The sequence below is a fragment of the Paucibacter sp. XJ19-41 genome, assembly GCF_028462495.1.
GTDB lineage: Bacteria > Pseudomonadota > Gammaproteobacteria > Burkholderiales > Burkholderiaceae_C > Roseateles_E.
Window position 1 is genome coordinate 28800 of sequence record NZ_JAQOWX010000014.1, and the last position, 43330, is coordinate 72129.

A 43330-nucleotide genomic window follows, 5' to 3' on the forward strand; every position below is an offset into this window, starting at 1 on the left:
CCTGCACGCACAGCGCCAGGCGCTGCCCGCCCTCGCGCTGGCAGACCAGCACCGGTGCCTCGCTCGCCGCGCTGGGCCGGCCATAGAGCAGGCGCCCCAGATCCAGCACCGGCAGCATCTGTTCCTGATGGCTCAGCATGCCGAGCAGTGCCGCCGGCGCATTCGGCATGCCGGTAATGCGGGGGCCCTCCAGCGCCTCCAGCGTCTGCCGGGCTGGCAGGCCCAGCCACTGGCCGTCGACCAGAAAGCTGGCAATGTCCAGCATCGGCTCGCCGAGCGCGGGCTGATGTGCGGGCGGCTCAAAGGCCACTGGCAGCCCGGTGTCCACCGCCAGGCGCGAGCCCAACGGCATCAGCATCACCGCCGCCACATCCTGTTCGCAGGGTGCCGTTCCGCGCCGGTATTCGCGGTAGCCGCCCGACATCGCAATGCCCACCGCATGCACCAGACCGGCGATCTCCAGCTCGCAGCGGCGAGTCTCGCCGGCCGCCAGCGCCAGATCGGCACTCGACAGCGGCCCGCTGCCGCCGACCGGCCAGCGCGGGTCGGTCGAGGACACGACACGGCCATCGCGGCTCAGCAGCAGGGCGCTGGCGCCGGGCGGCCGTGCGTCGCGCAGCATCGCGGCGAACTGCGGTTCGCCGTCGAACACCACCGCGATGCCACCCAGCACCCGGCTGCCATCGTCGGGCGCCGGCAGCGCGGCGGCATAGACATAGGTAGGCCGCTCGCCGTGTGCGCCGTAGAGACCGCAGGCCGTGTGCGGCGAGACCGCATAGCGCTCGCGATCGCGCAGCGCCAAGGTGGCGGCCGCCCAGGGCGCGTCCAGCAGGCGCCCCTGCTGATGGACCTGAGCGGGGTCAGACACCGCGAGCACCCGCCCCTCGGCATCAAACACCAGCAGCAGCGCATAGACCGTGTAGAGGCTGTTGATATGACGCAGGCGCTCGCCGGCCTGGGCCGCCGTGGCCTCACCACTCAGCAGCCGCTGCAGCTCGGCGTCCAGCGCCCACCAACGGCAGTCGTTGGCGCGCTCGTAGAGATTGCGGTCCATGATGTCGATGGCCAGCCGGGCATGGAAGACCGCGCTGTCAAACACCGCCGCCAGCGCGGAGTGCTGCAGATTGGCGATGGCCTGCTCGAACACCAGGCGCAGGCGCTGGCCGGTGCGCTCTACCTCGCCCAGCAAGGTGATCGCAAAGCCGGCCGCATCGCTGCGCGCACGGCTGCGCAGGCTGCCGTTCCATAGCGAGCGCGACAGATCGCGCTGGATGCGCAAGGCCTCCTGCGGTATGCCGTGCAGCTCGGCGTCAAACAGCTCGCGGGTATCGAGGCTGCCGGCCAGCGCGGCGGCGACGCCCGGCGCCGCCGTCTCATCGACCTCGAAGGCCCGCTCCACCGGCACCAGAGCCACGGTCGACCAGCCCGGCCCGGCATAGCCTTCATAGGCATTGGCCGGCGCCGCGACGGCCAGATAGTCGCGCCCGGCGAACACCAGGCGCTGCCGCGACACGGCCGGCAACCGGGCGCCGGGCGGGATCTGCCAGGGGTCCGAACTCTGCAAGACCAGACCCTGGGCGTCGATCAGGGCCAGCACCGTGCGCTCGCCGGCCGGCAGTAGCTGGGCGAACACGCTGCGCATCTCGTCGGCCAGGCGGAAGGACAGACACAGCACCCCGCAGGCCCCGCCCTCCTCGCCCTGGACCGCGCTGGCGAAGATCAGGCCCGTGCGGCCGTCCAGCAGATCGGTGGTGCCGTGGCGCTGGGCATAGGGCACGCCGGGCCGCAGGGCCTGCGCGATCAGCGGGTCGGCGCTGTGCGTGGCCGCGACACTGCGGTCCAGCCGCGCCAGCACCAGGCCCTGGGGCGAGAGCAGGACGATGTCGTCATAGACCGAGTATTTGGCCACATACGCCCTGAAGCGCGCCTCCAGCGCGGCCCGCGCCTCGGCCGCCCTGTCACCGCTGGCGGCCAGCGCGCGCAAGGGCGCATCGGCGGCCAGGAAGCCAACGTCCGCCGTGCGCTCGAACAGATTGCGCACCAGGATATCGATCGCCACCTGGGCCTGCCCCTGCAGGCGCTGGCGCGCGTTGTCCAGCAGACGGCGTGCCAGACTGTCCAGCAGCCGAGCTGTCAGTGCCTCGAAAGCCGCCCGGGTGTTGGCGATATCGGCCGCCGCGCCGCTCATCTGGCCCAGCAGGGCCAGGCTGTCCCAGACGCCCTGCAGACGCAGCAGGTTCTCACGGTACTCGTCGACCTGGGGCATATGGCGCACCCAAGGCGCCACCTCGGCGTGAAAGGGCACGCCCTTGCGCCACTGCTTGCTGCTCATCTCTGGTCCTCGATCGCTGGCGGGCTTGTTGCCGCCCTGGAAGACCAGGGGCCCGCAAAGCCGCGCAGTGTGAGCGCAAACGCGGCGGCGCGGGAGGGGGTAAATCAGTGCCGCTGCGGGGCCTGCGCGACTGGCGCACAGCGATTGCCGGTGGCGCCAGCAGACGGTGCGCCGGCGCCCGGCCGTGGGGATGAAAGCGGGCTCAACACACCATCTCGGTGCATCACAAGGCCTTGGGCAAGCCGCGCGGCTGGGCCGCGACCTGCAGGCCGTCGGTGCTGCGCCGACCCTCGATCAGCACGGGTGGCAGTTGCTGGATGCGGGCCCGCTCGGCGGCGGTGGGCTCAGGGCCCAGGCGCTTGCCGGTGACGACCAGCCGCGCCAGTTTGACCAGCTCGCTGGCCTGCACCGGCGCAGCCGGCGCCAGCAGGGCCACCAGGACCAGGGGCGCCAGCAGGGCATGGTAGATGGCGGACGCCGAACTCTTGTTCATTTTCAATGTCTCCCCTTCACCGCCAGATTCGCGATGGAGGGAGTATCGAAAGTCAGGCCCCCCGCCACCAGCGCCAGGCGACGAATTGCGATCTGCTCGGCATGACTTGCGGCAGCGGCGGATGAGCTCAGCCCTCATCCATAGCGCAGATCGCCAGCCTTGCCCCAGAACACTCGGTAGGCGAACACCGTGTAGGCCAGGATCACCGGCACGGTGATCGCGCAGCCAAGCAAGATGAATTGCAGCGACTTCGGCGCGGCGGCCGCCTGCCAGATCGTCATCCTGTCCATCATCACAAAGGGATAGAGGCTGTAGGCCAGGCCGAAAAAGCCCAGCAGCATCACCAGCACCGTCAGGGCGAAGGGCAGCCAGCACAGCTTGCCCAGCACCCGGTGCGAGTTCAGCAGCGCCCGCAAGGCCAGCAGGGCCAGGACGCTGATCAGCGGGATCGGCAGCAGCGCGATCAGCTCGGGCAGCGCGAACCAGCGCGCGCGCACCGTCGGGCTGATCCAGGGCGTGGCCAGCGAGATCAGCGCCAGGCCCAGCACCACAGCCGGCCAGGCGCGCTTGGCGCTGCGCAGCGCACGGGCCTGCAGTTCGCCCTCGGTCTTCATCAGCAACCAGCCGGCGCCCAGCAAGGCATAGGCGGCCGACAGCGCCAGCGCGATCACGGCGGCAAACAGCGTGTAGGTATAACCCTCGGCGAAGCCGCTGATATAGCGGCCCAGCATCCAGCCCTGGGCCAGCGAGGCCAGCAGCGAGCCAGCGATGAAGGCGCGGTTCCACAGCGGCTTCCACTGCGCCTGCACCTTGACGCGGAAGTCGAAGGCCACGCCGCGCAGCATCAGCCCCAAGAGCATCACGGCCACCGGCAGGTACAGGGCCTGCAGGATGGGGCCATGCGCCTTTGGGAAAGCGATCAGCAAGATGCCGATGCCCAGCACCAGCCAGGTCTCGTTGGCATCCCAGAACGGGCCGATCGAGGCCACCATGCGGTCCTTGTGCACATCCGGGGCGCCGGCCATCAAGAGGCCCACGCCCAGGTCATAGCCGTCCAGCACCACATAGATCAGCAGGGCCAGGCCCATCAGGCCCATGAAGACCAGGGGCATCCAGATATCGGCGTTCATGCGGCGCTCCTCAGATTGAGCGGATCCTGCCCGGGCAGGGTGGCGTCGATCGGCTTCTCGGCCATGGTCTTGATCACCGCCACATAGGCCACCAGCAAGGCCAGGTACAGGCTCAGATAGCCGGCCAGCGTGAGGGCAATCATCGGCGCCGGCGTCGTCGAGACGACCTCCGAAGTGCGCAGCAGGCCGTAGACGATGAAGGGCTGGCGGCCGATCTCGGTCACATACCAGCCGGCCACCGTCGCGATCCAGCCGGAAAAACTCATCAGTACGAGCAGGCGCAGCAGCGGCCGCGGCAGCCGCTCGGCCTGCCAGCCACGGCGTCGGTAGAGCCACAGCCCCAGCCAGCTGGCCGCCAGCATCAGCAGGCCCAGACCCACCATGATGCGAAAGCCGAAGAACAGCGGCGCCACCGGCGGATGCGCGCCCTTGAACTCGTCCAGGCCGCGGATCTCGCCATCGGCGCGGTGGGTCAGCACCAGGCTGGCACCGTTCGGGATGCCGATCGCATAGTCATTGCTGCGGGTCTTCTCATTGGGCCAGGCGAACAGCAGCAGCGGCGCACCCCGCTCGGTCTGCCAGACACCCTCCATCGCGGCGACCTTGGCCGGCTGGTGCTTCAAGGTGTTCAGGCCATGCAGATCGCCGACCAGGATCTGCAGCGGGATCAGCAGGGCCGCGAGGCTCAGGCCGACCCGCAGCACCCGCGCGGTATGGGGCTGGACCTTGCCCTTCAGCAGCTGCCAGGCGCTGACGCCGGCCAGGATGAAGGCAACCGTCAGGCCCGAGGCCAGCAGCTTGTGCGCCAGGCGATAGGGGAAGGAGGGATTGAAGATCACGTCCATCCAGCTCAGCGCATGGAACTCGCCGTTGATGATCTCGAAGCCCTGCGGCGTCTGCATCCAGGAGTTCAGGCTCAGGATCCAGAAGGCGCTGAGCGTGGTGCCGAAGGCCACCATCAAGGTGGCGCCCAGGTGCACGCGCTCGCTGACCCGGCCATGGCCGAACAGCATCACGCCCAGGAAACCGGCTTCGAGGAAAAAGGCCGTCAGCACCTCGTAGCCCAGCAGCGGCCCGGCGATGTTGCCGGCCCGCTCCATGAAGCCGGGCCAGTTGGTGCCGAACTGGAAGCTCATCGTGATGCCGGACACCACGCCCAGCGCAAAGGTCAGCGCGAACACCTTGGTCCAGAAACGGTAGGCCGTCAGCCAGGCGAGCGCGCCGCTCTTGAGCCAGCGCCAGCGGAAGAACAGGAGCACCCAGCCCAGCGCGATGCTGATGGTCGGGAACAGGATGTGGAAGGTGATATTGGCCGCGAACTGCATGCGGGCCAGCATGAAAGCATCCATGGAAGTCCTTGCGGCCGCGCAAGCCCACGGGATTGCGGGCTTGCGCTGGCTCAACAGAGGACCATTCTTCGGGTTTTGCCGGCCGCGCGCGATTGGACAAATTGCCTTTGGACAAATTGCCCCAGCCCCGCCGCCGATAATCCCGCCATCCTTGTTGAACCGCCCTCACCCCATGACCGCAGCCCGTATCGACCGCCCCGAGTTCGCCGCCCTGACGCCCGGCGTCAGCGAAGCCCTGATCGCGCTGGGCAAGGCCGTCAACGCCTCGGGCCTGCCCAAGGACCTGCAGGAGCTGATCAAGATCCGCGCGTCGCAGCTCAATGGCTGCGCCTTCTGCCTGCAGTTCCATCTGAACGTGGCCCGCGATCTGCAAGTGCCGGCGGCCAAGCTGGACCTGCTGGCCACCTGGCGCGAGGCGCCGGTCTATAGCGAGCGCGAGCGCCTCGCGCTGGCCTGGACCGAAGCGCTGACCCTGGCGCCCCAGGGTGGCGCCGACGACGCGCTGTACGAGCGCGCACTGGCCGAGTTCGGCGCCGCCACCTTGAGCTTTCTGACCGCCGCCGTGGCCGGCATCAATGCCTGGAACCGCATCGCGATGGCACTGCGCTTCAGCCCGCCGCTGCGCCCTGGCGCATGAGTAGCGGCATGGCCGCCTTCGCGCTGCACACCGAGCGCCTGCTGCTGCGCGCGCCGACGGTCGCGCTGACCGCTGCGGTCGTTGACTACCAGGCCCGCAACACCGCCCATTTCGCATGCTGGGACCCGCCCTACCCGGCCGACTTCTTCGCGCCCGAGGCGGTGGCCGAACGCCTCGCCCAGGGCGAGCAGGCCTTCGCTGCCGGCAGCGCCTATCGCTACTGGTTCAGCCTGCGCGAGGACCCGGCCCGGCTCGTTGGCCAGGTCCATCTGTCCCAGGTCGCCCGAGGCGCTTTTCAGAATGCCATCCTCGGCTACAGCCTCGACGAGCAGGCCCAGGGCCAGGGTCTGATGCAGGAAGCGCTGCGCGCCGTGATCGCCGAGATGTTCGGCGCCCAGGTCCGCCTGCACCGCATCCAGGCCGCCGTGCGGCCCGAGAACCAGCGCAGCCGCGCCGTGCTGCAAGCCCTGGGCTTTGCTCAGGAGGGGTTGAGCCGGCGCTATCTATTCATAGCCGGCCAGTGGCGCGACCATGAGGTGTATGCGCTGCTGAATCCGGCGTGGGCGCAAGACCTGGCACCATGAGGTCTCACAGGGAGTAGACCGCCGGCGGCGTGCGCCCGGCCAGCGCTGCCAGCAGATTGTCCGTGGCCAGCACCGCCATGCGGTGCCGTGTCTCGTGCGTGGCCGATCCGATATGGGGCAGCGGCGTGAGCTTGGGGTGGCTGCGCAGCGGCGAGTCCAGCGGCAGCGGCTCGGTGGCGAACACATCCAGGCCTGCGGCGCGCAGATGGCCGCTGTCCAGCGCCGCCAGCAGCGCGTCCTCCTGCACGATGGCGCCGCGCGCGCCGTTGACGAAGATCGCGCCTTGCCTCATCAGCGCGAACTCGCGCGCGCCGATCAGGCCGCGGGTGTCCTCGGACAGCGGCAGGGTCAGCGCGATGATGTCGGAGTTGGCCAGCACCTCGTCGAGGCTGCCATGTTGGGCCTTGCCCTCAAGACCTGGCACCTGACCCAGATCCACGGGCCTGCGGCTGTAGTAGCGCACCGGCATGCCAAAGCCCAGCGCCGCGCGGCGCGCCAGGGCCTGGCCGATACGGCCGAAGCCCAGGATGCCCAAGGTCTTGCCGTGCACGTCCCAACCGAACAGGTTCTCACCGATATTCTTGTCCCAGCGGCCTTCGCGCACATGCTGGGCCAATTCCACCAGACGGCGGCTCGCGGCCATGATCAGCGCAAAGATCGTGTCAGCCGTGGTCTCGGTCAGCACGCCGGGCGTGTGGCACAGCAGGATGCCGCGCGCCTTCAAGGCCGCCAGATCGTAGTTGTCGACACCGACCGAGATGCTGGACACCACCTTGAGCCGGGGCGCCTGCGCGATGTCGATCTTGAAGCTGGAGCCGATCAGGCCCTCCGCCTCGGCCAGCGCCGCGTCATAGGTGGCGCGCTGCTCGGGCTTGCGCGGGTCGGCAACGGTGACCTCATGGACCGCCTGCAAGCGCGCCAGTTGGTCGACCGGCAACTCCCGGAAAACGAGGACTCGGCTCACAGACCCGCCGCTTCGAGTTCGGCCTGGGTCGGCAAGCCCTCGGTATCACCCAGCACCTGTACCGCACGCGCGCCGATCCAGCAGCCGCGCTTGACCGCCTCGGGCACGCTGCGACCGGCCAGCAAGGCGCTGATGACGCCGGCCGCAAAGCCGTCGCCGGCGCCGACCGTGTCGATCACGGTTGCGACCGGGAAGCCGGCCACATGGCCGCTGCCCACGGTGTCGCTGTCGTAGTAGGCGCCGTCCGCGCCCAGCTTGACGATCACCAGCTTGGCGCCGAGGCCGCGGTAGAAGCGCGCGATCGCCACGGGGTCATCCGAGCCCATCAGAATCTTGCCTTCCTCGATACCGGGCAGCACCCAGTCGGCCTTGGCAGCCAAGGCATTGATGCCGGCGACCATGGCATCACGGCTGGACCATAGCGTGGGCCGCAAGTTCGGATCGAAGGAGATCGTGCGGCCGGCCGCGCGCATCAGGGCCAGCGTGCGTTCGGCGGCGGCATAGGTGTTGGCATTCAGCGCCGGGAACACGCCGGTGGCATGCAGATGCCGGGCCGAGGTGAGCCAGGCCGCGTCGATATCGCCGGGGCCGATCAGGCTGGCGGCCGAGCCCTTGCGGTGGTATTCAATCGGTGGGTCGCTGCCGTCGCTGACCCGGCCCTTGATCAGGAAGCCGGTGCGCTGGATCGGGTCGCAAACTACATGGGAGCAATCGATGCCCTCTGCCTGCATCGCGCCCAGCAGATAACGCGCCATCGAGTCGGCGCCCAGGCGGCTGGCCCAGCCGACCCGCAGACCCAGCCGGGCCAGGCCGATCGCGACATTGGTTTCGGCACCGGCGGTGCGCTTGGAGAAGGTCTCGGCCAGTTCCAGCGGCCCCGGCCGGTCGGCGACCAGCATCATCATGGCCTCGCCGAAAGTGATCACATCCAGACTGCTCATGCTTGTTGCTCTCTTGCGTCTTGCAGCAAGCCCAGCTCGCTGCGGGTGGTGGCCTGCAGGTCTGCGCCCTGCAGCGGATATTCGATGGCCCAGGGCAGCGCGCGCGGCAAGGCCCGCAACACGGCGCGCCAGGGCGCGGCCGAGTCGGCCATCGGCACGGCGATCCAGCGCGAGCGCTCGCGCTGCACCCCCTTGCAATGCACATAGCGCACGCGGGCGCCGAGCGCGGCGGCGGCCTGCTGCGGGCATTCGCCCAACCAGTGCCAGTTGCCCATGTCGAAGACCAGGCCGAGGTCCAGGCCGGCGGCATCGGCGGCGGCGAAGAAACGCTGCAGTGCGCTCACCGTGCCGGCCGAGGGTGTCTGGTCATTTTCGATCACCAGTTCGATCTCGCTGTGCGCCAGATGCTCACTCAAGGCCGGCAGTTCGTCGGCAACCGAGAAGCCGCCGATGGCCATCTTCAGCCGGGCGGCGCCGAGTTGATGTGCCGTGGCCAGGCCCTGCTCCAGCGCCGCCAGATCGAGCCGACCCTCATCGGTCCACAGCCCGGCCGGGCTGGAGAACACCTTGACCATGCCGGTCGCGGCCAGCGCCGGCAGCTCGGCCTCGCTCGCCAGCAACTCGCCGCGCACCTCGACACCATCGGCACCGGCCGCCTGCGCCAGCCGCGTGTAATGCAGCTGGCCGTGCTGGAGCACCTCGCTGGCGCCGAAGGACGACAGCGAGATCAATGTCGGTGCTGCACTCATCAGTGCGCCGAGCTCAGGATCTGGCCAAGGAACTGCCGGGTCTTCTCATGCCTGGGCGCAGCGAAGAACTCGGCGGGCGGGGCCTGCTCGATGATCTTGCCATCGGCCATGAAGATCACACGGTCGGCGACGCTGCGCGCAAAGCCCATCTCGTGCGTGACGCACAACATGGTCATGCCGTCCTCGGCCAAGCTGATCATCGTGTCCAGCACCTCCTTGACCATCTCGGGATCGAGCGCCGAGGTGGGCTCGTCGAACAGCATGATCTTGGGCGTCATGCACAAGGCCCGCGCGATCGCGACGCGCTGCTGCTGGCCGCCGGACAGCTGGCTGGGGTACTTCAGCGCCTGCTCGGGGATGCGCACGCGCTTCAGATATTTCATCGCGATCTCCTCGGCCTCGGCCTGCGAGAGCCCGCGCGAGCGCATCGGTGCCAGCGTGCAGTTCTGCAGCACCGTCATGTGCGGGAACAGATTGAACTGCTGGAACACCATGCCCACTTCCTGGCGCACCGCTTCGACCTGCTTGCCGCCCGCCGTGAGTTCGATCCCGTCCACCGTGATGCGGCCCTGCTGCACCGCCTCCAGCCGGTTGATGCAGCGTATCAGCGTGGACTTGCCCGAGCCCGAGGGCCCGCAGACGACGATGCGCTCACCCGGCGCCACGCTCAGATCGATGTCGGTCAAGACCTGGAACTGGCCGTACCACTTGTTGACGCCTTCGATGCGGATGATGGGCTCGATGCTCATGAGGTGCTGCTCGCTGCTCAGTTGGCCGTCATCGCCGGGAAATCCGTGCCCAGCCACTTCTTGTAGAGCGTGTTCAGCTCGCCGGCGCGGTGCTTGTCGATGAAGGCGTTGACCGTCTTCAACAGCTCTTCCTGACCCGGCCGCATCGCGACGGCCATCTGCTGCTGGCGCAGCACGAACTTGTTCTCGAACGCGGCACCGGCGCGCTGGGCAATCTGGGCGGCCACCGTGGTGGAGCAGCCGATCGCGTCGACCTGGCCCGACATCAGGGCCTGCATCGCCGAGGCGTCGTCGTCGAAGCGGCGGATCTCGGTGCCGGCCGGCGCGGCGGCGGTCAGCGAGATGTCCTGCGTGCTGGCGCGGGCCACGCCGATGCGGAAGTTCTTCAGATCGGCGGCCGACTTGATCGCGGCCTTGGTACTGCCGTAGACCACGATGGTGGCGGCCGCATAGGGCTTGGAGAACTGCACCTGCTTGGCCCGCTCCGGCGTCACCGCCAGCGAGGCCACCAGCAGATCGACCTTGTTGGTCAGCAGGAAGGGAATGCGGTTCGGGCCTGTCACCGGCACGATATTGACCTTGACGCCCAGTTCCTTGGCCAGCAGCTTGGCGACATCGGCGTCATAGCCATCGGGCTGATTGGCGCTGTTGAGCGTGCCGTAGGGCGGGAAGTCCACCAGCATGCCCACGGTCAGCTCGCCCTTCTTCTTCAGATCGGCAACGCTCTGGGCCGAGGCCGACAGCGAGGCGCCCAGGCTCAACACCGCAACAGCGGCCAGCAGGAGGCGGCGGGTTTGGATAGCTTTGTTCATCGGTCTTGTCTCCAGGGGTGGGTCGAAAGAGTCAATCAGCGCGCCAGCGCTCGGGCCTGGCGGCGTTCCATGCGCGCCGCCAGCAGCGACAGCGGCCAGCACAGCGCGAAGTAGATGGCGGCCACGACGCTGAACACCAGCAGCGGCTGGAAGGTCGCGTTATTGATGATCTGGCCGGCGCGTGTGAGCTCGGTGAAGCCGATGATGGCGGCCAGCGAGGTGCCCTTGATGATCTGCACCATATAGCCGACGGTCGGCGGCACCGCGATCTTGAAGGCCTGCGGCAGCACCACGTCACGCATGCGTGAAACATAGCTGAGGCTCAAGGCCTCGGCCGCCTCCCATTGCCCGCGCGGGATGGCCTGGATGCAGCCACGCCAGATCTCGCCGAGAAAGGCGCTGCTGTTCAGGATCAGCGCGGCACCGGCCGCGACCCAGGGATTGATGTCCAGGCCTATCACCGGCGCGCCGAAGAAGATCAGGAACAGTTGCAGCAGCAGCGGCGTGCCCTGGAAGATCTGGATGAACAGCCCGGCGGCGCGCTGCGCCCAGCGGCTCTCGGCCGTGCGGCCCAGCGCCACCAGCAGGCCTCCGACCGCGCCGCCGGCAAAGGCGATCAGCGACAGCGCAATGGTCCACTTCGCGGCTTCAAGAATGAAGAGGAACTCGGCAAATCCGAAGGTACGCATGATCAGCGGCGGTCCGGGTAATTGAGCGTGCGGCGATAGATCAGCCGGAACAGCACCGAGAAACTCATCGCCAGCGCCAGATAGATCAGCGCGACGACGATATAGATCTCGAAGCTGCGGAAGGTCTGCGACTGCAGATTGGCGGCCACCGAGGTCAGATCGTCGGCCGAGATCACCGAGACCACGCTAGAGCTGAGCATCAAGAGGATGAACTGGCTGGTCAGCGCCGGGTAGATGGCCTTCAGCGCCGGCTTCAGGATCACGAAGCGGAAGATCTCGTGGCGCTTCAGGTTCAGCGCCAGGCCGGCCTCGATCTGGCCCTTGGGGATCGCCTCGATGCCGGCGCGGATGATCTCGGTCGCATAGGCGCCGAGGTTGACGACCATGGCCGTCAGCGCCGCCGTGTGGGCGCTCCAGCGCAGGCCCAGGGCCGGCAGTGCGAAGAAGAAGAAAAACAGCTGGACCAGGAAGGGGGTGTTGCGGATCAGCTCGATATAGCTATTGATTGCGAAGCGCAGCGGCGCCGGGCCGGCCGTCTTGCCCCAGGCACAGGCGATCGCAACAAGCAGACCCAGCACCATCGCCAGAAAGGACAACTCGATGGTCGTCCAGGTGCCCTGCAAGAGCAGTGGCCAGGCGGCGAACACCGCACCGAACTGAAACTCGTAGTTCACGCTTGCTTGTCTCGCTTGTCGTTCTTGTCGGGGTGGCATGCCCGCTCGGCACCACCGTGAACGCAGTTTATGAAACCGGTTTCAGACTGAATACGCGGGTTTACCCGTAAATTCCAGACGCTTCGCTCAAGCTCGTTGGGAGGAGCCGCGCACCACGAGCTGACCCGGCAGCAGGATCTGCCGGGGTGGCAGTGCCTGGCCTTCGAGCCGCTCCAGCAGGCAGCGCGCGGCGATATGGCCGAGGTCGTCGGTGGGCTGGGCGATCGCGCTCAGGCCCGGGCCCACATGGGGCGCCCAGGCGGTGTCATCGAAGCCGATGAAGCCGATATCGCTGCCAAAGCGCCAGCCCAGCCGGGCCAGCGCCGCCGACACCCGCAAGGTCACGACCGCATTGCTGGACAGCAGGGCCACAGGCTTCTTGCCGGCACGCTTGCGCAGCGCACGCAAGGCCTGGTCGAGGTCCTCGCCCTGCGCCTCCCGGCTCTCGAAGGCGCTGCCACCCAGCCCCTCGCTGCCCAGGCCGGCATGGGCCGCGATGAAGTTGTTGAACGCCTGCAGCCGCTCCAGCCGCGAGCTGACGCCGGCACTGGGCTCGGAGACAAAGAGCAGCTCGCGCCAGCCCTGCTCCAGCAGATGCTGGGCCGCCAGCTGGACCGCGCCGGCGTTGTCCAGCGAGACAAAGTCCGACTGCATGCCGGCATGACGCCGGTCCACCAGCACCACTGGCTTGTGCAGCCGCGCTGCGGCGGCCAGGGCCTGCGGGTCGCTGCCCAGCGTGTTCAGGATGAAGCCCTCGACCTGGTAGGAGGACAGCGCCTCGATGGCCTCGCGCTCGCGCGAACCGTCATTGCCCAAATTGAACAGCATCACCATGTAGCCGGCCTGCTGGCAGGCCCGCTCGGCGCCGCGCAGCACCGCCACCGAAAAGGGGTTGGTGACATCGGCGACCACCAGGCCGATCAGGCGCGAACGCCCGCGCTTGAGCGCCTGCGCCATCGGGCTGGGGCTGTAGCCGAGCTCGGCGATCGCGGCCTCGACCTTGGCGGCGATATCGCGGGTCAGCAGGTCGGCCTGGTTCAGAAAGCGCGAGACCGTGGCCTTGGAAACGCCGGCGACGGCCGCCACATCGGCAATCGTGGCGCGGCTGCTGGGCGGCTGGGCGGCGGCCGGCTTGGCGGGACGGGACGGCATGGGCGATAGCAGGTGAGTAAGAGATGTTGAGAACAGCAGCTGAAACCAGTTTCAGGCCATTGAACGAATAGTAGCCGCTGCGTGCGGCGCTTTGCTGCGGTGCAGTGTCTATAGTCACCCTATCGACCAGCCGGAGCCCGGCCCATGTTTGATCGCACATCTCCACCGCCAGAGCTCTACCCGCCTCAGTTCGGCCCGGCCCAGGCCATCGGACCGGGCGCCGAGCCGCAGGGCCGCAGCCCGGCGATGCGCCGCCGCATCCAGGTCTTTTTGGGTGTGTTCCTGCTGGCCCTGTTGATCGGTCAGGGCGCCAACCTGCTGCGCACACCCATCTACCGCGCGCAAGCCCTGCTGGAGATCACACCGGCCAGCGCCACTGCCATGCCCGAGGCCCCCGAGGTCCGACAGGCCATGCTGCGCGAGGCGGAGTTGCTGGGCAGCCGCCCGCTGCTTGAAAAGACCCTGTCCCGTCTGCTGCCCCAGGGCTTCTTCACGCAAGCGACGCCCGACGCGGCCGTGTCGGCAATGCGAGACATGCTGACGATCAGCGAGAAGCCGGGCTCGCAATTGCTGCAGATCGAGGCCCTGGCGGCTGATGCGGTGCTGGCGGCCCGCCTGGTCAACACCCTGGTCGAGGTCTATCGCGAGGAGCAGGGCCAACTCGGCCAGGTGGTGTCGGCCGCCCAGCTGAGCGGCGCCCGCGAGGCGCTGCGAGTGATCGGCGAACGCGTCGAGGACAAGCGCCGCTTGCTTGAGGACTACCGCCAGCGCAGCCAGCTTCCGAGCAACGAGCGTGACGAGATTCCCGCACTATCGCGGCTCAAGGGCTTGAACCAGTCGCTCAGCAGTGCCACGGAGCGCGAGGCCAGCGCCGCCGGCCGGGTGCGGGCGATCGAGCAGGCGCTGGCGGAGGGCAGGCCTGTGCCACAAGCCGGCAACCGACCCGGCGTCGCGGCCATCGAGCAGCGCTTGGCGCTGCAACAGGAAGAGCTGCGTGCGCTGGAGCGCCAGTTCACCCCGCAATACCTGGCCATGGACCCGGGTGCGCGGGCGCTGAAGACCCGCATCGCCGATCTGCAGCAGCAGTTGGAGGCCGAGCTCGCACGGGCTCAGCAAACGGCGCTGGCCGAGGCGCGCGAGGAACTGGCCAGCAGCAGCGCCGCCGCCGAGCGGCTGCGGCGGCAGCTGGCCGGTGACCAAAAGCAGGCGCAGGCCGTCAATACCCAGCTCGCCACGGTACAGGCCATGGCGGCCGAGCTGGACGGACTGCTGCAGATGCAGCAGGAGTCTCAGCAGCAATTGCTGGCCCTGGAGGCGACGCAAACAAGCCGTCAGCCCCAGCTGCGGGTGCTGGAGGCGGCTGCGCTGTCCGAATCCCCATGGCACCCGCACTACGGGCGCGACGCCGCAATCATGCTGGCCATCGCCCTGCTGCTGGGCTTTCTGGCGGTCTGGTTCGTCGAATTCTTCAATCGTGCCGCCCTGGCGGCGCCCGCCTCGTCCACCGTGGTGCTGAACCAGCCTTGGATGGGCCTGACCCCAGCCCGGCCGCCGCAGCCACTCGAGAACAACCCGCAGCCGCCGGCGCTGGAGCGCGGCCATGCCTTCACGCTGCCTCGCGAACTCGCGCCGCACGAGGTCGCGGGCCTGCTGGAGAACGCCTCGACCGAGCAGCGCGCCCTGCTCAGCGCGCTGCTGACCGGCCTCAGCAGCGCCGAGACGGCCGCGCTGCAGCTGGTCCATATCGAGCTCGATGCCGACCTGCTGCATGTGCCCGGCGAGCAGGGCCGCAGCCTGCCGCTGCCGACCCAGTTGCGGCAGTTCGCGCAAGAGCGCCGCGCGGCCGCCGACGCGCCGAGCGCGGCCGGCCACGAGGCCTTGTTCATGACACCCGAGGGCTGGCCGCTGGGTGCCGCCGCCATCGAGGCCGCAGCCATCGCCGCCGCCCACGACGCACAGCTGGCGCGACCGCAGACCGTCACGGCCGACTGCCTGCGCCACAGCTATATCGCCTTCATCGTGCGCCAGGGCCTGCGCTTCGCCGAGCTGCCCCAGGTGGTCGGGCGACTCAGCCCCGAGCTCCTGAATGCGCTGTCCGAGCTGCTGCCCGATGGGCGGCGCGTCCCGCTGGAGGCCATCGAGCGGTTGATGCCGCAGGTGCGGCCGCGCCAGCTGGCCTGATCAGCCCGCCGCCACCAATAACCCCAGGCTTTGCACTGCTTAAGGCGCGGCAGCGGGCGCGCATCCAGGCCCGCCGCGATCATGGCGACCGTTTCGTTCACCAACCAGACTGGAGAGTTTTCATGCTGAATCGGCGATCTTTTCTCGGGGCAGGCCTGGCCACCACGGCGGTCTACAGCGCCGGCTCGTTCATCCCCGTCTGGGCCCAGAACGCGCCGAACCTCGGCATGCCCAGCATCGCCAATCCCGGCTTTCTGAAGACCAAGGTCGGCGATGTCGAGGTGATCGCGCTGCTGGACGGCGTGACCCGCCGCCCGCTGGGCGAGGAGTTCGTCAAGAACGCGCCGCTGGCCGAGGTGCGCGCCCTGCTGGCCTCGCAAGGCCTGGGCACCGACTACATCGACGTGCCCTACACGCCCTTCCTGATCGTGGCCGGCGGCCGCCGCATCCTGATGGACACCGGCCTGGGCGAATTCGGCGGGCCGACCACCGGCAAGCTGCTGGAGCAGCTGCGCGCCGCCGGCTTCCAGCCCGGCGATATCGACACGGTGCTGATCTCGCATTACCACGGCGACCATATCAACGGCCTGCGCAACAAGGCCGGTGACTACGTCTTCCCCAAGGCCAAGGTGATGGTGCCGGCCGCCGAGCATGCCTTCTGGATGGACGATGCCAAGATGGCCGCCGCCCCCGAGGGCATGAAGGGGGCGTTCAACAATGTGCGCCGCACCTTCGCCCAGATGCCTGCCGAGATGCTGCAGCGCTTCGAGGCCGGCACCGAGGTCGCCCCGGGCATACGCTCGATCGCCGCCTACGGCCACACGCCCGGCCACACGCTGTTCCAGCTGCAGTCCGCCGGCCAGAGCTTCTTCTATGTGGCCGACCTGACCAATGTGCCGGCCTTGTTCGCCCGCAACCCGGACTGGGCCGTCACCTTCGATATGGACGCCGAGGCCGCCCGCAAGGTGCGCCGCGAGATGTTCCAGCGCATTGTCGACAACCAGGCGCTGCTGGGCGGCTTCCACTTCCCCTTCCCCGCACTGGGCCGCATGGCCGCCAGCAGCAAGGGCTACGCCTTCCGGCCTATCGCCTGAGCTCGACGGCCGTCAACCGACGTCGCTCAACCGTCGTAGCGGTAGCCGACGCCGTAGATCGCCCGGATGCAGTCGGGCTCGGCCTCGGCCTGCTCCAGCTTGCGGCGCAGGTTCTTGATGTGGCTGTCGACCGCGCGGTCGGTGACCGCGCGCTGCTCGTCATGCAACCGGTCCAGCAGCGCATCGCGCGTGAACACCCGGCCCGGCGCGCTGGACAGGGTCTTCAAGAGGCGGAACTCGATCGGTGTCAGGTCGAGCGAGCGGCCCTTGAACCAGGCGCGGTAGCCCTCGTCGTCGATCTGCAGCGCGGCCGCCGGCCCGGCGTCGCCGGGATGGCTGCGGACGCGGCTGCGGCGCAGGATGGCCTTGACGCGGGCGACGATCTCGCGCGGGCTGAACGGGGTCTTGCTGATGTAGTCGTCGGCGCCCAGCTCCAGGCCCAGCAGACGATCGGCCTCCTCGACCCGCGCGGTCAGCATCACGATGGGCACATCGCTGAACGTGCGCAGTTCGCGGCAGATGTCCAGCCCGTCGCGGCCCGGCAGCATCAGGTCGAGCAGGATCAGATCGTGGCGCCGCGCCTGGTAGGCCGGCACCGCCTCGCGGCCGTCGGCCAGGCACTCGGGCAGATGGCCGGCGGCGCGCAGATAGTCGCTGAGCAGGGCCGCCATCTTGGGCTCGTCCTCGACCACCAGGATGCGGGCGGCGTCGGCAGGCAGCAAGGGCTTGTTGTCCATCATCGTCATCCGGCCGTGACCTGCGGCAGGCGGATCGTCATCCACAGCCCGCCCAGTGGCGACGGCTTCGCATCGATGCGGCCGTCATGGGCCTCGACGATGCGCCGGCAAATCGTCAGGCCCAGACCGGCGCCGCCGCTGCTGCGGTTGCGCGACAAATCGACGCGGAAGAAGCGGTCGAAGATGCGCGCCAAATGCTCGTTGCCGACGCCCGGCGCCGAGTCCATCACATCGATCAAGACCTGACCCTCTTCGACGCGCGCAGCGATGCGCAGCACGCCGCCAGCCTCTGTGTAGCGGCAGCTGTTTTCGAGCAGATTGTTGAACAGCTGTTGCAGCCGCCGCTCGTCGGCAAACACCGTCAGCGGCTGGGCCGGCAGGCTCAGCTCCAGGGTCAGGCCGCTGGCGGCAAGGCGTTCTCCGAAGGCGCCGGCCGTCTGCTGCAGCGGCTCGCTCAGGTCGACATCGGCCTTGCGATAGGCCAGCGCGCCGACATCGGCCAGTGACAGCTCGTAGAGATCGTTGACCAGCTTGTTCAGCGTCGCGACCTCGGCCTGCAGTGAGCGCAGCGAGGCCTGGTCCCGCGGGCGCACGCCATCGTCCCGCGCCTCCAGCTCGCCGTGCAGCACGCCCAGCGGCGTGCGCAGCTCGTGCGAGACATCGGCCATGAACTCGCGTCGCATCTGTTCATTGCGTTGCAGCGTGTGGGCCAGGCGGTTGAAGTCGGCCGCCAGCTGGCCGACCTCGTCGCGCGAGCGCACATCGACCCGGGTCTCGTAGTCGCCAGCCGCCAGCCGGTGGGTGGCGGCGGCCACGCGCTTGACAGGCGTCAGCAGCCGGCGCGAGGCCCAGGCCGCGATGGCGGCGGCCATCAGCGTAGCGCCCAAGCCCACGGCCCAGCTGGCGCGGGTCTGTGCGTCCTCGAAGCGCCGCTCGGCCGCCGAGCTGGCATTCTCGAACGGCGCCATCGCCAGCCAGCCCACGGTGGCGCCATCGACCACGATGGCGCGCTCCACCGCATTGATAGCCGGCCCGGGAAAGCCGGCCAGGCGCCGGCGCTGGGCGTCGTACAGCGTGAAGCGGCGCGTCGCGCCGGTTAGGTCGGAGACGGTCGGCGGCGGCTTGCCCTGGGCCGGCCGCGTGCCGTCATCGCCCGGCAGGGGCCGCAGCAAGCGATGCCAGAGATCGGGCTGCTTGATCAGGAACTCCCAGCTGCCATGGGTCCGGTAGCCGGCCGCGACACTGGGCACGGCCTGATCCAGGCGCAGCACCGCCTGCTCGTTCAGATAGCCCAGGAAGCCGCGGTTCAGATTGATGTGCGCGGCCACGCCCATCGCGATCGCGACAGCGACGGCCGTCGTCAGCACGGCGGCAAACAGCTTGGCGGTAATGCTTAAGGGCATGGGCTCAGGGACATGGGCCTCGGTCCGTGAAGATTAGCGCCTATCGCTGCGGCGCCGGCAAGCCATGCCCGTGCATCGCCCCGGTCTTCAAGCTCTCTCCACATTTGTGGTGCAGCATAGTTGCACCGCCTATTGCAGAGAATCCATGAAGCCTTCCGCCATCCTGGTCCGTGCTGGCAGCGCGACCGCGCTTGCCGCCCTGCTGCTGCTTGTCGGCTGTGGCAAGAACGACAAGCCCGCCGCAGCAGCGCCGCCGCCCCAGGTGGGCGTGCACCAGGTCCAGGTCCAGCGCCATGTCTTCAGCACCGAGCTGCCGGGCCGCACCAGCGCGCGCCAGACTGCCGAGATCCGGCCCCAGGTTGGCGGCATCCTGCTGCGCCGCCTGTTTGAGGAGGGCGCGGCGGTCAAGGCCGGCCAGCCGCTCTACCAGATCGACCCGGCCAGCTACCAGGCCGCCGTCGCCAGCGCCCAGGCCACGCTGGCCAAGGCCGAAGCCAGCCTGAACTCGGCCCGCGTGACCGCCCAGCGCAATGGCGAGCTGGCCAAGCTCGGGGCCCTGAGCCAGCAGCTCAGCGATGACAGCCAGGCCGCGTTGCAGCAGGCCGAGGCCGAGCTGGCCGTGGCCCGCGCCGCGCTGCAGAGCGCCCGCATCAATCTGGAGCGCACCCGCATCACCGCGCCGATCGCCGGCCGCGTCGAGCTCTCCAGCGTGACGCCCGGCTCCTTGCTGACCGCCAACCAGGCCGAGGCACTGACCACGGTGCAGCAGCTCGACCCGCTCTACGTCGACATCGTCCAGTCCAGCAGCGAGCTGCTGCGCCTCAAGCGCGAGCTGGCCGACGGCAGCCAGCAGGCCGCAGGCAAGGCGGGTGAGGCGCCGATCCGGCTGCTGCTGGAAGACGGCAGCGCCTATCCGCACGCCGGCCGCCTGCAGTTCAGCGGCGTCACAGTCAACCGCAGCACCGGCGCCGTGACACTGCGCGCGCTGGTGCCCAATCCCGAGGGCCTGCTGATGCCCGGCATGTATGTGCGCGCGCTGGTACAGACCGGCGTCAAGGAGCAGGCGATCCTGGTACCGCAGCAAGGCATTGCCCGCGCGCCAAATGGCGAGGCCTCGGCCCTGGTGGTGGGCGCCGACAACAAGGTCGAGCGCCGCGCCGTCACGGTGGACCGCGCGGTGGGCAACCGCTGGCAGGTCACCACCGGGCTGAAGGCCGGCGAGCGCATCATCATCGACGGCCCGCAACGAGCCAAGGTCGGTGCCGCAGTACGGCCGCTGACGGTCGATCCGGCCGAACCCGGCGCAAGCGCCCCGGCGGCCGCCTCCGCCCCCGCCTCGGCATCACGCAGCTGAGCGCGGCAGCACCATGGCACGCTTCTTCATCGACCGCCCGATCTTCGCCTGGGTCATCGCCATCGTCATCATGCTGGCGGGCGCCCTGTCCATCCATCTGCTGCCGCTGGAGCAATACCCCGATATCGCGCCGACGCGCATCTCGATCAATGCCAGCTATACCGGCGCCTCGGCCCAGACCATCGAGGACTCGGTGACGCAGATCATCGAGCAGCGCCTCAAAGGGCTGGACCGGCTGGTCGCGATGGAGTCCAGCAGCAGCAGCTCGGGCTCGGCCAGCGTGCGACTGAGCTTCGAGGCCGGCACCGACCCTGATGTGGCCCAGATGCAGGTGCAGAACAAGCTGCAGCAGGCGCTGTCGCAACTGCCGCAGTCGGTGCAAGACCGCGGCGTCTCGGTCACCAAGGCCGGCACCGATCTGCTGATGGTCGTGTCCCTGGTCTCCGAGGACGGACGGCTCAGCGCTACCGATCTGGGCGACTACATCAGCAGCGGCCTGCAGGATGTGATCAGCCGCATCGACGGCGTCGGCGACGTCAGCATCCAGGGCACCGGCTACGCGATGCGCATCTGGCTGGATCCGGCGCGGCTCAACCAGTACGCGCTGATGCCTTCGGACGTGCGGGCCGCGCTGATCGCGCAGAACACCGAGGTCTCGGCCGGCCAGATCGGTGCGCTGCCAGCCCCTCCTGGCCAGCAGCTCAACGCCACCATCACCGCGCGCAGCAAGCTGCAGACGGTGGAGCAGTTCCAGAACGTGGTGCTGAAGGCCGGCAGCGACGGCGCCGTGGTGCGCATCGGCGATGTGGCCCGGGTCGAGCTGGGCAGCGAGAGCTACACGACGCGCGCCCGCCTGGCCGGCAAGACTGCGGCAGGCATGGTGATCTTCCTGGCCACCGGCGCCAATGCGTTGCAGACGGCCGACACGATCCGCGCCAAGCTGGCGGAGCTGCAGCCCTTCTTCCCGGCCGGCGTCAAGGCGGTGGTGAGCTTTGACACCACGCCTTTTGTCGAAGTGTCGATCAAGGGCGTGGTCCAGACCCTGATCGAGGCCATGGTGCTGGTCGTGGCCATCATGTATCTGTTCATGCAGAACCTGCGCGCGACGCTGATCCCGGCGATCGCGGTACCAGTGGTGCTGCTGGGCACCTTCGGCATCCTGGCCGCCTTCGGCTACTCGATCAACACCTTGACGATGTTCGGCCTGGTGCTGGCGATCGGTCTGCTGGTCGATGACGCCATCGTCGTGGTCGAGAACGTCGAGCGGCTGATGAGCGAGCAAGGCCTGAGCCCGCTGGAGGCGACGCGACAGTCGATGGGCGAGATCACCGGGGCGCTGGTCGGCATTGCACTGGTGCTGTCGGCGGTGTTCATCCCGATGGCTTTCTTCGGCGGCTCAACCGGCGTGATCTACCGCCAGTTCTCGATCACCATCGTCTCGGCGATGTTGCTGTCGGTGCTGGTCGCAATGACCCTGACACCGGCGCTGTGCGCCACCCTGCTCAAGCCGGTGGCCAAGGGCGAACACCACCATCCGGGCGGCCTGCTTGGGCCGGTGCTGGGTCGCTTCTTTGACGGTTTCAACCGCTTCTTTGATCGCAATGCCGCTCGCTACGAGCAAGGCGTCGGCGGCCTGCTCAAGCGGGGGCGGCGCAGCCTGCTGGTCTATGCGCTGCTGCTGGGTGCGGCCGCCCTGCTCTATCAGCGCCTGCCCACCTCCTTCCTGCCCGAAGAGGATCAAGGCACCTTGCAGATCCAGGTCCGCACGCCGCCGGGCACGACGGCCGAGCGCCTGCGCGGCTCGATGGACATCATCGAGGCCTACCTGGCCCAGCAAAAAGATGTGATGTTCTACAACCTCGTGACCGGCCAGGGCGGCGACCAGGGCACCGGCCAGGGCTTCATCCGGCTGCACCCCTGGGACGAGCGCGGCGGCCCGGGTCAGAGCGCGGCCGAGCTGGCCCGCCGCATGAGCAATGATCTGCAACGCCAGGTGCGCGATGCCCAGGTCTTTTTGCTGCTGCCACCGGCCGTGCGCGGCCTGGGCGCCAATGCCGGCTTCGAGATCCAGCTGCAGGACCTGGGCGGCCTCGGCCCGGCCGCGCTGGCCGCCGCGCGCGACAAGTTCCTGGAGCTGGCCAATGCCCGCCCCGAGCTCTCGCGGGTACGCAACAACAATCTGGGCGAGACCCCGCAGTTCCATATCCAGATCGATGACCGCCGGGCCGGCGCGCTGGGTGTGCCCACTGCCGCAATCAATGACACGCTGTCCAGCGCGATGGGCGGCAGCTATGTCAACGACTTCATCGACCGCGGCCGGGTCAAGCGCGTCTACATCCAGGGCGATGCGGCTTACCGCATGGAGCCCGAGAGCATCAAGCACTGGTATGTGCGCAACAACGCCGGCGAGATGGTGCCGTTCTCGGCCTTCGCCAGCGCGAGCTGGAAGTCGGGGCCGCGCGAGCTCAAGCGCTTCAACGGCATGTCGGCCTACGAGCTGATCGGCGACGCGGCACCGGGCGTCAGCTCGGGCACCGCGATGGCCATCATCGAGGACATCATACACGAGATGCCCGAGGGCATAGGCTTTGAATGGGCCGGTCGTTCCTACCAGGAGCGGTTGTCGGGCTCGCAGGCCCCGGCCCTCTATGCGATCTCCATCCTGTTCGTGTTCCTGTGCCTGGCGGCGCTGTACGAGAGCTGGTCGGTGCCCTTCTCGGTCATGCTGGTCGTGCCGCTGGGCATTCTGGGCGCGCTGATCGCCAGCACCCTGGGCGGGCAGAGCAACGATGTCTATTTCCAGGTCGGGCTGCTGACCACCGTGGGCTTGTCGGCCAAGAACGCGATCCTGATCGTCGAGTTCGCGAAGACGCTGCAGGAGCAGGGCATGGGCCTGATCGAGGCGACGCTGAAGGCGGCGCGCCAGCGCCTGCGCCCCATTCTGATGACCTCGCTGGCCTTTATGTTCGGCGTGCTGCCGCTGGCCCTGGCCAGCGGCGCGGGCTCGGGCAGCCAGCGCTCGATCGGCTTTGGCGTGCTGGGCGGCATGGCCAGCGCCACCGTGCTGGGTATCTTCTTCGTGCCCATCTTCTACGTGCTGATACGCGGCTTCTTCGCGCGCCGCGCTCGCCAAGGAGTGCAGGCATGAGGGCGCATCTGAGCCTGATGGCGGCAGCCCTGCTGCTGGCCGGCTGCGCCAGCCTGGCGCCCGAGCCGCAGCGGCCCGTGCCGGCGCTGCCCAATTGGCCCGACTTGCCCAGCCTCGGCGCCGGCGAGTCGGCTGCCGCGATCGACTGGCGCGAGTTCATCACCGAGCCGCGGCTGCGCCAGACCATAGACCAAAGCCTCGCCAACAACCGCGATCTGCGCATCGCGGTGCTCAATATCGAACGGGCTCGCGCGCTCTACCGCATCGAGCGCGCCGGCCAGTGGCCGACCGTCAACGCGACGGCCGCCAACACCCGCCAGGGCGAGCCGGCCAGCGGCCAGTACAGCGTGCGCCTGGGCCTGGCCAGCTATGAGCTGGACTTCTTCGGCCGTGTGCGCAATCTGAGCGAGGCCGCGCTGCAGAGCTTCTTCGCGGTCGAGGAGAACCGCCGCAGCAGCCAGATCAGCCTGGTCGCCGAGGTGGCCAACGCCTGGCTGAACCTGGCGGCCGATGCCGAGCGCCTGAAGGTGGCCCGCGAGACCTTGCAAAGCCAGCAGGCCTCGCTGCGCCTGACCGAGCGCGCGCTGGCGCTGGGCGCCGTCTCCGAGCTGGGCCTGGCCCAGGCCCGCGCCACGGTGGAGAGCGCCCGTGTCGAGGTGGCGCGCTACACCAGCCAGCTGGCCCAGGACCGCAACGCGCTGGAGCTGCTGGTCGGTGGCCCGCTGGCGCCCGAGCTGCTGCCGGCCGAGGGCAGCCTGCAGGGGTCGACCAGCCTGCTGCTGGCCCTGCCGGCGGGCCTGCCCTCGGAGGTCTTGCAGCGCCGCCCCGATGTGCGCGCCGCCGAATATCGGCTGCGTGCGGCCGAGGCCGATATCGGCGCGGCCCGCGCCGCCTTCTTCCCCAGCATCTCGCTGACGGCCTCGGCCGGCACGCAGAGCGAGAGCCTGGGCGGCTTGTTCAGCGGCGGCAGCGGGGCCTGGAGCTTTGTGCCGCAGATCAATCTGCCCCTCTTCGACGCCGGCCGGCGCCGCGCGGCGCTGCAGCTCAGCGAGGCCGACCGCGAGCTCGCGGTGGCCGGCTATGAGAAGACCGTGCAGACCGCCTTCCGCGAGGTGGCCGATGCACTGGCCGAGCGCGGCAGCCTGGCCGAGCAGCTCGACGCCCAGCAGGCGCTGACCGCCGCCAACGAGCGCCGCTTCGCGCTGTCGGACACGCTCTACCAGCGCGGCGCCAGCAGCTATCTGGAGGTGCTCGACGCGCAGCGCTCGCTCTATACGGCCCGCCAGGGCCTGGTCTCGGTGCGACTGAGCGAGCAGCTCAACCGCATCGCGCTGTACCGGGCGCTGGGCGGCGGCTGACAAGACCTGGCCCCGGCTTGAAATCCGCCGCCAAGCCCCCAACTGCCGGAATTCAAACACTGCGGAGCAGGCCAGCGTGAGTCCCACCCTGTTGTGGATCTTGAGTGTCGTGTTGATCGTCGTCGGTCTGGCCGGCACCATCTTGCCGGCCCTGCCCGGCACGGCCCTGGTGCTGGCCGGCATCGTGCTGGGTGCCTGGATCGACAACTTCGCCCACGTCGGCTGGCCCAGCCTGACGCTGATCAGCCTGCTGGCCGTGCTGGCCTGGGTGCTGGAGTATGTGGCCGGTCTGATGGGCGCGCGGCGCGCCGGTGCCAGCCGCCAGGCCCTGGTCGGCGCGGCGCTGGGCACCGTCGCGGGCCTGTTCATGGGCCTGATCGGCGTGCTCTTCATGCCCCTGGTTGGCGCCGCCGTCGGCGAGTACCTGGCGCGCCGCGACCAGCAGCGCGCCGTCTCGGTCGGCCTGTCCACCTGGCTGGGCCTGATGGCCGGGCTGCTGGCCAAGGTCGTGCTGGCCTTCATGATGGTGGGCATCTTCATCGTGGCGCTGCTGGTCTGAGCCCAGCCACTTCTTTCTTCTTCTTTCACCTCACCAAGGACGAGCGATGAGCGCACAGTCGACATTGGAACAACTGCTGAAATCCGGTCTGGCGATGCTGGACGGCAAGGCCGGCGGCGGGTTGGGCAATCTGGGCGGCAGCCTTGGCGGCAAGGGTCTGGGCCAGTTCGGCGCCGGCGCGGCGGCCGGTGGGGCCCTGGGCCTGCTGCTGGGCAGCAAGCGCGGCCGCAGCTATGGCGGCAAGGCTTTGAAGTACGGCAGCATCGCAGCGCTGGGCCTGATGGCCTACAAGGCCTACAGCAATTGGCAGGCGCAGCAGAGCCAGCCAGCGGGCCAGCCGGCAACACCGGCCCCGGCGGCGCGTACCGTCGACCGCCTGCCCGCGCCCGAGCAGGAGCAGCACAGCCGCGCGATGCTGAAGGCCATGATCGCCGCAGCCAAGTCCGACGGCCATCTGGACGAGCGCGAGCGCGGCCTGGTCGAGGCCGAGCTGAACCGGCTGGAAGCCGACCCCACGCTGCGCCTGTGGTTCGAGGCCGAGCTGCGCCGCCCGCTGGACCCGGCCGAGGTGGCCCAGGCCGCCGCCACGCCCGAGCTGGCCGCCGAGATGTATCTGGCCAGCCTGCTGGTGGCCGACGAGACCACGTTCATGGAGCGCGCCTATCTGGACGAACTGGCCAAGCAGCTGAAGCTGCCGGCCGGGCTGAAGACCGAGCTGGAGGCACAGGCGCTGGCGGCCTGAGCAGGCCTATCCCTTGGCGCTGAATTCCTCGAAGGCAGTGATCGCGCTGGCCGCATACATCAGCGAGGGGCCACCGCCCATATAGGTGGCCACGCCCAGGGTCTCGTCGAGCTCCTGGCGCGTCGCGCCCAGCTTGACCAGGGCCTGGGTGTGATAGCCAATGCAGGGATCGCAGCGCACCGCCACGCTCAAGGCCAGCGCGATCAGTTCCTTGGTCTTTTTGTCCAGTGTGCCCTCGGCCATGGCCGCACGACCCAGCTCGCCGAAGGCCAGCATCACGCCCGGCGTGCTCTGCCTCAGCCCGGCTAGCTGCGTGGAGACATGCTGGGTCAGATGGCGGTAGCCATTTGCTGCGGTGGACATGATCAAGCTCCTCAGCGCTTGTTGTTACTGCCGCTGCCGCTTTTCAGGGCGCAGGTCGACAGGCCGAACGGCAGATAGGCCGGACAGATCCGAACCAGGCCGGTGGCCAGCGGTAGCAAGCCGATCCAGCCCCAGGGACCGATGGCGCCATAGAGCGTGGCGGCGATCAGCGCCAGCCCAAGAGTGATGCGCAGCACGCGATCGATGCCGCCGACATTGGTGTTCATCCATCTCTCCTTGCGGGGCCACGGGCACGGCGCCCTCCCCTGGTGCTCACTGTGAGGCCGATGCGCGGGGCGCAACTTGATACAGGACAGTAAACCGGCAGGCTTTATGCTGGCGGCCGGCCTGATACCCGAGGAGGAACTGCCGTGTCACTGCAATGGTCGGACAATATCGATGAGCTGAACTGGGACGAACTGGCGGCGCTGTACCGCGCCGCGCCGCTGGGCACGAAGAACGCCGCCGATCTGAAGACGGCGTTCAGCAACAGCCGCTATCGCTGCCTGGTTCGCGAGCAGGGCCGCCTGGTCGGCGCCGGTCGGGTATTGGCCGACGGGGTCGACTGCGCCTATGTCTGCGATGTCGCGCTGCTGCCCAGCCATCAGGGCCTGGGGCTGGGGCGCGAGATCGTGCAGCACCTGGTCCGGCTGTCCCAGGGCCACAAGAAGATCATCCTGTACTCGGTGCCGGGCAAGGAGCCCTTCTACCGCAAGCTGGGCTTTCGGCGCCTGCTGACCGCGATGGCCATCTTCGAGAACGAGGCCCAGGCGATCGAGCGCGGCCATCTGGCCGAGGACTGATCAGCTCAGCGCCACGACCAGCGGGAACTGCGCCCGCAGCTCGCCGCCGTCCGCGCCCTCGAAAGGCCGGGTCAGCGCCATGCGGTCGCGGGCATCGCGCAGGCTGCGCCACAGGAAGTCGCGCTCATTGCCCGGATCGCCCTCGACATAGAGCTGGGTGGTCAGCAAGGTTCGCGCGCCGCGCTTGAGCTTCAGATGGATATGCGGCGTGCGCCCCTCGTAGGCTACCGGGCGCAGCGTGCGGAAGCGGTAGCGGCCCTCGGCATCGGTGGCGACACGGCCGAAGGCCTGGAAGGCCGGATCGGCGCGGCCGCCATCACGCGGATGGCGGTAGTGGCCGTCGGCATCGCACTGCCAGATCTCGACCAGGGCGCCGGCCAGCGGCCGCCCCGAGGTGTCGCGCACCTGGCCTTCGAGCCAGGCCGCCTGGCCGCGCGTGTAGCTGGCGGCCCCCTGGCGCAGCAGATCGAAGTCGGTATCGGCGGGCAGCTCGGTCGGGTAGAACGGCCCCTCGGTCTGGGCCGGGGTCGGGCGCAGCGGTTGGGCGCGCGCCAGGCCGGGCAGCAAGGACAGCGCGGCCGGCAGGGCCAGGCGGCTCAGCGCGCGGCGGCGCGTGTCGCTGACGGGAGCTGATGACATGCGGCCCTCCTCGGCTGGGGATGACGGATCAGTCGATTCTGACCCAGCGCAGCTCCAGCACGCTATTGGGCCATTGCACCGCCTGCACCTGGGGCCGCATCACCCAGCTGTGCTTGATGCGGTAGAGCGGCAGCAGGGGCAGATCGGCGCGCATCAGGTTCAGCGCCTCGCCGACCCGCTGGCGGCGCAGCGCCAGATCGGGCTCGGTGGCAATCGCGTCGATCAAGGCATCGAGCCGGCTGTTGCTGTAGCGGCCGGCATTGAAGGCGCCGGCCGACGGGCCGTGGCTGCGCACCAGCGAGTTCAGCACATTCCAGGCGTCGCCGCCGGGCGTCCAGCCATACTCGATCAGGCTGCCGGTGGCCTGGCTCAGCTTGGGGAAGAACAGGCTGCTGGGCGAGGCGATCAGGTTGGCCTTGATGCCCACCTTCTCCAGCATCGCGGTGATGGCCTGACAGACCGCCTGGCGGTAGGAGACGTTGACGCAGTCCATGCTGGTCGAGAAGCCCTGCGGGTAGCCGGCCTCCTTCAGCAGCGCACGGGCCGCCGCCGGGTCAGCCGCCGGGCGCCGCTCCAGCGCCGGCAGATAGCCATCGACCAGGCTGGAGACGGGGCTGCCGGTGGACACCGCCTGGCCGCGCAAGACCTGGCGCGCGATCAGGTCCATATCGATGGCCAGATAGACGGCACGACGCACCCGCAGGTCCTTGAAGGGATTGCGCCCCTTGATATTGCTGCCGGCCAGTTCCTCGCGGTGCTGGTCGAAGGCGAGGTATTGCGTGCCGATATCGGCGGTCTCCAGCAGCTTCAGCCCCTGGTCCTGGCGCAGCCGGGCCACGTCCTGGAAGGGCGGATCGATGACGAAATCGACCTGGCCCGAGCGCAGCGCGGCCAGCCGCGTGGCGTCCGACTGGATCACCTGGTACTGGGCCTCGTCCAGATTGCCCTGGTGCGCGGCCCGGCCCCACCAGGCCGGGTGGGCGACCAGCGTGGTGCGCACATCGGCCTCGTACTGCTTGAGCATGAAGGGGCCGGTGCCCATCGCATGGCGGACCGCATGGGTCTCCTGCTTGGCGTTGTAGTCCTGCGGCTTCGTCACCTGGTGCTTCTCGCTCCAGGACTTGCTCATTATCGCGATCAGCCAGAGCTTCTCGGGCAGGATGGCATCGGGATCGGACAGCAGCATGTCGACCGTCAGCGCATCGACCTTGCGCGCGCCGAGCACGCCGCGCAGCTGGGCGGCGCGCTGTGACTGCGGCTGCAGCGCGCGCTCAATCGAGAACACCACATCGTCGGCCGTGAAGGCGCTGCCGTCATGAAACTTGACCCCCGGCCGCAGCTTGAAGCGCCAGGTCTTCGCTTCGAGCGGGGCCCAGGACACAGCCAGCGAGGGTTCGAGCCGGAACTGCTGATCGCGGTTGACTAGGCCCTCATAGATCTGCGTCACCACCCGCGAGTGGTACTGCAAAGCCAGCGCATGGGGATCCATGGTCTGCGGATCGAAGGCGCTGGCATAGCGCAGCAGTTTAGGCTGGGCCGAGGACAGCCCCGGCAGCAGCGCCAGGGCGGCCAGGCCTACGGCGGCCATCCATCGCATCGCATTGCATCGCATCCGGCATCCCCTGTTGTTGTTGATGGGGCAGTATGCCCAGCGCCGCGTGGGGCGAGCAATGATCGCTTTCCTGTGGGACTTGCCTCGCACTTGACGGCGCCGACCAAGAGGCGCTACATTGATCTACACCTCTATAGGACTAGATCAAGATGCCGCCCTATATCTCCGCGCCCATCGAGCAGCCACCCGGCCTGAGCCGCTATGGCGCGCTGGCGGCAGCGCTGCGCAGCCGCATCGTGGCGGGCGAATGGCCGCCCGGCAGCGCACTGCCGGCCGAACAGACGCTGGCAGGCCAGCATGGCGTCGCGCTGGGCACGATGCGCCAAGCGCTGGCCCTGCTGGTCGAGCAGGGCTTGATCGAACGCATCCATGGCCGCGGCACTTTTGTGCGCGCCGGCCTGAGCGGCGCGCCGATGCTGCGTTTCTTCCGCTTTGGCGACGGCACCGAGACACCGAAGTCCCGCATCGTCTCGCGCCAGACGCTGGCGGCGCCGGCGGCCGTCGCCCATATGCTGGGCCTCACGGCGGGCGATGCGGTGCTGCGGCTGCGGCGGCTGCGGCTGCTGGACGGGCTGCCGCGGCTGGCCGAGGAGATCTGGCTGCCCTTGCCGCTGTGCACGGCGCTGCAGCACAGCGATACCGCCAGTTGGGGCGACCTGCTCTATCCGCATCTGGCGGAGGCCTGCGGCGTGCATGTGCATCGCGCGGTCGACCAGATCAGCTTCGGCCAGCTCGGCGCCGCCGATGCGAAAGCCCTGCAGCTGCCCACCGCTCACCCCTGCGCCATCGTGCAGCGCCAAGCCTTCGACATCAGCGGGCGCTGCATCGAATGGCGCAGCTCGCGCGGCGATGCCCACGCCTTCCACTACACCGTCTCCATCTCCTGACCCCGACCGAAAGGCCCCGCCGTGAGCAATTCCCTTCTTTCCAAGACCCGCCGCCGGCTGCTCGGTGCTGCCGGCGCATCAATGCTGGCCCCTTGGGCCATCAGGCCCGCTGCGGCGGCCATTGCCGGCGGCAAGCCGGTGACCCTGGTCGTCAGCTACCCGCCCGGCGGCGGCGCTGACATCATCGCGCGCTTGATCGCGCCGAAGCTGGCCGAGGCGCTAGGCCAGCCCGTCGTGGTCGAGAACAAGCCCGGCGCCAGCGGCACGATTGCCGCCAACCAAGTGGCACGCGCAACTCCCGATGGCACGAACTTGCTGATCGATGCCTCGTCCTTCGCGGTCAACCCGGCGCTGTTCCCCAAGCTGCCTTATGACACCGCGACTGCCTTCACCCCGCTGGGTCTGATTGCACAGTTCCCCAATGTGCTGGTCTGCACGCCCAGCTTCGAGGCCAAGAGCGTGGCCGATGTGCTGCGTCTGGCGCGCGCCAAGCCGGGCCATATCGCCTATGCCTCCTCGGGCAATGGCTCCGCCCAGCATCTGGCCGGCGCGCTGTTCGAGGACCTGGCCAAGGTCAAGCTGATCCATGTGCCCTACCGTGGCGGCGGTCCGGCCCTGACCGATGTAATGGGCGGCCAGGTGCCGCTGTTCTTCGCCAATGTGGCGTCCTCGCTCGGCCATATCCAGTCGGGCAAGCTGCGCGCACTGGCGGTCACCGCAAGCGTGCGCTCGCGCAGCCTGCCCGAGGTGCCGACGATGGCCGAAGCTGGCGTCAAGGGACATGAGGTGCTGGACTGGAACCCGGTGCTGGCACCGGCGGGCCTGCCGAGCGAGGTGCGCGCGACCTTGGTCGCGGCGCTGCAGAAAGCCAAGTCCGACCCCGAGGTGCTGGGCCGCATCCGCGCGCTGGGCGGCGATGTCTTCGCCGGCAATGATCAGCAAGCTGCGGCCTTCCTGAAGCAGCAACAAATCCTGTGGGGCCGCGTGATCAAAGAGCGTGGCATCACCCGTGAATAAGAAAAAGCTTGATGGCAGCTGGGACTGCCATGTCCATGTGTTCTCTGCGTCTGCAGCCGCGCTCGCAGGGCACTACCGCCCCGCTACCCGCGGTCTGGCCGAGATAGAGACCCATGCAGCACCGGCCGGTGTCGGCCACCTGGTGCTGGTGCAGCCCAGCGTCTATGGTTGCGACAACACGGTGATGCTGCAGGCGCTGCAGGCCGCATCCGGGAGGCATCGCGGCATCGCCGTCGTCGCGCCGGAGGTCGGCGATGCCGAACTGGACTTGCTGCACGCCGCCGGCGTGCGCGGCATTCGCTTCAACCGGGTCTCGCCGGTGGGGCGCAGTGCCGATGCCGCCGAAGCCTTGCTGAGCCTGGCACCCCGGTTGCGCGAGCGCGGCTGGCATGTACAGTGGTATGTGGACCACGCCGAGCTGCCGCAGCTGGCCCGGCTGCAGGCCGAGACCGGCCTGGTCTTCGTGCTCGACCATCTGGCCGGGCTGATGGCCGACACGCCCGACACCGATCCGGCCTGGCCCGCGCTGGAAGCTCTGGCACGGGGGGGCGCCTGGATCAAGCTCTCGGGCTGGTACCGGCTCAATGCCCGGCAACCCTATGCCGAAATGCAGCCGCTAATCGCGCGGGTGGCCATGCTCTTCGACACCCGCATGGTCTGGGGTTCGGACTGGCCGCATACCAACCTGGACCCGACCGACCCGCTGCCCTATGACGCGACCTGGACTCCGGTGCGGCAGGCGCTGGGTGGCGAGCGCGCCGAGGCCGTTCGCAACGACTATCCGCGGACGCTCTACCGCTGAGCGGTCGCGGCGCTGGCGGTCTTCAGCGTCGCCCCGCGCACCTCGAACTTGATCGCCTGCAAGACCTGACCCCGCGAGCCCAGCAGCTTCAGCTCATGCCGGCCCGGCCAGGGCGCCCAGCTGAGGCGGGCGCCGCGCCCCAGGCGCTTGCCGTCCAGCACCCAGACACCGGACTCGCCCTCGAAGCGGATCTTCTGTGCGGCCGGCGGGATGTCGGGGTCCAGCGCATAGATCGCGCCGTCGCGCGGGTTGGCGATGCCGGCCATCTGCTGGGTGGCCTGCTGGGCGCTGGCGCGCATGCGGGCTTGCTCGGTGCCGCGCACAAACCACTCCGGGCGGGCGGGCTCGCCGCCGGGCTCGAAGGCCACGGTCTGGCGCAGCAGGCCCGGCGGTGCGGCCGGCGGCTTCGAGAGCTGGTCGCGGTGCAGATAAGCCATCAGCGCCTGCCAGACCGGTGCGGCCCCGCTGATACCGCTGACGCCGTGCATCGGTTCGCCGCCGGCATTGCCGACCCAGACGCCCACCGTGTAGCGCTCGCTGAAGCCGACGCACCAGTTGTCGCGCAGATCCTTGCTGGTGCCGGTCTTGACGGCTGCGAAGCCCCGCGTGGCCAGTTCGCTGTCGAGGCCGAAAGTCAGTGCTCTGGCGCTGTTGTCAGCCAGCATGTCGCCGACGATGAAGGCGCTGGCCGCCTCGGCGACGCGGCGCTGAGGGCGGCCGGGCACCGGGGCCCAGCGCCCGCCATTGGCCAGCGCGCGGTAGGCATTGGTCAGGGCCAGCAGGCTTACGTCGGGGCTGCCCAGGGCCAACGAATCGCCGTAGTAACCGCCGCTCTCGGGCAGGGCCAGGCCCCAGCTGTTGAGACGCTCGAACAGGGCGTCGGCGCCCAGCATCGCGCCCAGGCGCACGGCCGGCACGTTCAGGCTGTTGCCCAGGGCGGCGCGGGCGCTGACCCAACCGCGAAAACTGCGGTCGTAGTTCTGCGGCAGATACAAGCCATGGCCGGTGCTGAGCTGGGCCGGCGAATCGTCCAGCAGGCTGGCGGCGGTGATCAGGCGCTTCTCCAGCGCCAGTTGGTAGACAAAGGGCTTCAGGGTCGAGCCGGGCTGGCGCCGGGCCAGCACGAAGTCCAGCTCGGGCGCCGTCGACAGGCTGCCGCCGCTGGAGCCGACCCAGGCCAGCACCGCGCCGCTGGCGTTGTCCAGCACCAGCACCGCGCCGTCCTCGACATTGCGCCCGCCCAGCTCGGCCAGCTGGCGCTTCAGGGTCGCGACGGCCAGACGCTGCAGGCGGCCATCCAGGCTGCTGCGCTGCGCGGCCGGGCCATCGGCGCGCAAGACCTGGCGCGCGTAGTGCGGCGCCAGCTGCTCGCCCAGCGGCATGCCGGCGCGGCGCTGCAGCGCGGCTGTCAGCTGCCCCTCGACACCGGCGCAGCTCAGGCCCTGCTCCTTCAGTACCGCGCAGGCGCGCTGGGCCACGACGGCCGGCTTGGCGTTCGGCGCGCGCAGCAGGGCGGCGGCGATCGCGCCCTCCTGTGCGTCCAGCCCGGCCGGCTGCTTGCCGAACAGGGTTTGCGACAGCGCCGCGATGCCAACCAGCTCGCCGCGAAAGGGCGCGCTGTTCAGATAGGCCTCGAGAATCTGCGCCTTGCTCCAGCGCGCTTCCAGACGCTTCGCACTGATGGCCTGGCCCAGTTTCTGGGTCGCGCTGCGGCCCGCAGCCGGCCGGGCCAGGTCCGCATCCATCAGGCCGGCCAGCTGCATCGTCAGGGTCGAGGCGCCACGTGTGCGCTCGTTCCACAGATTGCCCCAGGCGCTGGCGGCCACCGCGCCCCAGTCGACGCCGCTGTGCTCGTAGAAGCGCCGGTCCTCGCTGAGCAGCAGGGCCTGCAACAGCGCCGGCGACATCTGCGCGAGCGGCACCCAGGGCAGCGCGCGCCGGGTCTTGTCCAGGCGCAGGCTCTGCAGCGGCTCGCCGTGGCGGTCCAGCAAGAGATAGTCCGAGACCTTGTGCGCGCTGCGAAACTCGGCAAAGCCGGGCAGGGCCTGGGCCGCCGAGCCGCAGGCCAGCAACGCTGCGAGCAGCCAGCTCGGTTTCAAGGTCCGACCTCCAGCGTGGCATTGGGCAACTCGCCAAAGCTGTCGGGCGCGTACATGGCCTCGACCCGGGTCGGCGGCAGCTGGAAGCGCCCGGCGTTATTGAGCCTGAGCGTGTACTCGATCACATGCTTGCCGCGCGGCAGAAACTCGTAATAGCCGCGCCAAGCCTCGAAGCCGCGCTCCTCGTAGGCGGTCCAGGCCGTGCCCTCGCGCCGCTCGCCCTGGACCGCGATGCCCGACTGTCCGCCCAGGCCCGAGCCGAGAATCGTCGCACCACCAGGTACCGGGTCGGACAGCACCACCCAGCTCATATCGGCCTGGGCCTCCAGCTCCAGCCGCACCCGCACGACATCACCCCGGCTCCACTGGCCCTTGGTCTTCTGCTCGACGGCCTGCAGCGAGCGGCTGACGCGGTAGCCCGAGTTCAGCGCCGCCTTCAAGGGAATGGCGGCCAGGCTTTGCACCGTCATCCAGGGCTTGCCGCTGCCCTGCTGCTCAACGTTCAGCGTGGCGGCCGGCTCCGCTGGCCAGGGCAGCAGCAGCGCCCCGCCCTCGGCACGCGCCGCCCAGTCCAGGCTCAGGCTCTTGCCGCCCAGGCTGGCCACTGTCTTGCCAGAGGGTTTGCCTGCCTCGAAGCGTGCGGCGAATTTCTCCAGCGCCAGCACACCCCAGAGATTGGCCGTGGTCGTGGACCAGGCACCGCGTTGCTGGCGGCCCAGCGCGCCCTGCAGCAGGCGCGGCAGTTCCTCCTTCCAGCCCGGCTCATTGAGCACGGCCAGGATCAGCCGCGCCGCATTACCGTCCGCGCTGTCCATCAGCCACCAGGCATCGCTCTCCTCGTTGCTGAACTTCAGCGTGCTACCGGCATAGCTGAGGCGGCTGCGCAGCTGCGCCTGGGCCTCGGCCAGGCGCTTGTCACGCTCGGGTGCGGCGCTGAGGCGCTGGTGAATCAGCAGCCAGTCGATCAGCGCGGCGGTCGGCCAGGTCGACACATTGCGTGCGTCGACGGTGGCCAGCATGCGCGCATGGGCCCGGCCGTGGCGCGACAAGGCCTCCAGCGCGGCCAGCCGGCGCAACTCCAGATCCGGCTTGGGCGACCAGGTCTGGCGCGCGATGCGGCCCTCGACGAAGGCCGTCAGCCCGTCCAGCATCGCCGTGCGCGCCGGCTCGGGCAAGGCCTGACCCGCCTCATGACTGGCCGACAGCAGATAGGCCGTCAGCCGGTCGCTGCCGCGCGGCGCCGCGTCAGCACTGGGCGGGAAGTAGCTGGCCAGGCCCTCGGCGTCCAGATAGGTCGGCAGCCGCGCCATCAGCGCCTGCCACTGCTTGTCATCCTGCAGGCCCAGGGCCTTAGAGCCGAGCTGCTCCAGGCAGGTGTAGGGATAGTTCTCGAAGAAGCGGCGCAGGCCCGGCAGGGCGCCGGTCAAGCGTGGCTGCAGAGCGATATTGAGACCGCCCTGCTTGATGCCACTCGCCGGCAAGGCATCGCCCGGCGCAGCCACCGGCAGGCTGAAGCGCCCCTCCAGCTGCGCCAGGCTGGCCTGCAACACCCGCACCGGCACGGCCGGCACCACCGCCTGGGTGAACTTCATGCGGTCGCGGGCCACGCCGCCGCCCTGCTCCATCACCTCGGCCTCCCAGCCCAGGCTGAAAGCACCGGCGGGTACGGTGACCGTCCACTGCAGCTCGCGCGCGGCGCCAGCCGCGACGGTCAGGTCTTGCGGCGGCAAGGCCAGCGGCGTGCGCATGATGGCCTCCGCTCCGCTGTTGGCCGTGCCAGCCAGGCTGGCACGCAGCTTCATCTCCCGACCGGTGGTGTTGCGCACCGTCAGCATGGCCTGGAACTGGTCGCCCTCGCGCACCAGCGGCGGCAGGCCGGACAGGAGCTGCAGGTCCTGCGTGACCCGCACCGTCGCGGCGCCGCTGCCGAATTTCTGCGCGCCGGCATCGGCAATCGCCACCAGGCGGAAGCTGCTCAGTGAGTCGTTCAGCGGCACCTCGATCAGGGCCTCGCCCTTGGCATCGAGCTGGACCCTGGGCTGCCACAGCAGCAAGGTGTCGAACAGCTCGCGCGTGCCACCGCGCCCGCCGCCACCGCCGGCCGCCACGGCCTTGCGGCCATAGTGGCGCCGGCCGATGATCTCGCTTTGCGCACTGGCGGTCTCCACGCCCCAGCTGCGCTGCTGCAGCATCGCGCTCAGCAGATCCCAGCTGCTGTTGGGGCGCAGCGCGAGCAGACCTTCGTCCACAGCGGCAAACGCCAGTTCGGCACCGGCTAGGGGCTTGCCGTCCTGGCTGACCTTGACACGGGCCTGCACGGTCTGGCGCACGCCGTACTGCGGCTTGTCGGTCGTCACTGCTACCTGCAGCTGATGCTCGGCCAGACCCACCTGCAGGCTGGCGACGCCGAGCTTGAAGGCCGGCTTGGACAGATCGACCATGGCCGTGGGCGCCTGATAGTCACGGCTGGCACGCCAGTCGCGCCACCAGTCGCGCGGCGCCTTCCAGCCCCAGCTGAAGAAGGAGTACCAGGGCACATCGCGGATGCGGCCGCGCAGCGCCAGCACCGAGACGTAGACGTTCGGCGCCCAGGCCTTGCTGATCTTGACCTCGACGGTCGGATCGTCGCCGCGCAGCTGCACCACCTGGGTGTCCAGAATGCCCTCGCGCTCGATGGCCACCAGGGCCGTGGCCGCGCGGAAGGGCATGTGCACCGGCAGGCGCGCGGTCTCGCCGGGCGCGTAGGCCCGCGTCTCGGGCAGCACATCGATGCGGTCGTCATTGTCCTGCGCAAACCAGAGCTCGCCCTGGCCGGTGATCCAGACGCCGGTGGCTGCCTGCGCCGAGCGACCGTCCCCATCCTTCGCGGCGGCGATCAGATCGATCTGGCCGGCCGAATCCAGTGTGGCCTCGCATTGCAGCAGGCCCTTGGCATCGCTGGTGCCGCTGCAGACCTCGCCCAGGTCCTTGAGCTCAGTGCGGTTGTCATAGGCATAGAAGCCGCCGACCATGCGCTTGCGGCTGCTGAGGGTCTGCGTCAGGCGCGCGCGCACCGTGATTTTCTGGCCCGCGACGGGCTTGCCGGCCGTGTCGAGCGCGAGCACCTTGAAGGCCACCTTGCCGCGGTTGCTGGCCCAGGAGCTCGCTTTCAGGCCCAGCACCAGCTTGGATGGCCACAGCGGCAGCAGCTGCGCGGCCGTTTGCAGCTCGCCGTTGGGGTCGTTGAAGCTCACTTCGGTCAGCAGCTCACTGGGCTGCTCCAGCTTGGGCAGGGCCTTCAGCACGATGCTGGCGGCGCCCTGGCGGTCGGTCGTGAAGGCCAGCTTGTCGGCCACCAGCTTGGCACCGCGTTGTGCCGAGGCTTCGGCGTCCTCGTCGGCATCGGGCTGCGAGGGGTCGCTAGGCGGCTGGAAGTTGAAGTCCTCATAGCCCGCGAACGCGACGCCGCGCGGCCTCAGCATCGCGCTCACGCGCAGCGGCGTGGCCGCCATGGCGCCGCCCGAGAGATAGTTCAGCTGCGCGCCGATCTGCAGCTCCGCAGGCGCCACCAGCACCCCCTTGGGTGCGGACAGACGCGCCTCGACCAAGGGCACGCGGAACTCCTCGACGCGGAAGTCCCCGGCCGGCCAGCTGCGCCGCTGGCTGCTGTCCGCACCCTCGCGCTCCAGCTCCAGCCGGTAGACGCCGAGCTTGGCGGCGGGCGGGATGTTCCAGTTGGAGGCCGCGCTGCGGCTGCCCTCCCATTGCAGCGGCTGGACGAACTCCTGGCCGCTGCCTTCGTGCGTGATCTTCAGGCGGGTGGGCAGTTGCTCGGGTTTGGCCAGGCTCAGACCCAGCCCGGTCTCGATACGGAAGAAATGCTTCATCGACACGGTTTCGCCGGCACGCAGCAGGCTGCGGTCCAGCACCGTGTGGGCACGGGCATCGGCCGCAGCGCCGCGCGCGGTCGGCACATTGAAGCGCCAGGACTCGATGCCACGGTTCCAGTTGCTGAACACAAAAGCCATGTCCTCGGCCTTGCGGGCCGTGACGAAGAAGCCGTACTCACCCTCGCAGCGCTGCTGCCCGCGCGGCATCTCAAGCGCCTGCGGCACTGTGGCCAGGCCTTGCTCATCGGTCTTGCCCGCCCACAGGCGCTGGCCACGGCAGTCGTTCACCGCCACCTCGGCGCCGGCGACCGGGCGGCCGCGGTCCAGGCTGGTGACCCAGACCAGGCTGTTCTCGCGGCCCCACTTGAAATGCACGCCCAGATTGGTCACCAGCACGCCGGTGCGCACATACATGGGCGCGGCCTTGTCGAGCAAGGCCCGGCCCAGGCGCGGCGAGCTCAGCTCCACCAGGTGGTAGCCGGCCGTGCGGATCGGCAGCGCGATCACCTCGAAAGGGCGCTCGCCCTGCGCCAGCACCGGCAGGTCCAGACGCTGGGCGCTGGCATCCTTGTCCAGCATCGCGACCTCGCGGGTGGCGACATAGCGATCGACCTTGCGGCTGATGGTCTGGCCCCGGCTATTGGTCTCGCTGTGCGTCTCGGTCCATTGCGAGGACGGCAGGCCCAGCTCGCGCGCAGGCAGTTGGTTCTCATGCCAGCGCTTGACGCGCAAATAGGCGGCCAGCACCTCGGCGTCGCTGGTGAGGCGCTTGATGCGGACCTGGCCGGCCGTTGCGCGAGCCGTTGTGCCGGCCGCCTGCCCCGGGGCCAGGTCTTGCTGCACATGGCGCATCGTGATCGGCAGCAGGGCCGGCCCCTCGGCCTCGCGTTCGATCACGCCAAAGGGCGCGGCCGCGAACTTGGCGATCGGCGGCGCGCCACCGGTGGCGACCTTGAGCGGAAAGCTGGCCGCATTGCTGAGGCTGCGGCCGTTGGCGTCTTTCAGTCCGGCGGGCAACTCCAATGTGAAGCTGGCATTCTCTGCCAGCGGGGTCGGGAAACGGACCTCGCTGGTCTCGGGCGATTTGTCGTCCTTGTCGGGCTGCGGCGCAATGGCCGCACCGCTGGCGGGCTTGAGCCGGGCCTGCATCGCCAGCGCGCGCGGCACCGGCTCGGAGAAGCGCAGCGACAGCGGCCGAATCGGCAGGCAGGGCGCACCGGCACGCTCGCGCTCGCAGCTGAACTCGGCCGTCAGCGGCTCGCGCACGCGGTAGTCGAAGCGTTGCTCGGCACGGGTCAGCAGCTGCGGGTTCAGCGCCGAGGCAATACCTGGCCCCCAGACCAGTTGCACCTTGGCGCCGGGCGGCAGCGGTCGCTGGCAGGCCAGCAGCAGCCAGCGCTCCGCTGCCTTGGCCGCAATGCGCCGGGCCTTGAGCAGGGCCTCGCGCGGCGCGCCGCCAACCACCTTGACCGGCAGGCGCTCGCCGATGCCCTCGGCCTCGCACCAGGCCTGGCGATTCACGCTGGCCTCGGTGACCGGGCCGGTGAGTTGCAGCAGAAAGTGCTGCTCTTCCTCGATCTGGCTGCCGCTCCAGGGCTCGGTCTGCACGATACTGGGCGCGCCGGTGTTGAAGCCGAACTCGCGCGGGCCGCTCAGCTCGCCGCTGAGCGTTTTGAACTCGGCGCGCAGCTGGATCTTGCAGCGCGCGCCTGCCGGCAGCGGTTCGTTCAGGTCGAACAACCACTCGCTGGCGCTGGACCAGCGGCCGTTGCCGGGCAAGGCGGCCAGGCCTTCGCAGACCAGCCGTGCCGGGTCCGGCAAACGCGGATCGCCCTGCTGGACCACGGCCTCCGAGAACTTCAGCCGCAGCTGACGGGCCTGGGCCACCTCACCCTGCGGACTGACCGCCGTGACGCTGGCGGCCTCGGCCGCCATCGATACAAACGCCAACAGGCCCAGCGCCAGCCACGGCTTCAACACAATGCGATTCATCTGCCCTCCCAGGCCATGCAATTCAAGCAATTGCACGGGAGTCTAGGACAGGCGATGTCGCCAAGGCGTGCTATTTGCTGAGCTTGCCCTGCACGCCGTCGACAAACCAGTTCATGGTCGCGATGGCTGGGTCGCTCATCGCCCCGCTGGCCTGGCGGACCTGGCCTTCGTTGTCGACCAGCCTGCCCGAGAATGGCTGAAAGCGGCCTTGCACGATGTCGTGGCGGCGCTGCTCCAGCAGCGCCCGCGTGCGCTTGTCGACCGAGGGATGGACGGCTGTGAGTTGCACCATGCCGTCCTTGAGGCCGCCCCAGACCGGTTGCGGCTGCCAGCGGCCGGCCCCGACCGCCTGGGTGACCCGGGTGTAGTAGCCCCCCCAATGATGGGTCACGGCCGCCAGCTGCGCGGTCGGTGCGAAGCGGCGCATATCGCTGGTGTAGGCGATCAGCTTGACGCCCTTCTCCTCGGCCGCCTGGGGCACGGCGGGCGAACCGCTGTGGTTGGTCAGCACATCGGCGCCCTGGTTGATCAGCGTCAGCGCGGCCTCGCGTTCACGCGGTGGGTCGTACCAGGCGTTCAACCAGATCACCACGACCCGCGCTTTCGGATTGACGGCCCGCATGCCCAGGGTGAAGGCATTGATGCCCTGCACGACCTCGGGCAAGGGAAAGCCAGCCACATAGCCCGCCACACCGCTGCGGCTGCTCTTGCCCGCCAGCAGGCCGGCGAGATAGCGGCCTTCATAAAACCGCGCGTTGTAGGTGTTGAGATTGGCGGCCGTCTTGTAGCCGCCCGCATGCTCGATCTTCAGCGCCGGGAAGTCCGCCGCCACACGCAGCGCCGGCTCCAGATAGCCGAAGCTGGTCGCGAAAATCAGCGTATGGCCCTGGTTGGCGAGATCGCGCATCACGCGCTCGGCGTCGGCGCCCTCGGCCACGCCTTCGACGGCCGTGGTCTTGATTCCCAAGTCCTTCTCGAGCGCGCGGCGTCCCTGCTCATGCTGATAGGTCCAACCAGCATCGCCGATGGGGCTGACGTAGACAAAGCCTACTTTTGGCGCATCGGCCGCCGCGCCGGGCACAGCCAGCAGCGGGACAAGCGCGAACAAAGTACAGGGCAAGGCTGTGGCTAGCCTGCGTATTTTAGAAGTGACGCTCTTCATCATGGCTCCAGTGGTGAGTGGCCAGGGCAAGGCCTGACCGGCCACCATTGTCGTCGCTGGGGCGGACAAAACCGAGGCGCGGGGCCGCATACTTGCGGCCAGCAAGCACCGGCCACAGCAGCACAGGATTGACTCGACGTGGAATCGCCCCTGCCCACCTATGCCCGTCACGGCGAGCAAGACCTGACCCTCGATGTGGACTGGCTTCATTGCGAGTCGATCGCCGAGCGCAGCCGGCTGCACGACTGGGAGATCCGGCCGCATCGGCATGAATCACTGTTCCAGCTGTTCTGGATAGAGCAAGGCGGCTGCGAGCTGAGTCTGGACGGTGTGGAGCGCAGCACCCAGGGGCCCTGCATCTTCATTCTGCCGCCCCGTACCGTGCACGGATTCCGCTTCGAGCCAACTGTGCAGGGCCTGGTGATCACGGTGCTGGACCAGCACACCAACAAGCTGCTGAGCGCGGAACCGCGCTTGGAGAAGCTGCTGCGCAGGGCCGATGTTCTGAGCCTGACGGCCGCAGCGGCTGCCCCACTGGCCCGCGCAGCGAGACATCTGCGCGAAGAGTTCCTGGGCACGGCGGCCTGGCGTTCGCTGGGCATCGACCTGGCCTTGATGCAGTTGCTGCTGCAGTGCGGACGCCTGCTCGCGCTGCACCAGCTGCCCGATTCGCGCCGACCCGCCGGGCGTGCGCTGGAGCATGTGCAGCGCTTTCGCGCCCTGATCGAGCAGCAGTTCCGGCAGCAGCCCGCGCTCGGCAGCTGCGCGGCCCTGCTGGGCATCAGTGCCACGCAGCTCAACAGAGTCTGCCAGCAGGTGCTGGCTTGTTCGGCCTCAAGCCTGATGCAGGGCCGCGTGCTGCTGGAGGCGCAGCGCGAACTGGCCTACACCACCATGAGCGTCAAGCAGATCGCTCACGGCCTGGGTTTTGCCGATGCGGCCTACTTCACCCGCTTCTATCAGCGGCAGACCGGTGTGTCGCCCACCGAATGGCGGCAGCGGGCCACGCACAGGCCGACGCAGCTCAAGACGCCAAACCGAACGCGCGATCGAGCTCGCCCATCCAGCGCCGCCGCAGCGCCTCGTCGATAAAGCTCGCTTCGAAACTGTTGCGGATCAGCTGATAAGCATGATGGACACCCAGCTGCGGCAGGGCCTCAAAGGTCTGCAGCAGGTTGTCATTCAGATACCCGCCGAAATAGGCCGGATCATCGGAGTTGATGGTCACGCACAGGCCAGCGTCGAGCAAGGCCGGCAGATTGTGATCGGCCAGGCTGTCGAACACTCGCAGCTTCACATTGGACAAGGGGCAGACCGTCAAGGGCACGCGCTCATGGGCCAGATAGCTCATCAGCTCTGCATCCTCGGCGGCGCGCACGCCATGGTCCAGACGCTCCGCGTCCAGATCCCGCAAAGCGCTCCAGATATAGGATGGCGGTCCCTCTTCACCGGCGTGAGCGACGCGACGCAGCCCTAACTCGCCGGCTTGCTGAAACACGCGAATGAACTTGTCCGGTGGGTTGTCACGTTCGCTGCTGTCCAGCCCGACACCGCTGATCAGCTCACGGTAGGGCAGCGCCTGGCGCAGGGTCGCGAGCGCATCGGCTTCGCTGAGGTGGCGCAGGAAGCAGAGTATCCATTGCACATTGATCCCGAGTTCCTGACCTGCTTTCACGCCGGCACGATGCAGCCCTTGCATCAAGTCCTGCATGCTGACGCCGCGCGATGTATGGGTCTGAGGATCGAAGAACAGCTCGGCGTGAACAATGTTGTCGGCCGCAGCTCGCTCCAAATAGGCCCAGGCCATGTCGAAGAAGTCGGCCTCGGTCAGCAGCACCGCAGCGCCAGCGTAGTAGATGTCGAGAAAGCTCTGCAGGTCCTCGAACCGGTAGGCGGCCCGCAAGGCCTCGACATTGGCATGGCGCAGGGCGATGCCATTGCGCTGCGCCAGCTTGAACATCAAATCGGGCTCCAGCGAGCCCTCGATATGCATATGCAGCTCGGCTTTGGGCGCACGCCGCAGCACATCGAGCAAGTCCGCGCGTGAGAAGGCCGGGAAATCCAATGCGCTCATGATTCGCACCTCTCGGACTTGGTTGACGTCAACATTGCGAATATAGCGCGCCGACGAGCCCCCAAAGCAAAAAACCCCGCCTCTTGCGAGGCGGGGGTTTCTGGGGATATTAGCCTGACGATGACCTACTTTCACACGGGA

At 68.8% G+C, this 43330-nt stretch carries 36 protein-coding genes; 14 read left to right on the forward strand and 22 right to left on the reverse strand.

What is annotated here, in order from left to right:
• The 4 genes from PO768_RS05650 to PO768_RS05665 form a co-directional block, all read right to left on the reverse strand.
• On the reverse strand, positions 1-2332 hold a 2332-nt coding region (locus PO768_RS05650), incomplete at its 3' end, for a chemotaxis protein CheW (RefSeq protein WP_272645262.1).
• A 223-nt stretch (positions 2333-2555) separates the two neighbouring features.
• Positions 2556-2825 carry a hypothetical protein gene (locus PO768_RS05655; protein WP_272645263.1) on the reverse strand — a complete coding sequence of 90 codons (270 nt, stop codon included), beginning with the start codon at positions 2823-2825 and terminating at the stop codon, positions 2556-2558.
• Between the two features lie 134 nt (positions 2826-2959).
• A complete protein-coding gene (locus PO768_RS05660) occupies positions 2960-3955 on the reverse strand; it encodes a cytochrome d ubiquinol oxidase subunit II (RefSeq protein WP_272645264.1) in 996 nt (331 codons plus the stop codon).
• A complete protein-coding gene (locus PO768_RS05665) occupies positions 3952-5304 on the reverse strand; it encodes a cytochrome ubiquinol oxidase subunit I (RefSeq protein WP_272645265.1) in 1353 nt (450 codons plus the stop codon). Before PO768_RS05665 ends, PO768_RS05660 begins: the two co-directional genes overlap by 4 nt.
• Before the next feature lie 172 nt (positions 5305-5476).
• On the opposite strand from PO768_RS05665, the gene PO768_RS05670 reads away from it, so the two are divergent.
• Together PO768_RS05670 and PO768_RS05675 are read left to right on the forward strand one after the other, a co-directional pair.
• Positions 5477-5941 carry a carboxymuconolactone decarboxylase family protein gene (locus tag PO768_RS05670; protein ID WP_262969299.1) on the forward strand — a complete coding sequence of 155 codons (465 nt, stop codon included), beginning with the start codon at positions 5477-5479 and terminating at the stop codon, positions 5939-5941.
• A gap of 8 nt (positions 5942-5949) precedes the next feature.
• On the forward strand, positions 5950-6525 hold the full coding sequence (locus PO768_RS05675; protein ID WP_272645266.1) for a GNAT family N-acetyltransferase: 576 nt from the start codon (positions 5950-5952) through the stop codon (positions 6523-6525).
• A gap of 4 nt (positions 6526-6529) precedes the next feature.
• On the opposite strand, the gene PO768_RS05680 is transcribed toward PO768_RS05675, so the two are convergent.
• The 8 genes from PO768_RS05680 to PO768_RS05715 form a co-directional block, all read right to left on the reverse strand.
• A complete protein-coding gene (locus tag PO768_RS05680; RefSeq protein WP_272645267.1) occupies positions 6530-7489 on the reverse strand; it encodes a 2-hydroxyacid dehydrogenase in 960 nt (319 codons plus the stop codon).
• On the reverse strand, positions 7486-8430 hold the full coding sequence (locus tag PO768_RS05685) for a sugar kinase (protein WP_272645268.1): 945 nt from the start codon (positions 8428-8430) through the stop codon (positions 7486-7488). Before PO768_RS05685 ends, PO768_RS05680 begins: the two co-directional genes overlap by 4 nt.
• Entirely contained in the window at positions 8427-9179 is a 753-nt protein-coding gene (locus PO768_RS05690) for a sugar phosphate isomerase/epimerase family protein (RefSeq protein WP_272645269.1), read from the reverse strand. The genes PO768_RS05685 and PO768_RS05690 overlap by 4 nt, the downstream gene beginning before the upstream one ends.
• On the reverse strand, positions 9179-9928 hold the full coding sequence (locus PO768_RS05695; RefSeq protein WP_269841062.1) for an amino acid ABC transporter ATP-binding protein: 750 nt from the start codon (positions 9926-9928) through the stop codon (positions 9179-9181). The genes PO768_RS05690 and PO768_RS05695 overlap by 1 nt, the downstream gene beginning before the upstream one ends.
• A 17-nt stretch (positions 9929-9945) precedes the next feature.
• Positions 9946-10740, reverse strand: coding sequence for a transporter substrate-binding domain-containing protein (locus PO768_RS05700; RefSeq protein WP_272645270.1), 795 nt, complete (start codon positions 10738-10740; stop codon positions 9946-9948).
• 35 nt (positions 10741-10775) lie between these two features.
• The gene (locus PO768_RS05705) at positions 10776-11429 is read right to left on the reverse strand and encodes an amino acid ABC transporter permease (RefSeq protein ID WP_137943344.1); all 654 of its coding nucleotides are present in this window, start codon (positions 11427-11429) and stop codon (positions 10776-10778) included.
• Between the two features lie 2 nt (positions 11430-11431).
• Complete coding sequence (locus PO768_RS05710) at positions 11432-12103, reverse strand: amino acid ABC transporter permease (RefSeq protein WP_272645271.1); 672 nt, start codon at positions 12101-12103, stop codon at positions 11432-11434.
• A 126-nt stretch (positions 12104-12229) separates the two neighbouring features.
• Positions 12230-13294 (reverse strand): LacI family DNA-binding transcriptional regulator, encoded by a 1065-nt coding sequence (locus tag PO768_RS05715; protein ID WP_272645272.1) that lies wholly within the window; start codon positions 13292-13294, stop codon positions 12230-12232.
• A gap of 144 nt (positions 13295-13438) precedes the next feature.
• Here PO768_RS05715 and PO768_RS05720 point away from each other — a divergent pair, with 144 nt between their 5' ends.
• Complete coding sequence (locus PO768_RS05720; protein WP_272645273.1) at positions 13439-15475, forward strand: GumC family protein; 2037 nt, start codon at positions 13439-13441, stop codon at positions 15473-15475.
• A 122-nt stretch (positions 15476-15597) separates the two neighbouring features.
• The gene (locus PO768_RS05725) at positions 15598-16569 is read left to right on the forward strand and encodes an MBL fold metallo-hydrolase (protein WP_272645274.1); all 972 of its coding nucleotides are present in this window, start codon (positions 15598-15600) and stop codon (positions 16567-16569) included.
• A gap of 26 nt (positions 16570-16595) precedes the next feature.
• Here the strand turns inward: PO768_RS05725 and PO768_RS05730 are convergent, their stop codons facing one another.
• Together PO768_RS05730 and baeS are read right to left on the reverse strand one after the other, a co-directional pair.
• The gene (locus PO768_RS05730; RefSeq protein ID WP_442953182.1) at positions 16596-17306 is read right to left on the reverse strand and encodes a response regulator; all 711 of its coding nucleotides are present in this window, start codon (positions 17304-17306) and stop codon (positions 16596-16598) included.
• A 5-nt stretch (positions 17307-17311) separates the two neighbouring features.
• Complete coding sequence (gene baeS, locus PO768_RS05735; protein ID WP_272645276.1) at positions 17312-18709, reverse strand: sensor histidine kinase efflux regulator BaeS; 1398 nt, start codon at positions 18707-18709, stop codon at positions 17312-17314.
• Between the two features lie 145 nt (positions 18710-18854).
• Between baeS and PO768_RS05740 the strand changes: the two genes are divergently transcribed.
• The 5 genes from PO768_RS05740 to PO768_RS05760 all read left to right on the forward strand — a co-directional run bounded on the left by PO768_RS05740 (position 18855) and on the right by PO768_RS05760 (position 25870).
• The gene (locus PO768_RS05740) at positions 18855-20063 is read left to right on the forward strand and encodes an efflux RND transporter periplasmic adaptor subunit (protein ID WP_272645277.1); all 1209 of its coding nucleotides are present in this window, start codon (positions 18855-18857) and stop codon (positions 20061-20063) included.
• A gap of 13 nt (positions 20064-20076) precedes the next feature.
• Positions 20077-23211: an efflux RND transporter permease subunit gene (locus PO768_RS05745; RefSeq protein WP_272645278.1), complete on the forward strand. Its 3135-nt coding sequence runs from the start codon at positions 20077-20079 to the stop codon at positions 23209-23211.
• Positions 23208-24569, forward strand: a complete 1362-nt coding sequence (locus PO768_RS05750) for an efflux transporter outer membrane subunit (RefSeq protein ID WP_272645279.1) — start codon at positions 23208-23210, stop codon at positions 24567-24569. Before PO768_RS05745 ends, PO768_RS05750 begins: the two co-directional genes overlap by 4 nt.
• 76 nt (positions 24570-24645) lie before the next feature.
• Positions 24646-25128, forward strand: a complete 483-nt coding sequence (locus tag PO768_RS05755) for a DUF456 domain-containing protein (protein ID WP_269841072.1) — start codon at positions 24646-24648, stop codon at positions 25126-25128.
• Positions 25129-25174: 46 nt separating this feature from the next.
• The gene (locus PO768_RS05760) at positions 25175-25870 is read left to right on the forward strand and encodes a tellurite resistance TerB family protein (RefSeq protein WP_272645280.1); all 696 of its coding nucleotides are present in this window, start codon (positions 25175-25177) and stop codon (positions 25868-25870) included.
• A 6-nt stretch (positions 25871-25876) separates the two neighbouring features.
• Here PO768_RS05760 and PO768_RS05765 read toward each other — a convergent pair whose 3' ends face one another.
• Positions 25877-26233 (reverse strand): carboxymuconolactone decarboxylase family protein, encoded by a 357-nt coding sequence (locus tag PO768_RS05765; RefSeq protein WP_272645281.1) that lies wholly within the window; start codon positions 26231-26233, stop codon positions 25877-25879.
• A gap of 11 nt (positions 26234-26244) precedes the next feature.
• Positions 26245-26460 (reverse strand): YgaP family membrane protein, encoded by a 216-nt coding sequence (locus PO768_RS05770; RefSeq protein ID WP_272645282.1) that lies wholly within the window; start codon positions 26458-26460, stop codon positions 26245-26247.
• 144 nt (positions 26461-26604) lie between these two features.
• Between PO768_RS05770 and PO768_RS05775 the strand changes: the two genes are divergently transcribed.
• Entirely contained in the window at positions 26605-27036 is a 432-nt protein-coding gene (locus PO768_RS05775) for a GNAT family N-acetyltransferase (RefSeq protein ID WP_272645283.1), read from the forward strand.
• Here PO768_RS05775 and PO768_RS05780 read toward each other — a convergent pair whose 3' ends face one another.
• Together PO768_RS05780 and PO768_RS05785 are read right to left on the reverse strand one after the other, a co-directional pair.
• Positions 27037-27675 (reverse strand): protocatechuate 3,4-dioxygenase, encoded by a 639-nt coding sequence (locus tag PO768_RS05780; RefSeq protein WP_272645284.1) that lies wholly within the window; start codon positions 27673-27675, stop codon positions 27037-27039.
• A 28-nt stretch (positions 27676-27703) separates the two neighbouring features.
• Positions 27704-29263 carry an ABC transporter substrate-binding protein gene (locus PO768_RS05785; RefSeq protein ID WP_272645285.1) on the reverse strand — a complete coding sequence of 520 codons (1560 nt, stop codon included), beginning with the start codon at positions 29261-29263 and terminating at the stop codon, positions 27704-27706.
• Between the two features lie 173 nt (positions 29264-29436).
• Here PO768_RS05785 and PO768_RS05790 point away from each other — a divergent pair, with 173 nt between their 5' ends.
• The 3 genes from PO768_RS05790 to PO768_RS05800 all read left to right on the forward strand — a co-directional run bounded on the left by PO768_RS05790 (position 29437) and on the right by PO768_RS05800 (position 31993).
• A complete protein-coding gene (locus tag PO768_RS05790) occupies positions 29437-30174 on the forward strand; it encodes a GntR family transcriptional regulator (protein ID WP_272645286.1) in 738 nt (245 codons plus the stop codon).
• 81 nt (positions 30175-30255) lie between these two features.
• The gene (locus tag PO768_RS05795; protein ID WP_272645294.1) at positions 30256-31191 is read left to right on the forward strand and encodes a tripartite tricarboxylate transporter substrate binding protein; all 936 of its coding nucleotides are present in this window, start codon (positions 30256-30258) and stop codon (positions 31189-31191) included.
• Positions 31184-31993, forward strand: coding sequence for an amidohydrolase family protein (locus PO768_RS05800; RefSeq protein WP_272645287.1), 810 nt, complete (start codon positions 31184-31186; stop codon positions 31991-31993). Before PO768_RS05795 ends, PO768_RS05800 begins: the two co-directional genes overlap by 8 nt.
• Here PO768_RS05800 and pbpC read toward each other — a convergent pair.
• The 3 genes from pbpC to PO768_RS05815 all read right to left on the reverse strand — a co-directional run bounded on the left by pbpC (position 31984) and on the right by PO768_RS05815 (position 41118).
• On the reverse strand, positions 31984-34092 hold the full coding sequence (pbpC, locus tag PO768_RS05805; RefSeq protein WP_272645288.1) for a penicillin-binding protein 1C: 2109 nt from the start codon (positions 34090-34092) through the stop codon (positions 31984-31986). The two genes, PO768_RS05800 and pbpC, sit on opposite strands and share 10 nt — an antisense overlap.
• Positions 34089-39953: an alpha-2-macroglobulin family protein gene (locus tag PO768_RS05810; protein WP_272645289.1), complete on the reverse strand. Its 5865-nt coding sequence runs from the start codon at positions 39951-39953 to the stop codon at positions 34089-34091. The genes pbpC and PO768_RS05810 overlap by 4 nt, the downstream gene beginning before the upstream one ends.
• A gap of 70 nt (positions 39954-40023) precedes the next feature.
• A complete protein-coding gene (locus PO768_RS05815; RefSeq protein ID WP_442953183.1) occupies positions 40024-41118 on the reverse strand; it encodes a BMP family ABC transporter substrate-binding protein in 1095 nt (364 codons plus the stop codon).
• Positions 41119-41253: 135 nt separating this feature from the next.
• Between PO768_RS05815 and PO768_RS05820 the strand changes: the two genes are divergently transcribed.
• Complete coding sequence (locus PO768_RS05820; protein ID WP_272645291.1) at positions 41254-42207, forward strand: helix-turn-helix domain-containing protein; 954 nt, start codon at positions 41254-41256, stop codon at positions 42205-42207.
• Here the strand turns inward: PO768_RS05820 and PO768_RS05825 are convergent.
• Positions 42140-43189, reverse strand: coding sequence for an adenosine deaminase (locus tag PO768_RS05825; protein WP_272645292.1), 1050 nt, complete (start codon positions 43187-43189; stop codon positions 42140-42142). The two genes, PO768_RS05820 and PO768_RS05825, sit on opposite strands and share 68 nt — an antisense overlap.
• Positions 43190-43330 lie beyond the last annotated feature (141 nt).

Bases quoted from the DNA above. Each gene is read 5' to 3' on its own strand.
- PO768_RS05655 (WP_272645263.1), bottom strand. From the start codon at position 2,825: ATGAACAAGAGTTCGGCGTCCGCCATCTACCATGCCCTGCTGGCGCCC.
- PO768_RS05660 (WP_272645264.1), bottom strand. From the start codon at position 3,955: ATGAACGCCGATATCTGGATGCCCCTGGTCTTCATGGGCCTGATGGGC.
- PO768_RS05665 (WP_272645265.1), bottom strand. From the start codon at position 5,304: ATGGATGCTTTCATGCTGGCCCGCATGCAGTTCGCGGCCAATATCACC.
- PO768_RS05670 (WP_262969299.1), top strand. From the start codon at position 5,477: ATGACCGCAGCCCGTATCGACCGCCCCGAGTTCGCCGCCCTGACGCCC.
- PO768_RS05675 (WP_272645266.1), top strand. From the start codon at position 5,950: ATGGCCGCCTTCGCGCTGCACACCGAGCGCCTGCTGCTGCGCGCGCCG.
- PO768_RS05685 (WP_272645268.1), bottom strand. From the start codon at position 8,430: ATGAGCAGTCTGGATGTGATCACTTTCGGCGAGGCCATGATGATGCTG.
- PO768_RS05690 (WP_272645269.1), bottom strand. From the start codon at position 9,179: ATGAGTGCAGCACCGACATTGATCTCGCTGTCGTCCTTCGGCGCCAGC.
- PO768_RS05695 (WP_269841062.1), bottom strand. From the start codon at position 9,928: ATGAGCATCGAGCCCATCATCCGCATCGAAGGCGTCAACAAGTGGTAC.
- PO768_RS05700 (WP_272645270.1), bottom strand. From the start codon at position 10,740: ATGAACAAAGCTATCCAAACCCGCCGCCTCCTGCTGGCCGCTGTTGCG.
- PO768_RS05705 (WP_137943344.1), bottom strand. From the start codon at position 11,429: ATGCGTACCTTCGGATTTGCCGAGTTCCTCTTCATTCTTGAAGCCGCG.
- PO768_RS05715 (WP_272645272.1), bottom strand. From the start codon at position 13,294: ATGCCGTCCCGTCCCGCCAAGCCGGCCGCCGCCCAGCCGCCCAGCAGC.
- PO768_RS05720 (WP_272645273.1), top strand. From the start codon at position 13,439: ATGTTTGATCGCACATCTCCACCGCCAGAGCTCTACCCGCCTCAGTTC.
- PO768_RS05725 (WP_272645274.1), top strand. From the start codon at position 15,598: ATGCTGAATCGGCGATCTTTTCTCGGGGCAGGCCTGGCCACCACGGCG.
- PO768_RS05730 (WP_442953182.1), bottom strand. From the start codon at position 17,306: ATGGACAACAAGCCCTTGCTGCCTGCCGACGCCGCCCGCATCCTGGTG.
- baeS (WP_272645276.1), bottom strand. From the start codon at position 18,709: ATGCCCTTAAGCATTACCGCCAAGCTGTTTGCCGCCGTGCTGACGACG.
- PO768_RS05740 (WP_272645277.1), top strand. From the start codon at position 18,855: ATGAAGCCTTCCGCCATCCTGGTCCGTGCTGGCAGCGCGACCGCGCTT.
- PO768_RS05745 (WP_272645278.1), top strand. From the start codon at position 20,077: ATGGCACGCTTCTTCATCGACCGCCCGATCTTCGCCTGGGTCATCGCC.
- PO768_RS05750 (WP_272645279.1), top strand. From the start codon at position 23,208: ATGAGGGCGCATCTGAGCCTGATGGCGGCAGCCCTGCTGCTGGCCGGC.
- PO768_RS05760 (WP_272645280.1), top strand. From the start codon at position 25,175: ATGAGCGCACAGTCGACATTGGAACAACTGCTGAAATCCGGTCTGGCG.
- PO768_RS05765 (WP_272645281.1), bottom strand. From the start codon at position 26,233: ATGTCCACCGCAGCAAATGGCTACCGCCATCTGACCCAGCATGTCTCC.
- PO768_RS05770 (WP_272645282.1), bottom strand. From the start codon at position 26,460: ATGAACACCAATGTCGGCGGCATCGATCGCGTGCTGCGCATCACTCTT.
- PO768_RS05780 (WP_272645284.1), bottom strand. From the start codon at position 27,675: ATGTCATCAGCTCCCGTCAGCGACACGCGCCGCCGCGCGCTGAGCCGC.
- PO768_RS05785 (WP_272645285.1), bottom strand. From the start codon at position 29,263: ATGGCCGCCGTAGGCCTGGCCGCCCTGGCGCTGCTGCCGGGGCTGTCC.
- PO768_RS05790 (WP_272645286.1), top strand. From the start codon at position 29,437: ATGCCGCCCTATATCTCCGCGCCCATCGAGCAGCCACCCGGCCTGAGC.
- PO768_RS05795 (WP_272645294.1), top strand. From the start codon at position 30,256: ATGCTGGCCCCTTGGGCCATCAGGCCCGCTGCGGCGGCCATTGCCGGC.
- PO768_RS05810 (WP_272645289.1), bottom strand. From the start codon at position 39,953: ATGAATCGCATTGTGTTGAAGCCGTGGCTGGCGCTGGGCCTGTTGGCG.
- PO768_RS05815 (WP_442953183.1), bottom strand. From the start codon at position 41,118: ATGATGAAGAGCGTCACTTCTAAAATACGCAGGCTAGCCACAGCCTTG.
- PO768_RS05825 (WP_272645292.1), bottom strand. From the start codon at position 43,189: ATGAGCGCATTGGATTTCCCGGCCTTCTCACGCGCGGACTTGCTCGAT.